The 57305-nt window shown below is 64.0% G+C and carries 51 protein-coding genes (2 of these 51 cut by a window edge); 19 read left to right on the top strand and 32 right to left on the bottom strand.

The window, feature by feature from the left end; all coding sequences use genetic code 11:
* Positions 1–449: the 3' portion of a glutathione S-transferase family protein gene (locus ACN0X9_RS03105; RefSeq protein ID WP_417486172.1), read on the top strand. 223 nt of this gene lie to the left of the window's left edge; the window shows 449 of its 672 coding nt (coding positions 224–672); the start codon falls outside the window, past its left edge; the stop codon is at positions 447–449.
* 24 nt (positions 450–473) lie between these two features.
* Here ACN0X9_RS03105 and ACN0X9_RS03100 read toward each other — a convergent pair whose 3' ends face one another.
* The gene (locus ACN0X9_RS03100) at positions 474–1397 is read right to left on the bottom strand and encodes a hypothetical protein (protein WP_417486171.1); all 924 of its coding nucleotides are present in this window, start codon (positions 1395–1397) and stop codon (positions 474–476) included.
* Between the two features lie 173 nt (positions 1398–1570).
* Between ACN0X9_RS03100 and ACN0X9_RS03095 the strand changes: the two genes are divergently transcribed.
* A complete protein-coding gene (locus ACN0X9_RS03095; RefSeq protein WP_417486170.1) occupies positions 1571–3469 on the top strand; it encodes a glycosyltransferase in 1899 nt (632 codons plus the stop codon).
* Between the two features lie 64 nt (positions 3470–3533).
* On the opposite strand, the gene ACN0X9_RS03090 is transcribed toward ACN0X9_RS03095, so the two are convergent.
* Together ACN0X9_RS03090 and ACN0X9_RS03085 are read right to left on the bottom strand one after the other, a co-directional pair.
* The gene (locus ACN0X9_RS03090) at positions 3534–5456 is read right to left on the bottom strand and encodes a hypothetical protein (protein ID WP_417486169.1); all 1923 of its coding nucleotides are present in this window, start codon (positions 5454–5456) and stop codon (positions 3534–3536) included.
* A gap of 247 nt (positions 5457–5703) precedes the next feature.
* Positions 5704–7119, bottom strand: coding sequence for a M20/M25/M40 family metallo-hydrolase (locus tag ACN0X9_RS03085; protein WP_417486168.1), 1416 nt, complete (start codon positions 7117–7119; stop codon positions 5704–5706).
* Positions 7120–7221: 102 nt separating this feature from the next.
* Here ACN0X9_RS03085 and ACN0X9_RS03080 point away from each other — a divergent pair, with 102 nt between their 5' ends.
* Entirely contained in the window at positions 7222–8115 is an 894-nt protein-coding gene (locus ACN0X9_RS03080; RefSeq protein ID WP_417486167.1) for a pirin family protein, read from the top strand.
* A gap of 29 nt (positions 8116–8144) precedes the next feature.
* On the opposite strand, the gene ACN0X9_RS03075 is transcribed toward ACN0X9_RS03080, so the two are convergent.
* The gene (locus ACN0X9_RS03075; RefSeq protein WP_417486166.1) at positions 8145–9257 is read right to left on the bottom strand and encodes a DUF2891 domain-containing protein; all 1113 of its coding nucleotides are present in this window, start codon (positions 9255–9257) and stop codon (positions 8145–8147) included.
* Between the two features lie 234 nt (positions 9258–9491).
* Here ACN0X9_RS03075 and ACN0X9_RS03070 point away from each other — a divergent pair, with 234 nt between their 5' ends.
* Positions 9492–11105, top strand: coding sequence for a phosphoenolpyruvate carboxykinase (locus ACN0X9_RS03070; RefSeq protein ID WP_417486165.1), 1614 nt, complete (start codon positions 9492–9494; stop codon positions 11103–11105).
* 882 nt (positions 11106–11987) lie between these two features.
* Here ACN0X9_RS03070 and ACN0X9_RS03065 read toward each other — a convergent pair.
* Complete coding sequence (locus tag ACN0X9_RS03065) at positions 11988–12443, bottom strand: YcgN family cysteine cluster protein (protein ID WP_417486164.1); 456 nt, start codon at positions 12441–12443, stop codon at positions 11988–11990.
* A gap of 96 nt (positions 12444–12539) precedes the next feature.
* On the opposite strand from ACN0X9_RS03065, the gene ACN0X9_RS03060 reads away from it, so the two are divergent.
* A complete protein-coding gene (locus tag ACN0X9_RS03060) occupies positions 12540–14480 on the top strand; it encodes a transglycosylase domain-containing protein (RefSeq protein WP_417486163.1) in 1941 nt (646 codons plus the stop codon).
* Here ACN0X9_RS03060 and ACN0X9_RS03055 read toward each other — a convergent pair.
* On the bottom strand, positions 14414–15250 hold the full coding sequence (locus ACN0X9_RS03055) for an ion transporter (RefSeq protein ID WP_417486162.1): 837 nt from the start codon (positions 15248–15250) through the stop codon (positions 14414–14416). The genes ACN0X9_RS03060 and ACN0X9_RS03055 overlap by 67 nt on opposite strands.
* A gap of 202 nt (positions 15251–15452) precedes the next feature.
* Between ACN0X9_RS03055 and ACN0X9_RS03050 the strand changes: the two genes are divergently transcribed.
* The 3 genes from ACN0X9_RS03050 (at position 15453) to ACN0X9_RS03040 (ending at position 19017) form a co-directional block, all read left to right on the top strand.
* Positions 15453–17423 carry a putative bifunctional diguanylate cyclase/phosphodiesterase gene (locus ACN0X9_RS03050; RefSeq protein ID WP_417486161.1) on the top strand — a complete coding sequence of 657 codons (1971 nt, stop codon included), beginning with the start codon at positions 15453–15455 and terminating at the stop codon, positions 17421–17423.
* Positions 17420–17833: a PAN domain-containing protein gene (locus ACN0X9_RS03045; protein ID WP_417486160.1), complete on the top strand. Its 414-nt coding sequence runs from the start codon at positions 17420–17422 to the stop codon at positions 17831–17833. The genes ACN0X9_RS03050 and ACN0X9_RS03045 overlap by 4 nt, the downstream gene beginning before the upstream one ends.
* Before the next feature lie 101 nt (positions 17834–17934).
* The gene (locus ACN0X9_RS03040; RefSeq protein WP_417486159.1) at positions 17935–19017 is read left to right on the top strand and encodes a DUF2336 domain-containing protein; all 1083 of its coding nucleotides are present in this window, start codon (positions 17935–17937) and stop codon (positions 19015–19017) included.
* 3 nt (positions 19018–19020) lie between these two features.
* Here the strand turns inward: ACN0X9_RS03040 and ACN0X9_RS03035 are convergent, their stop codons facing one another.
* Together ACN0X9_RS03035 and ACN0X9_RS03030 are read right to left on the bottom strand one after the other, a co-directional pair.
* On the bottom strand, positions 19021–19416 hold the full coding sequence (locus tag ACN0X9_RS03035) for a type II toxin-antitoxin system death-on-curing family toxin (protein ID WP_417486158.1): 396 nt from the start codon (positions 19414–19416) through the stop codon (positions 19021–19023).
* A complete protein-coding gene (locus ACN0X9_RS03030) occupies positions 19413–19619 on the bottom strand; it encodes an AbrB/MazE/SpoVT family DNA-binding domain-containing protein (protein WP_417486157.1) in 207 nt (68 codons plus the stop codon). Before ACN0X9_RS03030 ends, ACN0X9_RS03035 begins: the two co-directional genes overlap by 4 nt.
* Positions 19620–19758: 139 nt before the next feature.
* On the opposite strand from ACN0X9_RS03030, the gene ACN0X9_RS03025 reads away from it, so the two are divergent.
* Positions 19759–20232 (top strand): hypothetical protein, encoded by a 474-nt coding sequence (locus ACN0X9_RS03025; RefSeq protein ID WP_417486156.1) that lies wholly within the window; start codon positions 19759–19761, stop codon positions 20230–20232.
* Between the two features lie 150 nt (positions 20233–20382).
* On the opposite strand, the gene ACN0X9_RS03020 is transcribed toward ACN0X9_RS03025, so the two are convergent.
* The 4 genes from ACN0X9_RS03020 to ACN0X9_RS03005 all read right to left on the bottom strand — a co-directional run bounded on the left by ACN0X9_RS03020 (position 20383) and on the right by ACN0X9_RS03005 (position 24059).
* Positions 20383–21576, bottom strand: a complete 1194-nt coding sequence (locus ACN0X9_RS03020) for a mechanosensitive ion channel family protein (protein WP_417486155.1) — start codon at positions 21574–21576, stop codon at positions 20383–20385.
* Entirely contained in the window at positions 21573–23201 is a 1629-nt protein-coding gene (locus ACN0X9_RS03015; protein ID WP_417486154.1) for a peptide chain release factor 3, read from the bottom strand. Before ACN0X9_RS03015 ends, ACN0X9_RS03020 begins: the two co-directional genes overlap by 4 nt.
* 64 nt (positions 23202–23265) lie before the next feature.
* Complete coding sequence (locus ACN0X9_RS03010; protein WP_417486153.1) at positions 23266–23655, bottom strand: hypothetical protein; 390 nt, start codon at positions 23653–23655, stop codon at positions 23266–23268.
* A gap of 65 nt (positions 23656–23720) precedes the next feature.
* Positions 23721–24059, bottom strand: a complete 339-nt coding sequence (locus ACN0X9_RS03005; RefSeq protein ID WP_417486152.1) for a DUF1491 family protein — start codon at positions 24057–24059, stop codon at positions 23721–23723.
* A 57-nt stretch (positions 24060–24116) separates the two neighbouring features.
* On the opposite strand from ACN0X9_RS03005, the gene ACN0X9_RS03000 reads away from it, so the two are divergent.
* From ACN0X9_RS03000 to ACN0X9_RS02985, 4 genes are all read left to right on the top strand, one after another.
* On the top strand, positions 24117–25814 hold the full coding sequence (locus tag ACN0X9_RS03000; RefSeq protein WP_417486151.1) for a hypothetical protein: 1698 nt from the start codon (positions 24117–24119) through the stop codon (positions 25812–25814).
* Positions 25815–25916: 102 nt separating this feature from the next.
* Positions 25917–26813, top strand: a complete 897-nt coding sequence (locus tag ACN0X9_RS02995; RefSeq protein WP_417486150.1) for a hypothetical protein — start codon at positions 25917–25919, stop codon at positions 26811–26813.
* Between the two features lie 309 nt (positions 26814–27122).
* Entirely contained in the window at positions 27123–28718 is a 1596-nt protein-coding gene (locus tag ACN0X9_RS02990) for an ABC-F family ATP-binding cassette domain-containing protein (RefSeq protein WP_417486149.1), read from the top strand.
* Between the two features lie 591 nt (positions 28719–29309).
* On the top strand, positions 29310–32399 hold the full coding sequence (locus ACN0X9_RS02985; RefSeq protein WP_417486148.1) for a TonB-dependent receptor domain-containing protein: 3090 nt from the start codon (positions 29310–29312) through the stop codon (positions 32397–32399).
* A gap of 87 nt (positions 32400–32486) precedes the next feature.
* On the opposite strand, the gene ACN0X9_RS02980 is transcribed toward ACN0X9_RS02985, so the two are convergent.
* The 7 genes from ACN0X9_RS02980 to ACN0X9_RS02950 all read right to left on the bottom strand — a co-directional run bounded on the left by ACN0X9_RS02980 (position 32487) and on the right by ACN0X9_RS02950 (position 39553).
* Entirely contained in the window at positions 32487–33254 is a 768-nt protein-coding gene (locus ACN0X9_RS02980; protein WP_417486147.1) for a LytR/AlgR family response regulator transcription factor, read from the bottom strand.
* On the bottom strand, positions 33235–34905 hold the full coding sequence (locus ACN0X9_RS02975; protein WP_417486146.1) for a sensor histidine kinase: 1671 nt from the start codon (positions 34903–34905) through the stop codon (positions 33235–33237). Before ACN0X9_RS02975 ends, ACN0X9_RS02980 begins: the two co-directional genes overlap by 20 nt.
* A gap of 267 nt (positions 34906–35172) precedes the next feature.
* Positions 35173–35361, bottom strand: a complete 189-nt coding sequence (locus ACN0X9_RS02970) for a hypothetical protein (RefSeq protein ID WP_417486145.1) — start codon at positions 35359–35361, stop codon at positions 35173–35175.
* Between the two features lie 46 nt (positions 35362–35407).
* Positions 35408–35584, bottom strand: a complete 177-nt coding sequence (locus ACN0X9_RS02965) for a DUF1328 domain-containing protein (protein ID WP_417486144.1) — start codon at positions 35582–35584, stop codon at positions 35408–35410.
* A gap of 256 nt (positions 35585–35840) precedes the next feature.
* Positions 35841–36272, bottom strand: coding sequence for a response regulator (locus tag ACN0X9_RS02960; RefSeq protein WP_417486143.1), 432 nt, complete (start codon positions 36270–36272; stop codon positions 35841–35843).
* Positions 36256–38454: a sensor histidine kinase gene (locus ACN0X9_RS02955; protein WP_417486142.1), complete on the bottom strand. Its 2199-nt coding sequence runs from the start codon at positions 38452–38454 to the stop codon at positions 36256–36258. The genes ACN0X9_RS02960 and ACN0X9_RS02955 overlap by 17 nt, the downstream gene beginning before the upstream one ends.
* Positions 38455–38458: 4 nt before the next feature.
* Positions 38459–39553, bottom strand: coding sequence for an ATP-binding protein (locus ACN0X9_RS02950; protein WP_417486141.1), 1095 nt, complete (start codon positions 39551–39553; stop codon positions 38459–38461).
* Between the two features lie 417 nt (positions 39554–39970).
* Here ACN0X9_RS02950 and ACN0X9_RS02945 point away from each other — a divergent pair, with 417 nt between their 5' ends.
* Positions 39971–42334, top strand: a complete 2364-nt coding sequence (locus ACN0X9_RS02945) for a DEAD/DEAH box helicase (protein WP_417486140.1) — start codon at positions 39971–39973, stop codon at positions 42332–42334.
* Between the two features lie 354 nt (positions 42335–42688).
* Here the strand turns inward: ACN0X9_RS02945 and ACN0X9_RS02940 are convergent, their stop codons facing one another.
* Complete coding sequence (locus ACN0X9_RS02940; RefSeq protein WP_417486139.1) at positions 42689–44428, bottom strand: ATP-binding protein; 1740 nt, start codon at positions 44426–44428, stop codon at positions 42689–42691.
* 191 nt (positions 44429–44619) lie between these two features.
* Here ACN0X9_RS02940 and ACN0X9_RS02935 point away from each other — a divergent pair, with 191 nt between their 5' ends.
* From ACN0X9_RS02935 to ACN0X9_RS02925, 3 genes are all read left to right on the top strand, one after another.
* Positions 44620–45657 (top strand): hypothetical protein, encoded by a 1038-nt coding sequence (locus tag ACN0X9_RS02935; RefSeq protein WP_417486138.1) that lies wholly within the window; start codon positions 44620–44622, stop codon positions 45655–45657.
* Between the two features lie 229 nt (positions 45658–45886).
* On the top strand, positions 45887–46204 hold the full coding sequence (locus tag ACN0X9_RS02930) for a hypothetical protein (RefSeq protein WP_417486137.1): 318 nt from the start codon (positions 45887–45889) through the stop codon (positions 46202–46204).
* Between the two features lie 110 nt (positions 46205–46314).
* On the top strand, positions 46315–46734 hold the full coding sequence (locus tag ACN0X9_RS02925; protein ID WP_417486136.1) for a SufE family protein: 420 nt from the start codon (positions 46315–46317) through the stop codon (positions 46732–46734).
* 365 nt (positions 46735–47099) lie between these two features.
* Here the strand turns inward: ACN0X9_RS02925 and ACN0X9_RS02920 are convergent, their stop codons facing one another.
* From ACN0X9_RS02920 to ACN0X9_RS02865, 12 genes are all read right to left on the bottom strand, one after another.
* On the bottom strand, positions 47100–47813 hold the full coding sequence (locus ACN0X9_RS02920) for a DUF6456 domain-containing protein (RefSeq protein ID WP_417486135.1): 714 nt from the start codon (positions 47811–47813) through the stop codon (positions 47100–47102).
* Entirely contained in the window at positions 47810–48196 is a 387-nt protein-coding gene (locus tag ACN0X9_RS02915) for a helix-turn-helix domain-containing protein (RefSeq protein WP_011642834.1), read from the bottom strand. Before ACN0X9_RS02915 ends, ACN0X9_RS02920 begins: the two co-directional genes overlap by 4 nt.
* A gap of 160 nt (positions 48197–48356) precedes the next feature.
* A complete protein-coding gene (locus tag ACN0X9_RS02910) occupies positions 48357–50084 on the bottom strand; it encodes a Na(+)/H(+) antiporter subunit D (RefSeq protein WP_417486134.1) in 1728 nt (575 codons plus the stop codon).
* Positions 50081–50398, bottom strand: coding sequence for a hypothetical protein (locus ACN0X9_RS02905; protein ID WP_417486133.1), 318 nt, complete (start codon positions 50396–50398; stop codon positions 50081–50083). Before ACN0X9_RS02905 ends, ACN0X9_RS02910 begins: the two co-directional genes overlap by 4 nt.
* Positions 50395–51876, bottom strand: coding sequence for a proton-conducting transporter membrane subunit (locus ACN0X9_RS02900; RefSeq protein WP_417486132.1), 1482 nt, complete (start codon positions 51874–51876; stop codon positions 50395–50397). The genes ACN0X9_RS02905 and ACN0X9_RS02900 overlap by 4 nt, the downstream gene beginning before the upstream one ends.
* 4 nt (positions 51877–51880) lie before the next feature.
* Positions 51881–53404: a monovalent cation/H+ antiporter subunit D family protein gene (locus tag ACN0X9_RS02895; RefSeq protein WP_417486131.1), complete on the bottom strand. Its 1524-nt coding sequence runs from the start codon at positions 53402–53404 to the stop codon at positions 51881–51883.
* The gene (locus ACN0X9_RS02890) at positions 53404–53901 is read right to left on the bottom strand and encodes a cation:proton antiporter subunit C (protein ID WP_417486130.1); all 498 of its coding nucleotides are present in this window, start codon (positions 53899–53901) and stop codon (positions 53404–53406) included. The genes ACN0X9_RS02895 and ACN0X9_RS02890 overlap by 1 nt, the downstream gene beginning before the upstream one ends.
* A gap of 2 nt (positions 53902–53903) precedes the next feature.
* On the bottom strand, positions 53904–54362 hold the full coding sequence (locus tag ACN0X9_RS02885) for a Na(+)/H(+) antiporter subunit B (protein ID WP_417486129.1): 459 nt from the start codon (positions 54360–54362) through the stop codon (positions 53904–53906).
* Position 54363: 1 nt separating this feature from the next.
* Complete coding sequence (locus ACN0X9_RS02880; protein WP_417486128.1) at positions 54364–54933, bottom strand: DUF4040 domain-containing protein; 570 nt, start codon at positions 54931–54933, stop codon at positions 54364–54366.
* A complete protein-coding gene (mnhG, locus tag ACN0X9_RS02875; protein ID WP_417486127.1) occupies positions 54930–55301 on the bottom strand; it encodes a monovalent cation/H(+) antiporter subunit G in 372 nt (123 codons plus the stop codon). Before mnhG ends, ACN0X9_RS02880 begins: the two co-directional genes overlap by 4 nt.
* Positions 55298–55615, bottom strand: a complete 318-nt coding sequence (locus ACN0X9_RS02870; RefSeq protein ID WP_417486126.1) for a monovalent cation/H+ antiporter complex subunit F — start codon at positions 55613–55615, stop codon at positions 55298–55300. Before ACN0X9_RS02870 ends, mnhG begins: the two co-directional genes overlap by 4 nt.
* Positions 55615–56121, bottom strand: a complete 507-nt coding sequence (locus ACN0X9_RS02865) for a Na+/H+ antiporter subunit E (protein ID WP_417486125.1) — start codon at positions 56119–56121, stop codon at positions 55615–55617. The genes ACN0X9_RS02870 and ACN0X9_RS02865 overlap by 1 nt, the downstream gene beginning before the upstream one ends.
* Positions 56122–56293: 172 nt before the next feature.
* Between ACN0X9_RS02865 and ACN0X9_RS02860 the strand changes: the two genes are divergently transcribed.
* Positions 56294–56638: a GIY-YIG nuclease family protein gene (locus tag ACN0X9_RS02860; RefSeq protein WP_417486124.1), complete on the top strand. Its 345-nt coding sequence runs from the start codon at positions 56294–56296 to the stop codon at positions 56636–56638.
* A gap of 280 nt (positions 56639–56918) precedes the next feature.
* Positions 56919–57305 carry the 5' end (the start) of a diacylglycerol/lipid kinase family protein gene (locus tag ACN0X9_RS02855; protein ID WP_417486123.1) on the top strand. Its footprint extends 486 nt past the window's final position, so the window shows 387 of its 873 coding nt (coding positions 1–387); its start codon is at positions 56919–56921; the stop codon falls past the right edge of the window.

Raw genomic sequence — 57305 nt, 5'->3', positions numbered from 1 at the left:
ACACCTATGCCCCCGCCCTCAAGCCGGAAGCCGGGACACCCGCCTATCGCGACTATGTCTACTGGATGCACTTCGCCGAGGGCTCCTTGATGACGCCCCTGCTGCTCAAGCTGATCAGCGACCAGATGCCCAAATCCAAGGCGCCCTTCTTCGTCAAGCCGGTCATCCGCCAGGTGGCGGCCCGGCTCCGGTCCAGCTTTGTCGATCCGGAACTGGCCTCACTGTTCGGCTTTATCGAGTCGCACCTTGAGGGACGGGAATGGATTGCCGGTGACGCCTTCAGCGGCGCCGACATCCAGCTGACCTTCCCGCTGGAGGCCGCCGCTGCCCGGGGCGGGCTCGACGAGCGCTACCCCAATCTGAAAGCCTATGTCGCGCGCATGCAGTCCCGCCCGGCTTACAAGGCCGCGATCGAGCGCGGTGGCGCCTACGGCATCGTCGGCAGCTGACAGCCAGCACGCCCGCCTGCGAGGTCAGCGATTCTGGATCCGGAAGCCGACCTGGAACACGGCGCCGGAATAGCTGCGCAGGTCGATATTGGAGTCATTGTCGACATAGCCGGCCTCACCGAACAGGGTCACTTGATCGCTGATCGTGTGCTCGACCCGGCCCGTCGCCCGCCAGCGCGTGTCCTCACGCTCGAACGCCTGGGCGACCGAAAACGGTCCATCATAGGCGCGCTGTGATGCTTCAAAACGCAGTTCACCGCGGGTCTTCTCGCCCAGCGAGCGCCAGGTCCGGGCCCGTACCTGCGCTTCAGTAAAGCTGAAACGGTCAGCATCGGCACTGGAGTCGGTCAGGAAACCGGCCAGATACCAGCCCGAGCGGCGCTCGTCGCCATACCCATATTGCTCGACGCCCAGACGCCATTGCGACTGGTCCAGACCGGCCACGACCTGATCGCCGAAATCATACTGGTTGGCCCGCAATCGCAACACCGTCTCGCGATCAGCCTGACCGCGATAGCGCAACTGCCCCTCGGCCTGCAGGCGCGTGTAGTGGCGGTCACCATCGCGATTGAGGACCGAGCCCTCTGCGGCGATCCGCATCTGCCAATTCTCGCCGACCGGCGCCCAGTATTGCACCCGCGGCGTCAGCAGGAAGGAATTGAGGTCATCGCGATCTTCATAGCGGCGCAGACGCGCCTGCTGTTCGAACCGCCAGACACGCCCCTCCCCGACCGGATTGACGATGCGCAACCAGTTATTGCTGTCGAAGCCGGTTTCCAAGTCTGAAGCACCCTGCGGTTCCAGCACATCCTGATCGATGAACGGATCGGATCGTTCAACGGCATTGTCCGACCGGAACTCGAACCGCGAGTCCTGAGCCTCGGCCAGGGCGGGCAAGAAGGCCAGGCCGATGGCACTGCCCAGCAGGGTATTGAGGCGGAATGTCATGTCGGAACCCCCCGATTTTCATGTCGTTGCGTGAAGCTTATCGCCGCGGTCCGGCTTTCACCATCGCCTTGGCGCCTTAATCTTGATAATTTCAAGCCTTAGTGTCGCATCGGGGCCGAAATTGGACGGGGACGTTCAGTCTCCCGACAGGTCCGGATCATGCAGGAGTAACCATGGCAGGCAAGGATCGTCAGGACAGGTCCGGACCAGGGAAATCCGCCCGGCCCGCTGATTTCTTCCGCTCCGTCGACAGCGCGCCGAAAGGCATCAGCGTCAAGCGCGACCGGTCTGTGACGGACGGTTTCCTGATCACTTTCCTGGCCCTGACCATCCTCGCCCTGTCGGCCGCCGCATGGGCCAATGCCCGCTGGCCCGGCAGCGTACCGACCGATCTGATCTTCTTCACCGCCGACCGCTTCAACGCCGTCCTGCCGATCCGCATCTTCCTGGTGATCTTTTACATCAGCTATGCCGCCTATGCGCACGGCCCGGTACTGGCCCGGCTCCGGCTCGGCTTCAGCTTTCTTATCAAGCTGGCGGCTGTGGCGGCTATTGTTGACGGCGCCGCCATGCTGTCCTGGCAGCAGGCCGACGCAGTCTGGCCGGTCCATGTCCAGCAGATCCTGGTCGGCCTGTCCGGTCTGGCCATTTTTCCACACACCGTGCTCAACCAGGCGCGACTGCCGGGTCCGTGCGGATCACCGGTGCGCCGCCGCGGGCGCTATCATGAATACTGGCTGATCAGCGTTGCTGCGCTGACATCGGCGATCGGCGCAGTCGTCGCCCTGACCCTCTATGGCGGCGAAGTGGAGCAATTGCGCAATCTGGCGCTTTTGGGCGGCATGGGGCCAGGTGTTTTCCTCGCCCAGCAATTCTTCACCGTGCAGCTGGCCTCGCTCGGCTGGATGCGCAACACGCTGTCACGCCGCCGCTCCTTCTCGCCGCCGGTTGCGGTCCTGATCCCCGCCCACAACGAGTCGCATCTCATCGCCCAGACGATTGACGCGATCGACGAGGCCGCCGCCCATTATGACGGGCCGGTGCGCATCCTGCTGATGGAAAACTGCTCCAGCGACGACACCGCCGATGTGGCCCGTCAGGCGATCGCCAAATGCCGTTGTGCCCGCGGCGAGGTGATCGAGAGCATCATTCCCGGCAAGGCCAAGGCGCTCAATCACGGTCTTGAGCTGATCACCGAAGACTATGTCGTCCGCATCGATGCCGACACCCAGATCGACCCGCAATCACTGCGGCTGGCCATGCGCCATTTTGCCAACGAGACCGTCGGCACGGTCGGCGGACTGCCGCTGCCGCTCAAGCGCACCGGCCTGCTCGACAAGTTCCGCACCATCGAAGTGCTCAACCGCCACGGCTATTTCCAGGTCGCGCTGGGCGCGTTCAACGGCATTCTTGGCATTCCGGGCATGTTCTGCATCTATCGGCGTGACGTGCTGATGGAGGCCGGCGGCATTGTCGAGGAAATGAATGGCGAGGACACGGACATTGTCCTGCGCATGACCAATCTGGGCTATCGCGCCATTTCCGATCCGCGGGTCAAATTCCGCACCGAAGTGCCCGACAGCATGGAATTCCTGCGCGAACAGAGGACCCGCTGGTTCCGCAGCCTCTATCACGTCACCGCGCACAACCGGGAAATGCTGTTCCAGGGCAATCTGATCACCGGGGCGGTGGTGCTGCCCTTCACGCTGATGAATGGCGCCCGACGGGCCATGATGGCACCGCTGGCGATCTATGGCGTCGTACTTTTCTTCATGTTCGGTGGGATTTACGACCACCCGCATCTGACCACGGTGCTGGCGGTGATGTTCGGCATGCCCTTCATCATGGCCTGCGCGGTGGTCGCCTTCTGGCGTCGCCCTGACCTGATCCTCTACATGCCGGCCTACATGGCCTTCCGGCTGCTGCGCTCCTACTACACGCTGGGCGCAACGCTGACGCTGGTCTATCCGCGCTCATCGAAGGATCGACGCTTCGAGCCACCCAAACCGCTGGCCGTGCCGGCGGAGGAGCGGGTCGGACTGGTCGAGAAACCGCCGATCATCGCCGAGTAGCCGCAAAAGCGGTCATTCGGGCCAGCGGGTGGGCGCGGGCACGCCCCGCATCCACCCGGGCCGGTCAGTCGAGGGTCAGGACTGCGCCTTCGTCATGGACCACCGCAACATGCTCCTGGCCGATCTGAGAACGCATCAGCGTGGGCGGCGTGCCCAGCGCGTGGGCGACCAGGCCCGGCACCATCACAACCCGGTCGGGATGGCCCGGTCCGGGGCGCGGCAGGACCGCAGCGACGGCCTGCAGGATGACAACATTGGAGACCGAACGAATGTCGGCCGTATCGACGCGGCTCGTCCGGCTCATTTCGATCCGGTCGCCCTCCACCACAATCGGCAGGCCGACATTGGACGGCGCGTGATTGATGGTGATGAAGGGTTCGACAGCTTCCGCAGCCGGCCCCGCGGCCGGGTCGACATAATCAAAATCGATCTGTGCCGCCAGAGGTACGAAACTGGCGACCACTTCCGAGCCCAGCTCCAGCGCGGCCAGGCGATCAGCACCGCCCAGACCGGCCGGGAAGCGCAAGGCGACCCGGTCCCGGAACAGGTGCGGCAGACCGGCCAGGCCAGCCAGCGGCGCCGTACCCTCATCGTACAGGAAACCTGAGTCCGGCAGCAGCTGGACCGGGTAGCGACGCGCCGTGATGGTGCAGCCCCCCGCCTCCCGGTGCCGCTGGACAGAGACCCGCAGGTCATTGCGCAGGTTCTGCACCTCATGCGGCAGGTTCAGCGTGAAAGTGTTGAGACGGCCCGTCTCCATGTGGCGGCTGTCGATCAGCACACCATTCAGCTCGGTATGGATCAGATTGGTGAAGTCACCCGGTCCCTCGGGCAGGCGAACCGCCAGGCGCAGCCGGTCCGGCACACGGCCGTCCGGCAGGCTGGCCAGGCCGTAACCGACATCCCAGCTGCGCGATTCCGCGATCCGCTGGATCGAGGTATCGACGCCGATATCACCAAAGCGGGTCATCAGCGTGTCGTCATGTGATTCAACGAATTCGGTCGGCGACACAAAGGCCGTCCGGGCCAGCGGCAGCATGTCCGAGGTGATGAAGTCAGCGACATCCATCCGGTCGGCCTCGGTCAGACCCAGATGGACGAAATCGCCCTGGCGCCACAGCGTAGCCGCGCCACCATGTCCGGCATCGGCCGACAGACGGTCGAAACCGCTGGCCGCCAGCTGGTCGGCAGATCCCAGCAGGATCAGGCCGCGCGACGCCAGGCGGTAGCGCTCCAGCGCTTCGAGATCCATGAATTTCACCGCATAGCCGCGTTGGGTCATGCGCGCACCCAGGCGCAGTGCCAGCGGGATGAAGTCCGCGTTGCCCGTGGACGGCACGGCGATTGTCACTTCGGCCGGCAGCAGATTGACCACGTCGCGCAAGGATGAAACCGCGCTGCGCAAATCCATTTCGATGCCCGAGCGGGAGTCCAGGGTGACGACGGCACCAATGGAGCGGTCATTATGGCAGAGCGCGTCCGGCAGATCGCCGTGCAGCTGAATGCCGACACTCAGTTCCTGGCCGTGCATGGCGCTTTCCGGCAGGGCAATCACCCAGCGGAATTCGCGTGAGCCCGGCACCAGCACCCGTTCCAGGACCCGTTCGCCATTGACCACGACCCGCATGGCTGCGATCGCCGTTTCCGACAGATCCTGCGTGCCCTGCAAAACCAGGCGCACCTGGTCGACCGGGGTGTCGCGCACCACCGGCAGGTTGAAGGTCGCGTAAGACGGATAGCCGGCGATGAACAGGCCGTCGCTTTCGCCGATATCGGACAGCGTCACGGTTGCGGGCTGTTCAGGCTCGGCATCGGCGCGACCGGTGATGACGGTGTCGAACACGTCAGTGACGAACAGGCCGAAACTGCCCCGACCGGCATTGAGCGCGCCGGAATTGAACAGGGTGATCACGCTGCCAAGCGCGATGATGATCAGGATATAGGAAAACCACGGTTTCCGCTTGTTCCGGTCGGTGTTCGTACGCATCGGATCCCCCGTTGACCGATCCGCTTCCGGATCCTTGGTCGGGCTGATTGTTTCCCTCAAATCCGACGCCCCCCAGCGACCGAATGGTTAAGAGGTATTTCGTCAATGCGGTCAAACCGCGACCATTTGGGATGAAATCTGGATCAATCAGGGCAAAACTGCGGCAGAAAAGAAAACAGGCGGGCCATCGACATGGCCCGCCCGTCCCAATTCAGCTTGCAGGCTTGAGGGCCCGCCGTCGTTCCGACTACTCGTCTTCGGTCGCCGAACGGAAGTCCACATCCAGTTCGGCGGCCAGATAGACCAGCGCCACATAGGCGGCGACATTCTGGGCCAACTCGTCCGGATCGATCTTGTCGAGCGTGTCATCCGGCGTGTGATGAAGGTCGAAATAATCGCTGCCATTCTGGCTCAACCGCACCGTCGGCACACCCTGCATGGCCAGCGGAATGATGTCCGGCCCACCGCCAGGCACATTCGAGCCGCCCCGGACGATACCGAGCGGTCCGATGATGTCACCGACCGCGTCGATGGCCGGCGTACCCTCCTCGGACACGTTCGAAACCAGCTGCCAGACCGTGCGTGCGCCAAAGTCGGATTCGGTCGCCAGAACATGATTGCCGATCTCGTCGGCGTGTTGTTCGGCATAGGCGCGAGCGCCCAGCAGACCGACTTCCTCGGCTCCGAACATGACCACACGGATGGTCCGGCGCGGACGCTCGGGCAATTGCGCGATCAACGCAGCTGCAGCTGTCGTGATGGCGACACCGGCGCCGTCATCGACCGCACCCGTGCCTTCGTCCCAACTGTCGAGATGACCGCCGATCAGGACGATCTCGTCAGGGTTCTCGCGACCGATCAGGTCGAGCACCACATTGCCGCTGGTCACTTCACCACGCCAGCCGGCGGTCGAGCGGATGCGCATCTCGATTGCTTCGCCGGCATTGTGCAGTCGACGCAGATGATCGGCATCCGGATTGGAGACCGCGATGACTGGAATGTCGGCCCACTCGCCGTCCATCGAACTCATCATGCCGGTATGGGGCATGCGATGGCTGTCCGAGCCAACCGAGCGCACCACCAGGGCCTCGGCGCCTCCGCGTTCGGCGTGCTGCCAGCCGATCCGGCGGCGTTGATTGCTCGGACCGTAGCCGGCACCGGTCTGGCTCGGCACCATGGCGTCGCCATCAACAAAGGCGATCCTGCCATCCAGCGCACCATCCTCGATCGCGGTCAGGGCGTCGATATTGCGGAAATAGACGATCTCGGCGTTGACAGCGCCCAGACGCGGCGAGCGGCCGGAACCACCAAGAGCCGAGCCATACAGGGCCTGCTCATAGGGAGCTGTCATGACGATTTCCATCTCGCCACGCTCCCAATAGGGCATGGTGAACTCTTCGACGCTGACCCGGTCAAAGCCCAATTCGCGTCCCAGCGCTTCTCCCCAGTCGCGGCCACGGGCCTCGGCTTCCGAGCCGGCCAGACGCGGACCGACACTTGTGGTCAGCGACTCGACAATGTCCCAGGCCAGATCGCTGTCCAGCGCGGTCTCAACGAGGGCCTGCGCCGTCTCGGCATCCTCTGCCGGCAGGACGAAACCGTCCTGGGCCAGTGTTTCCGCAGACAGAAAGACTGTCATTCCAAGCGCGATAATTGATTTCATGAAGTCCTCCCGACACATTCGAGCCACACTATGGAGCCCGCAGCGTACGGCGCAAGCCACGCTGCTGTGAGCTCGCGATGCAATTTCAGTCGGAGGTGGTCGATGAGTGAATCAATCGCACAAAAATTCGCTGGCAAACCCAAGGACCTCGGCGGCTTCGAGGTTCGCCGTGTTCTGCCCTACCCCCGCCAGCGCATGGTCGGGCCTTTCATCTTCTTCGACCAGATGGGGCCGGCGGAATTCGCGCCCGGACAGGGAATCGATGTCCGGCCACACCCGCATATAGGACTGGCCACGGTCACCTACCTGTTCGACGGCGCACTCGGCCATCGCGACAGCCTGGGCGAAGACCTGGTGATCCGGCCTGGTGATGTGAACTGGATGACCGCCGGTCGGGGGGTGGTCCACTCCGAGCGGACCCCGGCTCCGGAACGCGCCGCAGGGCATCGCATGTTCGGCATCCAGACCTGGGTTGCGCTACCGACGGACAAGGAGGACATCGCTCCCGCCTTCCACCACCACAAGGCCGAAACCCTGCCCGTGATCGAACGCGACGGCGTCCGGTTCAACCTCATTCTCGGCACGGCCTGGGGGCAGACAGCGCCGGTGAAAGTGTTCTCCCCGATCTTCTACCTGCATGGCGTGTTGCCGGCCGGCAGCGGCGCCGATCTCGATATCGATCATGCCGAGCGGGCGGTCTATGTAGTGGAGGGTGAAGTCGCGCTGGATGGCGAGCCGGTCGCTGCCGGCGAGATGGCGGTGCTGACGCCGGGATCCGCGCCGCGGCTCGCAGCCAGCAAGGACAGCCGGGTCATGCTGTGTGGCGGGGACAGCCTGGGACCGCGTCATATCAACTGGAATTTTGTCGCCGCCGACCGAGCAACAATCGAGCGCGCCCGAAAGGACTGGTCGGACGCCGCCCTGACCGGCTTTCCGGCAAGCGGTCGGTTCACGCTGCCCCCCGGCGAAGACGAGCATATTCCCCTGCCCGATTGACCCGGCATCCGGCTGACCCGAATCCGGACCTATCGCCCTGCCGGCGCTTCGTGCGCGCGCTGGGTGGTGAGATAGGTCGCGAAGCTGGCCAGCCAGTGCCCCCCCGCATAGTCGTCGCCCGACACTGATGCGATGCCGCTCTCGGCATGGCGCGCTGAAGCCGCCAGCAGGCTGGCACGGCGCGGATCGTCCTGCGGCAAGGCGTGGGCAATGGCTTCGAGATTCCAGGCGCGCGACAGGTTCACGCCGTCGAGATGGACCAGCTTGCCATCGCTGGGATCGAGCACGACGCCCGGCTCCAGCCAGTCGTCCGAGCCATCGGTCGGAATCCCCGGCAGGAATACCGTCAGCCAGTCCGAAAACGCCACCGAGTCCAGCACGCGCCGCATCAGGTCGGCCTCCATCAGGCAGGGCGAAAGAAAATCCTCGCCCGAAGGTTCATAGCTAATGGGACAGGCCTGATCATCGCGGTGAAAGCGCAGGCTCGTCTCGACCAGCTGCGCCGCCAGCGCCTCATCTCCCACTGTCCGCGCCCAGTCGAGGGCCAGGGCGAAACCGAATGCCGACTGGTTGTGTGTACCGATGCGGATCGGATAGGCGAGATTGGGCAGCCAGCTGCGATAGCGATCAGCGACCACCGCTTCCAGAGGCGCCAGCGCGTCGGCCCATCTCCGGGCACGCGGATCATCCCACTCCCGCAATTCGGTACCCAGCTGAAGCAACCAGGCCAGACCATAGGGTCGTTCGAATGACGCCGTCCCCTCGCGCTGGAAGTAGGCGATTTCACCCGCCATGGCCTGCGGTGTCAGATGTGCATCCAAAGCCGCCGTCGCAGCCCGCTCGGCCTCGCTGTCCAGACCACCGCGAAGCAGCCGCACGATCAACCAGTGCCCGTGAACGGCCGAGTGCCAGTCATAGCACCCGTAGAAAGCCGGATGCATGTCGCGTGGGGTGCGGGCGTCCGAGTCGTCCTGCAGCACGTGCGAGATCTTGTTCGGATATTCCCGGTCAACGCAGTCCAGCGCCAGCTCAAGAAAACGCGTTTCCTGCACTTGCACGACAGTGTCGGGCTGAGCCTCGGCGATGTTGCTGCAAAGAAAAGCAAAATTTGCGATTGCCGCAAAAAATGTTCGCGATAACATGAACTTCACCCACCTCTATTGCGTTTCCGGACCGTGCCTTTTTGGCTTTTCCGGACCCGGTCGATCTGGTACCGGCCCCATACCATGAGTGTTTGGCGGGACTGGCAAGCCACTTGCGTCCGCCAACGTAAAAGGTCCGGCCCTGCCCCGAAACGAGGCTATCGCCGGGCAGACAGGTGTCCAGCCTGACGACGCGCCACAAGCGTTGCGGGTGCACTGGGGGTAAGGAAAAACATGTCCAAGTCAGAACGTCTTGATGGCGGCCTCGAGGCCCTGGGTATCCAGGCCGGCACGGTCAATCTCAACTGGAACGAGCCGCGGCTCTACCAGGAAGCGGTTCAGCGCGGCGAAGCCGAAGTCGCCGAAGGTGGCGCCCTCGTCGTCAAGACCGGCGCCCATACGGGCCGCTCGGCCAAGGACAAGTTCACGGTCCGCGACAGCGAAACCGAAGACCAGGTGTGGTGGGACAATAATGCCGCCATCTCGCCGGAGCATTTCGACGCGCTTTGGACCGACTTCCAGGCCCACATGTCCGGCAAGGAACTCTTCGTCCAGCAATTGTTCGGTGGCGCAGACCTCGATCACCGCCTGCCGGTGCGGGTCGTCAACGAGCTGGCCTGGCACTCGCTCTTCATCCGCCATCTCCTGCGCGTTCCGGCTGCTGACGAGTATGCGGACTTTGCCGCCGAGTTCACCATCATCAACCTGCCCAGCTTCAAGGCCGACCCGGCCCGCCATGGCTGCCGCTCCGAGACCGTGATCGGTGTCGATTTTGCGCGCCGCATGGTGTTGATCGGCGGCACCTCCTATGCCGGCGAGACCAAGAAATCGGTCTTCACCATCCTCAACTACCTGCTGCCCGCCAAGGGCGTCATGCCGATGCATTGTTCGGTCAATTCGGACAAGGACGGCGAAGACGCAACGATCTTCTTCGGCCTGTCCGGAACCGGAAAGACCACCCTCTCCGCCGATGCCAGCCGCACGCTGGTCGGCGATGACGAGCATGGCTGGTCGCCCAACGGATTGTTCAATTTCGAGGGCGGTTGCTACGCCAAGATGATCCGCCTGTCGGCCGAGGCCGAGCCGGAAATCCACGCCACCACCAAGATGTGGGGCACGGTGCTGGAAAACGTGGTCATGGATCCACAGACCCGCGTCCTTGATCTCGATGATGACAGCCTGGCCGAAAACAGCCGCGGCGCCTATCCGCTGTCGGCCATCCCGAACGCGTCGGAATCCGGTCGTTGCGGCCATCCGAAGAACGTCATCATGCTGACCTGCGACGCTTTCGGCATCATGCCGCCGATCGCCAAGCTGACCCCGGCCCAGGCGATGTATCACTTCCTGTCCGGCTACACCGCCAAGGTCGCCGGCACCGAAAAGGGTGTCACCGAGCCGTCGGCGACTTTCTCGACCTGTTTTGGTGCCCCCTTCATGCCGCGTCACCCGGCCGAATACGGCGCCCTGCTGCGCGAGCTGATCGCCGAGCATCAGGTCGATTGCTGGCTGGTCAATACCGGCTGGACCGGCGGCGCCTACGGCACCGGCAACCGCATGCCGATCAAGGCCACCCGCGCCCTGCTCAACGCCGCCATGGACGGCTCGCTCAACAGCGCAGCCTTCCGCGAAGACCCGAATTTCGGCTTCATGGTGCCGATCGCGGTGGATGGCGTCGATGCCAGCATCCTCGATCCGCGCTCGACCTGGGCCGACAAGGCGGCCTATGACGCCCGCGCCGCCAAGCTAGTTGCCATGTTCAACGACAACTTCAAGACCTTCGAGGACCATGTAGCGCCGTATGTGCGTGCGGCCGCTCCGAAAGTGCGCGAGCTGACTGCGGCTGAGTAAGGTTCGGCGTCCATAGCAGCAGAACAAAGCCCCGGCCGGTTGGTCGGGGCTTTTTTTCTCGTCTGGTCGAATAAAAGCGCACGCGCACACTGCACCATAAATCCCTTGCCGAGAGAAAGCCGTATCCGGTTCTTGAGCTCAAGGGTGAAACCGCGAAGCGGCGGCTGCGCCGCCCTTGACCTCAAGAACCGGATTCGGCCGGCTGGCTGACAAGTGGTTTAGGAGTCAGAATGGCTTGAAGGGCGTTCAACCCAACCAGACACCCATGGCAATTCGGAGCGGTAAATGAAGTTGTTCAGCAAAGACGACGAAGCTTACCTGGCTTGGCTCGCGGAAAACCCGGCTGGCTATGTGATCAATGTCAGGGCCGTTCACGACACCAATTACGTCGTCCTGCACGCCGCTCATTGCCCCCACATTTCGCGGACGTTGAACCCGGCCGGCGCCTTTACCAGTCGCAGTTATCGCAAAATATGCGTGTCTGAATCCGATGATTTGGCAGCCGCTGCGAGAAAGCTTGGCAGACCGGACGGCTCTTTTTCCAAACGCTGCCAAACCTGTACGCCCGCCGCTTGAGCACCCCTTCCACCGTCATCCCGGGTGGACGACCGGCGCAGGCCGGGCGCAAGCCCGGGACCCAGCTGGTGGCGGGCACATGGGTCCCCGCCATGCGTCCGGCCTGCGCCGGACATCCTGCGGGGATGACAAATGCGGGCGGGGCGTTGCTGTCAGGCTGATGTGACCCGCTCACACATTTTTCCCGGAAGCGCGGCAGCGCTATCCGGGACCAACGGGACACTCATCGCCTGCAAACGAGGTCGGTCGGTCCCGGGTCTTCGCCCGGGAAAAATGAAAAACCGGATCAGTCAGACCGACCCAACCTCAATCCTCACCCGGCCACTCAGTAATCCGCGCTTCCCAGTCGACGCTGTCGGGGTCGGCGAACTGGGTTTCCGACCATACCCGGCCGACCACGGACATGCCGGCCTTGCGGGTTGATTGCGGATCACCGGTTTTCAGCGGGTGCCAGTCATAAAGGTCCCGGCCTTCGGCGATCAGGCGGTAGGCGCAGGTTTGCGGGATCCATTTGAGGGTCGGGACGTTTTCCGGGGTCAGGACCACGCAGTCGGGCACATGGGTGTGACGGTTGGCATAGTGGCGGCAGCCGCCCTTGTTGCAGTCGTAGAGCTTGCAGGCGACATCGGTGTCGAGGTTGAGGCCCGTATCCTCGTCCTCCAGCTTGATCAGACAGCATTTGCCGCAATGGTCGCACAGCGACTCCCATTCGGATTTGCTCATCTCGCCGAGAGATTTCATCTTCCAGAAAGGCAATGACATGAAAAACGCCTGAATTTGGCCTCGATTGACAGGCCTTAGACTGAGCCCGAGAGGGGTGGCTATAGCATGTATCAGGAGCCGTTTCGCGCGGATCACATGATGGAACGCGACCGACGCACACGTCGTACGCGCCTGATCCTGGGCGGCGTGCTGGGCTCGCTTGTCCTGCTGGGCACGGTGCTGGGCGTGACTGGCTGGCACTGGGCGTTTCACGACCTGCCTGTCGCGCCGACCTCGGCTTCCGAATTGTGGGCGACCCGGCGCGAACCCTCGGTGACGCTGCAGGACCGCGACGGTCATGTGCTGGCGGTGCGGGGTCCCTTATATGCCCGCGCGGTGGCGCTGGACGCCCTGCCCGAGCATGTGCCGCAAGCCTTTCTGGCGATCGAGGACCAGCGCTTTTACGAGCATGACGGGGTCGATCTGCGCGGCGTGTTCCGGGCCTTGTGGGTCAATTTCCAGGCCGGACGCTCGGTCCAGGGCGGTTCGACCATCACCATGCAGCTGGTCAAGAACCTGATCCTGACGCCGGATCGGCATCTGCGCCGCAAGATCCAGGAAATGCGCCTGGCGCGGCAGCTGGAAGACCATCTGACCAAGACCGAAATTCTCGAGCTTTATCTCAACCGCATCTATCTGGGCGCCCGCGCCTTTGGCGTTGAAGCGGCGGCACAGCGCTATTTCGACAAGCCGGCGACCGAGCTGACCCTGGCCGAAGCCGCCTTGCTGGCGGCCTTGCCCAAGGCGCCCAGCCGGCTTGACCCGACCGTCAATCTCGCCGCGGCCCAGGCCCGCGCCGCGACCGTGCTCGACGCCATGCTGGAGGCCGGTTTCATCGACCAGGCAGCCCATGACGCCGCCATCGCCGAACCGGCCGCACCGGTCGCCGATACCTCTGACCCCAATGCCACGGCGATGTGGGGGCATGCCTTTGACTATGCCCTCGCCCAGGCCGCCGATCTGGTCGCCGCTGACGTGCCTGACCTGGTCATCCGCACCACGCTGGACCCGACCCTGTCGCGGGCAGCGCATGACATCATCGAGGATGTACTGGCGCAGGAAGGCGAGGCACAGAATGCCGGCGAGGCGGCGGGCATGCTGCTGGCTCCGGACGGGGCTATACGGGCTTTCGCCGGAGGCCGCGACTATGCCACCAGCCAGTTCAACCGCGCCATCCAGGCCCAGCGCCAGCCCGGCTCGGCCTTCAAGCCCTTCGTCTTCGCCGCAGCGCTGGAGGCGGGCTATGATCCGTCCTCGGCCGTATGGGACGAGCCGATCGATCTGGAAGGCTGGACGCCGCAGAATTTCTCCGGCGGGTTTCGCGGTCTGGTGACCCTGCAAGAAGCGCTGAAGCGCTCGATCAACACGGTCGCGGCCCAGGTCGCAGACCAGGTTGGCATTGCCCGCGTGGTCGAGGTCGGTCGCCGTTTCGGCATCCGCTCGCCCTTGCCCGAACTGCCCGCCATCGCGCTCGGCGCCGCGGAAGTGAATCTGCTCGAACTGACCTCGGCCTATGCCGTGTTCGGCAATGACGGGGCGCGGCGGGAGCCCTATTTCGTCACCTCGATCACCAATTCACGCGGCGACATCCTGTTCGAACATGTCGACACGCCGGCCCAGCGGGCCACCACCGCGGCAACCGCCCGCTCGATGTCGACCATGTTGCAGGATGTGGTGCTGAGCGGAACAGGTCGTCGGGCCGCCCTGCCGGGCCGCGCCGCGGCTGGAAAGACCGGTACCAGCCAGTCCTTCCGCGATGCCTGGTTCGTTGGCTATACGGCCGATTTCACCGCCGGGGTCTGGGTCGGCAATGATGATGACACACCGATGGATGATGTCACCGGCGGCGGCCTGCCAGCGATCATCTGGCAACGTTTCATGACCCGGGTCCATCAGGACCTGCCGGCGCGACCGCTATCGGCTCCGGCGCCGCGCACACGCTCGGAACGGGAAGAAAGACTGGCCGCCTTCTATTCCGACCTGTCGGCGTCCTTCTCGGCGATACTGGCCGACGGATCCTCGCCCACCGAGCGCTGAACCAGGGCCGTCAGCTCGGCGAGCTGGACCCGCATGCCGGCGATTTCGGCGTGCAGGACATCGCGGTCGGCATCGGCTTCCAGGTCACGCGCTTCCTCATCGTCGAAATGCTTGGCCTGCAGGCTGTCGACGATGATGGCGATGAACAGGTTGAGCACCGCGAAACTGGTCAGGACGATGAAAACGAGGAAGAAAATCCAGGCCCAGGGGTGAAATTCCATGACCGGGATGGCGACATCGGTGGCCCAGCCCTCCAGCGTCATCACCTGGAACAGGGCAAAGGCGCTTTCCCCCAGCGAACCGAAACGTTCCGGATTGGTCTCCGAGAAAAACTTCGTCGCCATGACGGCCGAGACGTAGAACATCAGCCCCAGCACGGCCATCACCGCGCCCATGCCCGGAATGGCGCGCAGCAAGGCTTCGACCACCTTGCGCAGGTCCGGCATGACCGAGAACAGGCGGAAGGCGCGGACAATGCGCAGCGCCCGCAGGACCGAGAATCCGCCCGCCGCCGGGAGGATCGAAATGATGATCACCGCGAGGTCGAACCAGTTCCAGCCATTCATGAAGAAGCGGTGCCGGTAAACGATCAGGCGCAACGCGATCTCGACCACGAAAATGATGACGATGGTGCGGTCCAGGAGCGGCATCCAGGTCGTGAACCAGGCCCCCTCATACGGGTAGGTCTCGAGCCCCAGCGTGATCGCGTTGAGCACGATCAGCGTCATGATGAAATTGCGGAACCCCGCGCTTTCCACAAAAGCCTTCATATCATCCCCCAAAGCCGCAGACGCGCCGCTCGACCTGTTGGCACGCAGGCCTGCTCCTAGCCCTGTCTCCGTTGTAATTCAATCATCTGGTGGCAGATCGCATTTGAAGAAAATCGCCGATAGTTCGAATTTTACCGGACTGCTTATCCACGATTTAAGGCCCGCTCGCTAGACAACGCGGAGGCAAACACCAGGAAGCCCCATGCGGACCCACCGCCCCGACACGACAGACGCTGACCGCCAGGCAAAGGGTGATGCCCCACTCGTCGACGAAGTGGTGATCGCCTATCAGCCCATCCTGCATGGTGCGACGATCGCGATCCTGTTGTTTATTCTCTACGATCTCGTAACCCGCCTCCTCTTCCCCAACCCGGTTTATGACGGCCCGATGCTGGTGATGAATGTCGTCGGACTGGTGGCGGTCGGCCTGGCTTTTCTGGCCTTGCGCCAGAACCTTGGCAGTCGACATCTGGAAATGGTCGGCGGCGTCATTGGCTTCGTTCTCTTCCTCAACTCCAACCTTCAGCAATTGTTGTCGTTCGAGCAGGAAAACCTTGTCTATTCCGTCTTGATGATGCCCATCTTTGCGACCCTGCTACCCCGCCGTCGCTCAATCGTCATTGCGGTCGTGATCTGCTGCGCGACCTTGGCCTATCTGGTCCATACCAATCTGCCGCACATGGTCGGAAATTACCTGTCGGTCGGCCTGGCCGGCGTGATGTCGGCGGTGGCCATCGGCGTGATCATCCGCAATGCGGTGCTCAACGCGGTCAAGGCCCGCCTGAACGCGGTGCGGGATCGCGAAATCGCCGAGCAGCTGGAGCGTGAAGCGCGGCACCTTGCCGAATGCGACGCGCTGACCGGCCTGCCGAACCGGCGCAGCTTCTTCCTCAAGCTCAACCACTATCTCGACCGCCTGCGCAGCCATGGAGAGCCATTTTTCCTCGCGCTTGTGGATCTTGACGGTTTCAAACCCGTCAACGACACCTATGGCCACGCCACCGGTGATGACATGCTCAAGGCCGTGGCTGAACGCCTGCGCGGGGTTTCCTGTGAGGCCGCAATGTCAGCCCGGCTGGGCGGAGACGAATTTGCCCTGCTGGCCCCGGCCGCGTGCGCCGATAGTGAAAACGCATTGCGCCTGGGCCATTGCATCGAATCCGAACTGTCCCGCCCGTACCAGCTGGGCGAATACACCTGCAAGGGGTCGGGGTCGGTCGGCATGCTGATCTGCAATGACCCGAGCCTCAGCTCGCAGGAATTGATGGAGCGGGCCGACCACGCCCTCTATTTTGCCAAGCGCGCCCTGCAGGGCAAGGCGGTGCTGTTCAATGCGGCCCTGGAAGCCGAAATGTCCGCCTCCAGCCAGTTGGACAAGGCGCTGCGCCGGGCCGACCACGAGGCCGAGTTCCGGGTCAAGTTCCAGCCGCAATTCGACCTCGTCAAAGGCAGGATCACCGGCTTTGAAGCCCTCGCCCGCTGGGACTCTCCCGAACTGGGCAGCGTCTCGCCGGATGTCTTCATTCCGGCCGCCGAACGGGCCGGCCTGATCCGCACGCTGACCCAGGTCCTGTTGACCAAGGCCTTGCGTGAAATGGCGACCTGGCCGGAGGACGTAACCCTGTCCTTCAACCTGTCAGCCCACGACCTCATGTCACCCCAGGCGATGGACAGTGTGCTGGAAACCGTAAAGGCCAGCGGACTGCCCGCCAGCCGGATCGAGTTCGAGATCACCGAAACCGCCATGATGAGCGATTTCAACCAGGCCCGGATGGCCATCGACCGCATCTCGGCCGCGGGACATTCCATCGCCCTGGACGATTTCGGAGTCGGATACTCGTCCCTGCAATACCTGCAGCAATTGCCCGTCTCCAAACTCAAGATCGATCGCTCTTTCGTCAGCCAGATGCTCGAAAACAGCTCTTCCTTCAAGATCGTGCGGACCATGCTGGCCCTGTCGCAATCGCTGGATCTGGGCTGTGTCATCGAGGGCGTCGAGACCGAGGCCCAGGTCCATATCCTGCGCACGCTGGGCGCCCGTCACATCCAGGGCTATCTGGTCGGCGCGCCCATGGATGCCGGCGCGGTCAAACCCGCCATCGAAACACCGATGACCCTGTGCAAGCCGTCCGCTGCAACCAGTCCGCCGGGCCAGCTGCGGGCACGGGCATGACCAGGCGCGGCATGACCGGGCGCAGCCTGACCGCGGCGCTGGTCCTGGCCGGCTTCGCCCTGACCGGTCTCGCCGCCACACCGGCGCTCGCCGATGACATTCTGGAAGGCCATGCCCGACGCGGTTCGGTCTATCAGACCCTCGCCATCGACAACCTGACCCCGCGCGCCTGTGCGGCCATTTGTGACGCCGACGGGAGCTGCCAGTCCTGGGTCTGGACACGGGCCGAACTGACCGGATCCGGGCCTGCCTGCAGCCTGTTGTCGGCGGCCCCGACCCCCTACCGGGCACCGGGCCGCGTCACCGGCCTGTCGCAGGCGATCGCGAACCGGATCAAGGCCGCCGCCGAACGGCCGCCCAGCGAGCGCGAAATCCCGGCCCTGCGCGCGACACTGGACGGGCCTCGCTGACCACACATTTCGCCACACGCGAACAATTTGAAGCAACCGCCGCACGATTTTTTTACCCGCCCCCCGCACACTGTTCCCAAGTCCCCGTTTGGAGTCCGATCATGGCGGTCATCAGCAAGCTCAACACCCTCGTCGATCTGGCACGCGAGAAATCGAGTGACCGTCGGCGGACCTTGCTGCGCGAAGTGACCGATCTTTTCTTCGAGGAAACACCCGAGCGTGACAGTGCCGTGTCCGGCCGCTTCGACGAAGTCCTCTCGGCCCTGGCCGAACAGACAGCCGTCGATGCGCGCGAGGAATTGTCGCAACGCTTTGCCGGCACACCGCTGGCACCGCGCGGCCTGGTGTTGAAGCTGGCCCAGGACGCGATCGAGGTCGCCGGACCGATGCTGTCGCAATCCTCGGTCCTGTCGGAAGAGGACCTGCTGTCGATCGCTGAAAAGGGCGGCCAGGACCACCTCAAGGCGATGTCAAAGCGTGACGCCGTGTCCGAACGCCTGTCCGACACCATCGTTCGCCGCGGTGATGACGACACTGTCGCCACCCTGATCTCCAATGATGGCGCCCAGCTGTCGCGCGAGACCTATGAGACTGTATCGGAGCGCGCCGAAAGTTCGGAGGCCCTGCAAGGGCCACTGGTCAAGCGCCAGGACACGCCCAACGACATTCTTGCCGACATGATGCTGACCGTCCGCAATCATCTGCGTGACCAGATCATGGAGCGCTTTGACAGTGTCGACCCGGCCATCATCGACCAGGCCATGGCCGTCTCCAAAGCCCGCCTCGCTGCGCGCATGCAACAGGACAAGGCGATCGAGGACGCGCAGAAATTCGTGCGCTCGATGGCCATGCGCAAGAAGCTCGACGGCGCCCTGCTGGCCCGCCTCCTGCGCGAGGGCGAACATGTCAAATGCCATGTTGCCTTCGCCGAGATGACCGGCGTCGACTTCATCGCCGCCAAGCGTGCCCTCGAGCAGGACAGCATCGACCCGCTGGCCCTGATCTGCAAATCCGCCAATTTCGACAAGGCCCTCTTCGTCACCCTTGCCGTGCTGCGTCACAAGAATTCCGAAGACGCCTTCCGCGACGCCCGCGAACTCGGCCAGCTCTACGACAAGGTCACCGCCGACGACGCCGCCCGGGCGATGCGCTTCTGGCGCATGCGCCGGGACATGGCGGCTTAGGACTTATCTGTCCGAGACCGGCTGCGTTCGCGACCGCAGCCAGTCAGCATAATCTGCTTCGGAACACTCGCCCGCGGCCAGCGCCAGGGTATGACGCACAACTTCGACTTCCGACGCCACCAGCCGGTGGCCATTGATATTCAGAAAAATGAAGGCGGCCAGAAAAGCCGTGCGCTTGTTGCCATCCACAAAGAGATGCGCGGACGCGATGCCATGCGCATATTTGGCGGCCAGCGCATGCAGATCCCCCAATCCATAATCATGGGCTTGGGATGGGCGAACCAGCGAACTGTCCAGACGCTCGGCATCTCTCAGACCCGCCGCACCGCCATGCTCGGCAATCTGCATGTCGTGAACGGCCCTGACAACGGCTGGAGACAACCATTTCGGGGCGGTCACCTGGCCAGTTCACGCAAGGCATTGCGATAGGCCGCCATGCCTTCCTCTGCGGCTTCCAGCTGTTCCGAAAAGGCGGGATCATACGGGGTCAGCCGCATGGACCCGTCCGGCGCTTCGGTCACATGGAGCACATCACCCGCCCCCAGCTTGTATCGATCCAGCAGGGCCCGCGGCAGGACAACGCCTTGGGAATTACCGATCATACGAATTTTCAAACTTGTCACAGCCTCACCATATGTAGCCACATGCGTTATAACACATCCAGCCAAGGGCCGGAACGCGCAAAATCCCGGCCCGGTGCGAACGCTTTCCTGTCCGACGCGGTCATGCCAGTCTTCAGGCATGCCCAAGGCCTTCGACCCTGCGATTGCCAGCCATGCCATCACCCAGCTTGACACCTGGCTCGGCGGGACCGGCGTGCGACTGGAGATCGTCCCGTCCGACTTTGCCGTGCTTCACAGCGATGCAGTCGGCATCCTCGTCCACAGTGAGACCTTGCCATCGCTCCGGGTGACAGTGTTCGACGAGTATGGCGATCTGGGCACGCATGATGCGCGCCTGGCGCTGGTGATGATCGGGCGCGGGTTTGGTGAGCTTGAGGATGGGGGTGATGCAGCGAGCTGGGCCCGCGCCGAAGGACTCGATCCCGATGACCTGGCCTGCCAGATCCTGCATCAGCAATTGAGCGCCGCCCGGTCGAGCTTCCTGGAGGCCTGGGGCGACATACCGGACGTGGTGACGGATATGGATTGGCAACTCAATGCCGGGACAGCGCAGGCCTTGCGGCGAGAAGCGGGGCTTTTGCCGGGCGAGTAGCCGCCCCAACACCTTGTCATCCCGGATGGACGCCCCGCGAAGGCGGGGCGCAAGTCCGGGACCTAGCTGGTGGCGACCACACAGGTCCCTGCCTTGCGTCCGGCCTGCGCCGGACATTCAGCGGGGATGACAATCCGCCAATACACCGCCTCAGCCCTTGCCCGCCTCACCGGCCAACACAGCCTTGCCTGCATCATCACCCGGCGGCGAAAACACCTCGGCGCCGCTTTCCACATAGACACTGGTCGAGGGGAAGGCGAATTCGGTGCCGGCGGCTTCGACGGTTTCCTTGATGAAGAAGGCGAGCTCCTCCTTCAGGCGCAGCCATTCGCCCCAGTTTGTGGTCTTGGTGAAACAATACAGCATGAAGTCGATCGAGGACGGACCGAAACTGTCGACCCGCATGAAGGTGGAGACTTCCGGCGCCTGGGCGTATTCCGGATGGGACTGGACATAGCCCAGCACCTTGTCGCGGATCTCGCGCAGCTGGTCGGCGGTCGCGTCATAGCGCACGCCGATGATCCAGTAGGTACGGCGATGGGTCATGCGGGTGAAGTTGGTGACCGCATTGTCAGACAGTTTCGAGTTGGGAACGTAGACCGGCCCCTTGTCGAAACGGCGGATCACGGTGGAGCGGAAATTGATCTCCTCGACCGTGCCCTCGACCACCCCGTCCACCTTGACCCAGTCGCCCGGCAGGAAGCGCTTCTCGGCGAGGATGAGAATGCCGGCGATCAAATTCTTGAACAGGTCCTGGGCGCCCAGGCCGATGGCGACACCGAACAGGCCGAGACCGGCGACGATGCCGGCGACGGGGATGTCCCAGACCTGCAGGACGGCGGCCCCGCCAACAACGATGAAGACAATGCGCAAGGCCTTGGTCAGCCAGCTGATCATGACCGGGCTGAGCGCATTGCGCAGGCCTGTGAGCACGCGTGAAAGCGGGCCGACCGCATTGTGGAGGGCCCAGAACAGGGCGATCACCACCAGTGATTGGACGAATTGCGTGCCACGCACGGCTCCCTCATCACCGATATGCAGGATGTTGACGGCGAAGAAGAGGGCGATGATGACCGGAACGAGCTTCATCGGCCCGGCCAGCGCCTCGACGGCCGCATCATCGAATTCATTTTCGGTCTTGGCTGCCATGCGCTCGAGCGCGGCGATCAACCAGCGGGCAATCATGCCCCGGGCAACAATTCCGATCAGCACGATCAACAGCGCCAGCAACCCCTGGCCGACGCTGACACCGAGAAAGGATGTCTCCCAGACATCGACAACAATCGACCAGAACTCAACGGCTTCGGCCGGCAGGTTGTCGCCAATCGTCTCGGTAATCGTCATGCCGAACGCTCCTTGGCACGATGGAAGGTGAGATCCGGGAATTTCTCTTCCGAATAGGAGACTTCCCAGGCCGATTTGGCGAGGAAGACCGCATCGCCATTGATGTCCTCGGCCATCGCCGATTTGTGGCGATCGGCGAAGGCCTCGATCTTGGCGCGGTCGCCGCTGAGCCAGCGGGCGGTGTCGTAGGGCGCCGGTTCGAAATCAACCTCGAGCCCGTATTCGGCCGCCACGCGCTCGCGCATCACGTCGATCTGCAGTGCCCCGACGGCGCCGACAATGAAGTCGCCGCCCAGGGTCGGACGGAAGAGCTGGGTGACACCCTCCTCGGCCAGGCTTTCCAGCGCCTTTTTCAGGTGCTTGGCCTTGAGCGGATCGGCCAGCCGCGCCCGGCGCAGGATTTCCGGGGCGAAATTGGGAATGCCGGAAAAGCGCAGCTTGCCGGTCTCCGACAGGCTGTCCCCGACCCGCAAGGTTCCGTGGTTGGGCACGCCCATCACATCGCCGGCAAAGGCTTCGTCGGCGATCTCGCGATCCTGGGCGAAAAAGAGGATGGGCGAAGACACGGTCAGCTGTTTGCCGGCCTCGGTCTTCAGCTTCATGCCGCGTTTGAACACGCCGGAACACAGACGCACGAAGGCGACCCGGTCACGGTGATTGGGGTCCATATTGGCTTGCACCTTGAACACGAAGCCGGCGACTTCCTTGCCGCCCGGCTCCAGCTCCACCGCCTGGCCATTCCTGACCGCCGGCATGGCCGCCGGGCCGGGAATGATGTCGGCCAGACCGTCGAGCAGTTCGCGCACACCAAAGCCACGCAGGGCCGAGCCGAAGAAGACCGGCGTCATGTGACCTTCCAGGAAGCTCTGCTGCTTGAAGGTCGGGCAAAGTTCGGAGGCGACTTCAGCGCCCTCTTCAAGTTCCGCGACCTCCTCTTCAGAGAGATGCTCGCGGATCTCCTCTCCATCCAGCGCCCAGCGCGGGCTGGCAGCGGTATCGTCGCGATCATCGCCGGGCTTTTGATAGCCGACCATGGCCTTCGTCTTGAGATCGAGCACGCCCTTGAAACGGTTACCGGAACCGGACGGCCACTGCATCGGCACGGTGTCCAGGGCCAGCTTGTCCTGGATGTCTTCCAGGAGGTCGACCGGGTCCAGCGCTTCGCGGTCCATCTTGTTGATGAAGGTGACAATCGGAATGTCGCGCAGGCGGCAGACCTCGACCAGTTTCAGGGTCCGCGGCTCCACACCCTTGGCGGCATCGAGCACCATGATGGCGCTGTCGGCCGCAGTCAGCGTTCGATAGGTGTCCTCGGAAAAGTCTTCGTGGCCGGGCGTGTCGAGCAGGTTGAACAGCAAGGCCCGGTGCTCGAACGTCATCACCGAGGCGGAGACCGAAATCCCGCGCTCCTGCTCGATCTTCATCCAGTCCGACTGGGTGCGGCGGTTTTCGCCGCGCGCCCGCACCTGACCGGCCAGCCGGATCGCGCCCGCAGACAGCAGCAGCGTCTCGGTCAGCGTCGTTTTACCGGCATCCGGGTGGGAGATGATCGCGAAAGAACGGCGGCGCGCCCATTCCGGAGCGTGAGAAGTCAGGGCCGGAGCGTCTGAAGTCGGGGTCGTCATGATGGGCTCACAGGTGATGCAAGCCGACCGGTTACCCTGTTACCGCCCCGCTAGGCAAGCCACCTCACGCGGCGAGCCAGACCTGGTCATTGATCTGGTTGGGTGTGAGATGCCCGTCCTTCTGGTCGCGCCACAAGGATGCCAGGGTGGTGATGGTCACATTGGCATAGCGCAGACCGACATCGGCGGCGCTCTCCGCTTCGGCCGGCCGCAAGGCCAGCAGGGCATTCGCGCCGGGCGCGACGACGCTGATCAGGGCCATGATGTATTGCACCTGGTCCGGACGGGTGTGCGCGATATCGGGATTGGCGAACACTGCTTCGCGCACCAGGCCATTGAGCTGGGCTGCGTTCAGGGATTCGATCTGGGCCGGTGACAGCGGTAGCTGGTCGGACTGCAAGATGGACTTCAGGTCACCCAGGTCGAACACGACATCGTTGAACAGAAACAACATGACGATCTCGGAGCTAGTTGAGCGGAATGTGTCCGCGATATTAGCGCCGCCCTGTTAAGGATTGGCTACTTTTGATCCGGCAATTCGACCGGTTCGGTCAGAAAATGACGACCCTGGCGGTCCTCGATCTCGATCAGCCAGAGATCCGTGTCCTGGTCGGCCCGCTTGCGGCACCACGCATCCAGGCTGGGTTCATCTGTTTCCGGTCGCCGGATCCAGACCCGTTCCCCGAGATCGTCCCGCGCCGGGACATACAGGTGTGCCAGAGACCGGTCGATCACCACCTTGACGAGCACCGACCCCGCATCTTCGTCTCCATGGCGAATCACATAAATCGCCGCCAACCCCAATTCAGCCCTGCGAATCAAGGCGTCTACCCAAAATTTTGTCTTCAGCACATTCATTTCGATTGCTGGCAGCCCAATTGCTTAATAGTTTGTAAACGGGTGAGGGAGCGTTTCATGTTTGTACGAGTATTGTCGACTGCGGTTGCCGCTATGGCCATCGTTGCGTCGGGTGCATTTGCGGCCTGGGGACAGCCTGCATCATCCGACACGCCGCAAGCTGCTGGCACTCAGGTGCAAGCGAGTGATGCGATTCCCGTCAATACGGAAGAACGCAGCCTGGCCGATCTCGACGGCGGCGGCGATGCCTTCATTCTCTCGACCTCGCGTCAGCGCACCGAAATCCGCTTCTCCCTGCCGCCGCATGTCGATACGTCCGAAGCGTGGTTGCGCCTGGCGGCCCGTCCGGCCAGCGATGGCACGGCCGGTCTGATCCATGTCTCGGTCAATGGCGGCGAGGCGATCACCATCCGCCCGCAGGCGCGTCCGATCGAAGCCCGTTTCGCTCTCTTCTCCGCCGATTTCCGTCCCGGCCAGAACACGCTCGAGATCGCCTATTCCACCGACACCCCGGCCTCTGGCTGGATTGTCGATGCCCGCCGCTCGCAATTGCGCCTGACGCTGGAGCCGGTTGCACCGGTCGCAACGCTGGAAGCACTGGAAGCGGCCCTGGCCGCAGACTTCGCCGCTCCGCGCCGCATCGCCCTGATCACCGATATCAGCCGTGAGCGGGTGACGCTGGAAGCCCTGGTCGCCCAGGGTCTGGCCCTGCGCGCCGGCCAGGTGCCGCTGTTCCCCAGCCTTGCCGACGAGGCCGACCTCATTGTCCGCATCGCCGACAATGACCGTCTGGCCGCTGAAGACCGCGCCGCCCTGCGTTCGGGTGACCGCTCCGCCGGTCCGGAAATCGCCTATCGCCATGACGGCGTACCGCACCTGGTGATCACCGGCCGCAATCTCGACGAAGCGACCGCCGCCGCGCGCCTGATGGCTGCCCGCTCCTTCGTCGGCTATGACCGCAGCTTCATCGCTGCCGACGCGATGACCGCGACCCGTCTCGGCACCCGCCAGATCCGTGATGCCCGCAGCGTCCACACCGAAGCCGATCTGCGCACCTTCGCCGATAGCGGCCTGCCCTTCAGCGCCGACCAGGGCTCACGCACGGCCGTCCAGTTCTCGACCCGCTTGGACGCCGACCGCCATGGCGCCCTGTCAGTGCTCGCCCGTGCCGCCCTGATCAGCGGTGAAGCCTGGCTCTATGCCTGGTACGGCGATGCCGACGAGACCGCACCGGCCAATCACAACCTGCTGGTCATCGGACCGGCCTCGACCCAGATCGCCGCGATCGACCGCAATGCGCCGCCGGAGCTGCGCGCCGCCCTGCGCGCCGCCGAACGCTCGCGCGGCCAGCGTGGCCTGATGCGTCTTGCCGCCGCCGCCTATGCTGACGCCGGAGACGCCGCCGTCGGTACGGAAGTCGGCATCGGTGTCGCCTCACTGTTCCGCGACCAGGGCAATGACGGCCGCTGGATCGCGACGCTGACCGCGCCGGACCAGGCCTCCTTCGAGGCCGCAGGTCGCTCGCTGGCCCGCTCCAACCTGTGGACCGCGCTGGAAGGCCGGGCCGCCGTGTGGAGCGCCCGCGGTGTCACCGCGCTGGACTATGCCATCGTCGCTCCGACGCTGAGTGAGCAGGTGCAGGAATTCGCCGTCGACCATACCCGCGACGCCGCCTTCGTGCTGTTCGGCGCCGCCATCCTGCTGCTGATGCGCGGCTTCTTCGGTCGCCGCAAGCGGGTCCGGATCGAGGACTGAGGGATCAATCTTAGCGGTTGAATTCGCTAAGCATTAACCACCCTTCTTCACGCGGCATCAAACCCGCCCTGCTAGACAGGACCCATGCAAGCGGGATCTGTCATGCACGCCTTCGTCAAAACCCTCTGCCTCGGCCTGGGGCTGGCCAGCGCAACTGCGCCGGCCCTCGCCGACGACGCGGCCGCCGCCATTTTCGGTGAGCGCCAGCTGGCCATGGCCGTCGATACCCGCTGCGGCCTGTTCACCCACAACCAGCGTACCGCCCTTGATGCAGCCCGCCTGCAGGCGCGTGGCCTGTTGCTGCGCGAAGGCGTCTCCCTGCATGCGCTCGAAGACTATACCCGCGACCTGCAACGCCAGGCCGCCGGCATTGCCTGCAATGACCCGGCCGTCGGCGATCTGCAGCACCGGGTCGTCGAAGCCTTTGTTGGCTGGGTCCGCATTCCGGCGATGGATTTTCCCGGCGCCCACTTCACCTGGACCTCCAGCCGCGGCGTCATGCCGGACATGCCGGTCTGGTCGATCGTGCAGGACCAGGGCAATCTGAAGATCGGTGTCTCCACCCGGGACGGCCAACGCCAGCTCAGCCTGGCCCTGCCCGGCAGCGAGCGCGCCACCTCGGCCATTCTCGTCCTGCGTGACATGGACCGCCAGCCAACCCTTTACGACGCCACGATGGGCGGCAGCTATACAGGGCCGACCGACGCTCCCTGGGCCCGCTGGACCCCGCCCCGCTTTGCCCAGACCCGGATCTGGGCCAGTGGCCGCGACACGGGCCGCACCGCCGCCACCCTGGCCGGCGAAGACGGCGCCACCCTGTTCGACTTCCCGATCTCCGCCGCCGACGCGATGGCGGCACGAGACCCGCGAGAAACCGCCCGCATCGAGCTGATGGACCGCCACGGCAACATCGTCGCCAGCCACTATATCGAGATCGGCGACTTCGGGGCCGCGCTGGCGTTTTTGCGCGGTGCCGACCGGGGTGATGTGCGCAGTTAGGGGTTAGGTTCTCCCCCTTTGTCATCCCTGATGGACGCCCCGCAAAGGCGGGGCGAAAGTCAGGGACCTAGCTGATTGCGACCACATAGGTCCCTGCCCTGCGTCCGGCCTGCGCCGGGCATCCGGCAGGGATGACAAGCTCCCGTGTCACCCTCCCCACCGCAGCCAGCACTGGCCGGATCGCCCTTCACCCGCTATGACCCCGGCCAAGAGCGCGGGCGTGATGTCCGGCGGGTGATCGGGCGGCGTTGATGCGTGGCTCAGGACACCCCAGTTTCCGGCCACTTCAACGCCCATTGGACCTTACTGATGCTGACGATTTCCAATCTCGACTATCGCATTGGCGAGCGGTCCCTGTTCGAGAATGCCTCGGCGCAGATCTTTTCCGGCTGGAAGGTGGGGCTGGTGGGCCGCAACGGAACCGGCAAGTCGACCCTGTTGAAGCTGATCCGCGAAGAGATCGAGCATCCCTCCTCGGACGCTTCGATCCGCCTCAATCGCGGTGCCCGCATGGGCTGGGTGGCGCAGGAGGTCGAACCGTCCGACGAGACCATCCTGGACGTCGTGCTGGCCACCGATGCCGAACGCCATGCGCTGATGCAGGAATCCGAGACCGCCACCGATCCGGACCGCATCTCCGAGATTTTCATGCGGCTGGCCGATATCGATGCCTGGTCAGCTGAATCGCGGGCGGCGGAAGTGCTGATGGGTCTGGGTTTCACCGATGCCGACCTGTCCCGTCCAACGCGCGAGTTCTCGGGCGGCTGGCGGATGCGCGCCGCGATTGCCGGCGTGCTGTTTTCGCAGCCCGACCTGCTGCTGCTCGACGAACCGACCAACTATCTCGACCTCGAGGGCGCCGCCTGGCTCGAGACCTATCTGAAGAAATATCCCCACACCGTCCTCATCGTCTCGCACGACCGGGAAATGCTGAACCGCTGCGTCACCCACACGCTGGCACTCGAGCACAAGCAATTGTCGATCTCACCAGGCGGCTATGACGCCTGGCTGAAACTGCGTGCCGCCAAGACGGCGCTTTTGGAAAGCCAGCGTGCCAAGCAGGAGGCCGACCGCGCCCACCTGCAATCCTTCGTCGACCGGTTCGGTGCCAAGGCCTCCAAGGCCAGCCAGGCCCAGTCGCGGGTCAAGCGGCTGCAGAAAATGCAGGAAATCGCCATCCCGATCGCCGAACGCACGACGCCGTTTTCCTTCCCCACCTCGACCGACAAGCTGGCCGCCCCGCTCCTGCAATTGCGCGGCGCCTCGGTCGGCTATGGCAAGGATGCGGAGATCCTGAAGGGCGTCGAACTGCGGCTCGATCCCGATGATCGCATCGCCATTGTCGGCGCCAATGGCCAGGGCAAGACAACGCTGGTCAAATCCATCGCCCGCCGCCTGCCGCTGATGTCGGGCGAGCGCACGGCGGCGCGCTCGCTGCGGATCGGCTATTTCTCGCAGGACCAGATGGACGAGCTGCACACCGGCGAGACCGTGCTCGACCATATCCGCGACGCCTTGCCCGAGGGGGCCCTGCCCTCACGCTGCCGCGCCGTGGCGGCCGGGATGGGCTTTCCGCACGAGAAGGTCGAGACCAATATCGAGAAACTGTCCGGCGGCGAGAAAGTGCGCTTGCTGCTCGGCCTGATGGCGCTGGAAAAGCCGCACATCCTGATCCTCGACGAGCCGACCTCGCACCTCGATATCGACAGCCGCGAAGCCCTGATCTACGCCCTCAACGAATACAGCGGCGCCGTCGTCCTGATCACCCACGACGTCTATCTCGCCGAAGGCACCGCCGACCAGCTGTGGCTGGTCAAGGACGGCCGGGCCACGCGCTATGACGGCGACCTGAACGACTACCGCAAGCTGATCCTGCAGGCCGACAAGGCGAAAGCAAAGGCCTGAGGGGCGACACCGAGGTCCTTCCCCTTGATGGGGAAGGTGGATCAGCGCGAAGCGCTGAGACGGAAGGGGTGAAACGGGTCAGCGTTCTTGCACTGACCTACCATCACCCACTCAGTCTGGCTGGCGCCCTCGCCTCGTTCGTCGTGGTTTTTGCGCTTTTCATCGGCCAATCCTTCGCTGAACGCACAAAATCGAAGCCCGCCTCATCCGGGTGGCGAGGCCCGGCCGCATGAGGGCATCTTCACCGTGTTCTTTCGGTGTCGATCGGTCGTATCCCTCCGAGTAAGCGCCACGGGACTTTGACGCGGTACCCTGTGTCAAACGGACTTCGATGCGGCGGTGATCAGACACCGCCGCATCTTTTTTGTGCCGACACCACCGGTGACCGGACACCGCCAGACGCTTCACCCCGATTTCAATGTCATTCATCGTATTCCGGCTGCCCACCGCCCCTGGATGCGGCCCACCGCATACGACTCCCCATCCGGACCCACACCGCTCCTTATCGACGTTCGGTGCGCATTTGCGCGCCGCGTGAGGCGTGCGGCTGGCCGCATGCGAGGGAAAACCCAAGCCGGGGAGAAAATCGGCATGACACATCAAGTACTCAGATCAATCCGGAGCGGACTGGGACGATCCGCCCTGCTCGGCGCCACGATGCTGGCGGGGCTCAGCGCCCTGTCGGCACCGGCGCTGGCCCAGGAGGAAGCGGCAGAGCGCAATGACGACATCATCGTCATCACCGGCTCGCGCATCGCCCGCCAGGACTATGTCGCGGACAGCCCGCTGGTCTCGGTGACCGGCGACCAGCTTGTCGCCAATGCCGACATCACGCTGGACACCTATCTCAACACCCTGCCGCAGGTGAACCCGGCCGGGACCACCACCTCCAACAATCCGGGCAATGGCGGACAGGCGAACGTCAACCTGCGTGGTTTTGGTGCCAACCGGAACATCGTCCTGATCGACGGTCGGCGCGCGATGCCGTCCAGCGCCGGCCTGACGGTCGACCTCAACACCATCCCGGCGGCCCTGATCGAACGGGTTGAAGTGGCCACCGGCGGCGCCGGCGCTGTCTATGGTGCCGATGCCGTGGCCGGTGCGGTCAATGTCATCCTCCAGGATGATTTCGAAGGCGTCGACCTGCGCGCCACTTACGAGAATTCGACCGAATACTGGGATGCCCAGGAATACGGCGTATCGCTGGTCATTGGCGGCAATATCGACAATGACCGCGGCAATGCCGTGCTGGCTTTCGACCGGTCGGTCCGCGAGGGCATGATCAAGAGCCAGCGTCCGTTCGCGGAACAGGCCACGTCCACCACCAGCTTCTTCCCGGCAGGCTCCTTGCTGTTCGGCACCAATGGCCCGACCGAAGCGGCCGTGGATGCGGTCTTCGCCGGCTATGGCGTCGCGGCTGATGCGGTGAGCGCCGGCAACCGGTTCGGCTTCAACCTCGACGGCACGCTGTTCTCGGCGGGTATTTTCAACCACCCGTCAGATGTCGAGAACTTCCGCTATGACATCGACGGCAACGTCAACCAGCCCATCTTCCCGGATGCCTATTCCTACAATTTCGACTTCGTGAACCTGCTCACCCTGCCGATGGAACGCGACAGCTTCATGGCCCGCGCCAATTACGAGCTGGACAATGGGGTGAACGTGTTCGGGAACGTATCCTGGACCCAGTATTCGTCCGCATCGGCGCTGGCACCGACGCCGATACCGACCGTCAGTATACGCGCACCCGGCGAGAACAGCCCGATCCAGGCGGTTTCCGCCCTGGTCGAGCCGGGTCGGACTGTCTCCTTCCAGCTGATCATTCCGGTCACCAACCCCTTCATCCCGACCGACCTGGCGAGCATCCTGGCCAGCCGGACGGGTGACGATCTGAACCTCGTCGGATCGGGCGCGACCGAGCCCTTCCTGATGCGTCAGCGGACCCTGTCGGCGGGACTTCGCCAGTCGAACTTCTCCAATACGGTGACCAGCTACACCTTTGGTGCCGATGGCCCCATCGGTAACAGCGACTGGACCTGGAATGCCTATATCTCGCGTGGCGACACCGAGATCCAGCAGAACCAGGAAGGCAATATCGACTCCGATCGCCTGCAGATCCTGCTGGAAGCGGCGGACGGTGGCGACAGCATCTGTGCCGGCGGCTTCAACCCGTTCGGCCGTCAGCCCCTGTCAGCGGAATGCGTGGCCTACCTGGAGGTCTCGACCAATGCGGTCACCGACTTCTCGCAGACCGTCGGCCAGATCTACGTGGCCGGTGATGCTTTCGACATGCCGGCCGGCCCGGTCTCGATGGTGCTCGGCGCCGAGTATCGCGGCTTCGAGTTCGACTTCGATCCCGGTTCGGGTGGCGGGCCGATCTCCGGTTTCAACGCCGCCAACCCGAATTCGGGTACCAACAGCTTCGAGGATCTGTTCGGCGAAATGCTGATCCCGCTGGCCGGCGATGACGCCCCCTTCGGTCCGATCGATCTGAGCCTGGGCTATCGGGTCTCGCGCAGCGAGTTCACCGACGGCATCACCGGTGCCAGCGGCGGGTCGAATGATCCGGCCTACAAGGCGGAACTGAGCTGGGAACCGCTCGACCATGCCCGGATCCGGGCCTCCTACCAGCACTCCGTGCGGGCACCGAATTTCGGTGAGCTGTTCGGTGGTGGCGGTGGTGCGCCCCAGTATTTCGATCCGTGCTCGATCACCGGTGTCCAGCGCAGCGGACCGGATGCGGCCCAGATGGAAGCCCTGTGTGCGGCGACCGGCGTGGCCTCGCCCAACGCCTATGTCCAGACACCGGGCACACAGGCGTCTGTGACCACGACCGGCAATACCGATCTCAATCCGGAATCGGCCGACACCTTCACCATTGGTGCGGTGTTCCAGTCGCCGGTCTCGAACCGCTGGCTCGACCGTTTTCAGGGGTCGGTGGACTACTGGCGCATCGACATCTCCTCGCCGATCCTGGCGCCGGGGGTGAACCAGCTGATTGCCGATTGCTACAACTATTACGGCACCAACCCGACCTATGATGTGAACCGCGATTCCTGCGCCGGCATCGTCCGCTTCGGCGGTGACATCCTGGGCATCAATGATGTCAACGATCCGAACGGGCTCTATCCGGGCGTGAACGGTGGTTCGCAGCAGGCCTCGGGTATCGACATCGCCTTTGGCTGGGGCTTCGATCCGGAATGGCTGGGCGCTCCGTCCTGGGCCGGCACGGTGACCACCAGTGTGAACCTGACCCATCTGCTGGAGTGGAAACAGCAGGATCTCGATATCCTGCCGGACCTGGACTATGCCGGCACCACATCCTTCTTCGGCGCCGGTCTGGGCACCTCCTTCCCGGAATGGAAGGCGGTCTGGAACACGCGCTGGTCGGTGTCTGACTTCGACTTCGACGTGCGGGGCCAGTACATCGCCTCGATGGACAACCGGGCCAGTGTGATCTTCCCGGTCGAGACCAGCTTCACCGGTACCGACGCTGTCTGGTACTGGGATGCGGCCGCGACCTGGAACATGACCGAGAACGCTTCGGTCCGGTTCGGGGTCAACAACCTGTTCGACGAGCAGCCGCCGGAATACGCACCGAACGTGCAGTCCGGTACCGACCCGTCGCTCTATGACGTTGTCGGCCGCCGTGTGTTCGGCCAGATCGCCCTGCGCTACTAGGGCAGGCGTCACAACAAGAAGGGCGGCGAACCTTGAGGGTTCGCCCCCCTTTTTTGTGTGGCTGGCTGGATTTGACCGGGAAGGCGGTCAGTCGGTGGTCTGACCCAGTGCCGCGCGCAAGGCCGCACCATAGGAACGCCCGACCCGTACCACCGCGCCGGTATCAAGACGGACAATGCGGCCGCCATGTTCGGTGGTCGAGGAGACGGCGATGCGGCGCTTGTTGACGATCGCCGAACGATGCACCCGCACGAAGAGCCGGTCGCCCAGCGTCTTTTCCATCGCCGACAGTGTTTCGCGGTGCAGCCAGGACCGGCTCCGGCAGTGCAGGTGCACATAATCACCATCCGCCTCGACCCAGTCGATGGTCCGGGTCGGGATACGGACCATGCCCTCCCGGCTTTTGACCCAGATCACATCCTCGCCCACCTCCTCTCCACCACGCAGGGCGGAGACGACCGATTCCAGCTCGCCGACCCGCGATTGCGCGTCCTGCAGGCAGAGCAGGTTTCGGACCCGGTTGAGGGCCGCTTCCAGGCGTTCGGGACGAACCGGCTTCAGGAGATAGTCGATGGCCGCCGACTCGAAAGCTGCGGCCGCGTGGTGATCGAAGGCGGTCACGAAGATGACCGCAGGCGTGTCGGGCCCGGCCAGCTTCTTTGACACGACGAGACCGTCGGTGCCGGGCATGTGAATGTCGAGCAGCACCACGTCCGGCCGATGGCGTTCGATGGCCTGAAGCGCCTCGTCACCGTCCCGGGCGACGCCCACCACCTCGTATTGCGGACGGCGGGCCAGCAGGACTTCAAGACGGCGCGAGGCCAGCCGTTCATCGTCAACGATCAATATGCGCATGTCTGGCCTCTCCTTCCGGCTCCTCTTCCTCGGGGGCAAATTCGATCGGCAGGCGGATGCTGACCATGAAGCCGCCGGTCTCCACCGGTCCGGCGTCAAGCCGTGCCCGCTCGCCGTACAGCACGTCGAGCCGGGCCCGGATATTGGCCAGGCCGACGCCGGTGCTTTCGCTCTGCGGCATGTCCGGTCCACCGCTGTCGGCAATCTCCAGCAGCAGGTCATCGCCGGACCGGCGCGCCCGGATATCGACCGTCACGCAGGTGCGCGACCGGGACACGGCGTATTTGACAGAATTCTCCAGCACAGGCTGCAGGATCAATGACGGCAGGATGGCGCGATCCAGTCCCGGCTGGATGTCGTGCCGGACCCGCAGCCGGCTGTCGAAACGCGCCTGTTCGATACCCAGATAGAGCGTCTGCGCATCCAGCTCTTCCTTCAGGGTCACGCGATCATCGGGCGAGGTCTTCAGGGCAAAGCGCAGGAAGCCGCTTAGCCGGCCCAGCATGCTCTCGGCCTCGTCATTGCGGTTGTCGATGACCAGAGAGGAGATCGCGTTGATGGTGTTGAACAGGAAATGCGGGTTCAGCTGGAAGCGCAGCATCTTCAGCTGGGCTTCCTGGGCCAGCACCGCGGAATCGAAAATCTGGCGCTCCTGGGCCCGGATCCGGCCAAAGGACTCCAGCACCAGATAGATCGCGGACCAGGCAATGAAGGTCGGCATGTTGAACACGAACCACCGCGGCGCGATCCCGGTCAGCCCGGACCAGCCGCGCGGCTCGATCCCGTTGATGGTCAGACCGGTCGGAAAGACCTCGAACCACAACAGCCACATGGCGACAATGTAGAAACAGGTCGCCAGCATGGAACTGCCCAGCGCGAGACCGAAGCGGATCGGCAGCTCAAGCTGACGCGTGGGACGCAGCACCGCGACATGGATCAGGTATGTCACCGCCAGACCGCCCGCTTCGATGACGACATTCCGCCAGAGATTGGTCAGCTCCTCGACAACTGCCGAGGTGGACAGGAAGGTGAACAGCAGGTTGGCGATCCAGAAGGACAGCTGGAACCGCCACAGGGTGGACGCCTTGATCCCGTCGAAACGACCGGTCGTCAGCGGCGTCGGCAGACCGACTGATTTCAACACCTGGCGAAGCCGCGACCGACGACCGGCCGAACGATCCGGGCCCATCGGCGTCACCTTGCCACGCGAATCGAGCAGCAGGACGACACCACACCAGGCCGTGAAAATGCCGACATCGACCAGCCATTGACGGCCAACTCCGCCCAGCATTCCGTACTCGAGTGGCTCATCGGTCCATTCGGCCAGGAACATCAGATTGATCACCGAATAGACCAGCGCTACAACGCCGACTGCCAGGCCGGTCGTGACCGCCCTACGGCGCCAGTGCTCGCCCTGGCCACGGCGGATGAAGTCCGCCAGCAGGAAGCAGAGAAAGCCGCCCGCCATTGTGACAGGCACCAGCCGGATCATCCGGCCCGGTGAGGCCGAGTAGTCGGCCCAACTCACAACGACGGTGAAGAAGGCAACCACGGCCCAGAACACCGCCAGGACAATGGTCATGTGCTGGCTGGCGATTTTCGGAGCAGTCAGTGGGTCCGGTGCGAACAGGCTTTGGGGTCTCGACATCATCAAGACAGCCTAGCCGCTGACCTTCGGGTTAAATATTGAAACCCTTGTCATCCGACCTCCACAAAATGTCGTTCGTCGAGAAAGACTGCTTTTGCCGCGCCCAAACGGGCCGAACAGGCGAGAACGGCCCGGTTTTCGCCCGCCTCACCGGCCTGCGGGGTCCGTTGTGCCCGCGCCCGAAACGAAAAGCGCCCCGCCAGCAAGAGCCGGCGGGGCGACCTTTCTTGACCGGACCTCTCACGGTGTGAGCGGACCCCGGTTCAAGCGTCAGGACGGCTCGTCAGAGGCGTCGTCAATGTCTTCACCGGCTTCCTCGAAGCGGTCACTGTCCTCGCCGGTGACGTCCTCGATGACGTCATCGACTTCCTCGCCGGCATTCTCGGCCTCGCCGTCGGTGCAACCGGCCAGGGCCAGCGCGGTGAATGAAATGGCAAGCGGGATGGCTTTCCTGAACATGGAATCTCCTCCTTGAAGAATGAAAAAACAAAAAAGTGTCGTTGGTTTATCGGCTCGGTCCGCGGCGGCGCACAAGGCCGGTCACAAGCGATATCGCGAAGAGTACGAGAAACAGAACGAAAATGATCTTGGCGATCGAAGCCGCGCCGGCGGCGATACCGCCAAATCCCAGGATCGCCGCAACCAGTGCTATGATGAAAAAGGCGAGTGCAAGATTAAGCATTTCTCCCTCCACTATTTCAAGATGGCACGCGGAACCTCGACATTCAATTTGGCAATATTGTGTCAGAGCGTTTTATGGCCGCCAATGACTACCGCCAACCGCCCCCGGCACCACCAGGCGAGACGGAAGGGTGACGACGCAGGCGCCAGGGACAGCACCTCGCCGCGCCCGGCCCCATCCTGTCCGGAGCTCATCAGCCAGATTGATCTCATACTGATTGCCGGGGGGCGGCCCCGGCGTTCAACGCCAGCCGGAATCAGTCGGGAAATTCGACGTAGCGCCAATAGTGCCCGATCAGCTTGACCGCAGCCTCGAATTCCTTGCCGGCGCGCGCTTTGAGGATATAGGCGGCGACATGGTGATCAAACGCTGCGAGGCGGTCCCTGTCGGCGTTCGAGGTGGTCAACACCATCACCACGGCCCGGGTCAGCGCCGGATCGGCGCGCAGCTCTCTGAGGAATTCGATACCGTTCATCACCGGCATGTTCAGGTCGAGAAGCACAAGGTAGGGCGGCCGGATGCCCGCACCTCCACCGTCCTTCCGCAGGATGGCAAGCGCTTCCTCGCCATTGCGGGCCCGTACAACCGGATTGGCAACCCGGGCCTGTTGCAGACCCCGGGAAACGGCCTCGGCGTCGATATCATCATCCTCGACCAGCAGGATGGAAACGTCACGATTGAGATGCATCAGCTTCCCCCACCACAAGCGGAAATTGAACAATAAAACGGGATCCGCGGCCGGTGGCCGGATCCGATTCGACATGAACATCGCCATCCAAACGCGCCACAGCCTTGGACACAATCGCCAATCCCATGCCGCTGCCCTCGACAACGTCCTTGGACTTGAGAGTCTGGAACATCTCAAAGACCCGAGCGTGCTTCTGGCGCGGAATCCCCGGCCCGTCATCGGTCACAGTGAGCGTCCAGTCATCAATTTCGCGGGTCACGCTCACCTGTAGATGCCCGACCTCCCGATCATGATGTTTGACCGCATTACGGACAAGATTGGCCACAATCACAAAGAGCAGGTTTTTGTCGGTCTCCACGCTCAGCTCATCGCCACTGATGTCGAGTGTCCACGTCTCCGGGAGATCCTGCAGAGCGACGATGCGTCGGGCTTCCTCCAGCACTTCGACGCGCGTCAGCACCATCGCATTGCGCCCGATTCTGGAGAATTCCAGCAGTGCATCCAGCAGGTCCTGCAGGCGACCGATCCGCGAGTGGATCAGTCCGAGATATCGTCGCGCATCATTCGACAAGTTCTCGGCCATGTCCTGCTCGAGCCAGTCCGCCAATTGCCGGATGCCGCGCATCGGCGATTTCAGGTCATGCGAGGCCAGATAGACAAAGCTGTCGAGCTCGGAATTGGCCTGTTCGAGCTCGCGGTTCGCCTGGGCGATCTGCCGGTTTTGCGACAGTGAGAGAAGAAAGGCGCCGGAGGCAAGCAAGGCCAGCCCGCCCGAAATCAGACCGAGGACCAGCACCAGATCGGCAATCACCTGTTGCGGTTGCAGCACGCCTGCGGCGTCCTGTCCAATGCCGACGAAAAACGCGCCATCCATGACCTGGACCTGATCCCACATCACCATCTCGGCCGTCGTGTCCGCGAGGATGAGATCCACCTCACTCAGCACCGGCGAAACCGGCATGGCCGAGACGACCTCGGACAAGTTGAACACGGCATTCATGACACCGTCGAACTCACCGCTCCGCAGATAGACCGGCGACATGGCGATAAATCCGCTCCCGCCCTGCACGAAGTCGACAACGGGCGTTGCAACCGTCCTGCCGCTGTCGCGGGCGCGCTCGTAAACAGTGCGCCGGTCCTGAAAGCTGAACAGATCGAGGCCGACTGCCTGCTCATTGCCGGCCACCGGTTCCACCCAGGCCAGTATGCCATCCGTCCCGACCCAGCTGACGGCCTGGATCATCGGATGGTCAGCCGCGTAGCGCAGCGCGTCGGCGCGCCACTCATCCTCTGACAGACCGCCGACCCGCCCCCATCGCCGGGCCATTCGTTCCACCGCCAGAATCCGGTCGGTAATGGTTCCCGAAAGCTGGCGCGCAACATATCCCAGTTCGAGTTCAAGCTGGGCGCGGCGGGCATTGCGGGCATCGTCGCGAATGGCGTCATTCGAAGATGCGAGCACGATCATCAAGGCCAGGCCGAAACCGCCCAGCAGGCCGACCATCGGCAAACGGCGCCGCCGCAGCAGGGCCACCAGCATCGACTCGCAGATCGGTATCCCCAGACAGGACGCCGCGATCGTCGTCAGCACACCCATCCGCGTTTCCGGCACGAAGCCGAAAACTTCCGCCGCACCGATCAGATAACCGATCACCGAGGCTGCGATCGCGCCGATCGCCGCCGCACTGCAAACGAAGCCGGCAATGGCGGCGCCCGGTAGTGGACGGTGCGACGCCCGGATTTGCGGCAGGGAGATGGCCAGGCCCATCAACAGGATCGCCAGCGCCGAGTTGGGCGACATCCGGCCGGGGGCCGCGCCCGGTTCGACAAACTGGTGGGCATGAAACAACTCGTCCAGCCCCGGATCGAAACCGGTCACGTTTTCCAGCAGGCTGATGCCGGCAATGCCGGCTCCCAATCCCGCCAGGAGCCCCGCCGCCATGCGATACCGCAAACTCCCGGCGATCGTCCCCAGGCCCACCAGCGCCAGCGCCAGAGCCGTGTTGAACTGCATCGGCGACAGGGTTGGCGACAGCCGGACCACTGTTTCCAGACCCAGCTTCCAGCCGATCATGACGGTGACGCAGATCGCGAGCGAAATCAGCGCCAGGACCAGATGTCCGCGATAACGCCCGGCCCGGATGATCAGGTCGGAGAGGAGAGACGGCGCAGCCTGTGCCATCAGGTCAGGCCTCTGGCAGGGTGAAGGTAAACAGACTGCCGCCGTCGGGTCTTGCCTCGCACCAGATCCGACCGCGATGGGCATTGATGATCTTGCGGGAAATTGCCAGGCCAAGGCCGTGACCGTCAGCCGATTGTTGGTGCGCCCGCTGCATGGGTTCGAAAATCCGGTCCCGGAGATCGGCCGCAACGCCCAGCCCGTTGTCGGCGACCTCGACAGCCACGCCACCGGCCTCGTCGCGGGTCCGGATCGTTATCTCCGTCTGTGCCGACGACCGGTATTTGACCGCGTTCAGAATGAGATTGCGCAAGACGCGCTCGATCTGGACGCGATCCATGGGCGCCTGTCCGGTCACGCTCACACGAATGCTGGCCTCGATCGCGTCCAGCTCGGCCCGGGTCGACGCGACGGCATCATCGACGACCTCCTGCAGGGCGACGACCGGGGTCTCGCCGATCGCTTCACCGGCAATCGCGTAGTCCAGCATCGAGTCGATCAATTCCGCCATCTTGAAACCCTGGGTCCGGATTTTTGCCGCAAACTCCCGGGCCTGGGGCGAGACACCCCCGACGGCTTGCGCCAGCAGCGCGGCAAATCCGGTAATCCCGTTCAGCGGTGATTTGAGATCATGCGCCGCGTTGAACGCAAATTCACGCATCGCGACCTCCTTGGCCCGGGCCTCCCGGCGCAATCTCGCCCGCTCGGTCGCGCTGACGAGCGCCCAGGCAAACCGCGAGTCGGTCATGTCCTCCTTGCCAAGATAGGCATCTGCTCCCTCGATGATGGCCGTCGCAGCCAGCACCGGGTCTGCGGTCCCGGTGACCATGATCACCGGCACCAGCTCGAGCGCCCTTTGCCGCCGCAGCGCGCGAATGGTGCTCAGCCCGTCCTCGTCCGGCATCGCAAAATCAACGAATACAGCGTCAAAAACCGCATCCCGGGCGACCAGGCGAAGCGCTTCATCCGCGGTCGCCGCGTGGCAACACACCGCACCCGGCTCCAGCTGACCCAGCTTGTGCTCGATCACCATCCGATCAAGCTCGTCATCATCGATGATCAGGAAGCGTCTGGGCTCCGAGCCGGCGGGATGTCTATCCAACGCAAATGCTCCGGTAGCGGGGCCGATCAAGCAGTCGGATCGACACAGCAAGAATGTCATGCGAACGAATATTCCACCACAGAACGTTCCTGTGGCAAACAATAAATCAGTCAGAACGCAGACTTGCCGTGGCAGGCGGTAACCGGGCCGGACCCGGATTGGAAATTTTGGGCGACGCCTGGCCCAATCATCTGGGGATCTGTGCCCCGCTCTCATGACCTGCCGACCACCCGTTCGCCGCTCACCTCCACATCTGCATGCCCGTCCTGCTGCCGCTTCATTGGCCTTTGCCGCCTATCCTGTGCTAAAGCCCCGCATATTCCGGCCAGTCGCCCTCTCGGCGTCCTTACCGGGACACTGATGGAACCCGGTCACTGATGGGTGTGGCCGGCATTTTGGCACTGGAAACAGCTTTATATGACCTTGAATCCCCGCATTGCGCCGGCGCTTGCCGCTGCGCTCGAGAAAAAGGGCTATGCCGCCCTGACCGAAGTCCAGTCCGCTGTGATCGCGGAAGATGCTGACGGGCGCGACCTGCTGGTCTCGGCCCAGACCGGCTCCGGCAAGACCGCCGCTTTCGGCATGGCGATGGCTCCGACGCTTTTGGGCGACGATACCAATTTCAACATGCCCGACCTGCCGATGGCGCTGGTGGTGGCACCGACACGCGAACTGGCGCTGCAGGTCGAGCGTGAACTGTCCTGGCTCTATGGCGAGGCCGGCGGCCGCATCGCCTCCTGTGTCGGCGGCATGGATCCGCGCACCGAACGGCGAGCGCTGGAGCGCGGCTGTCACATCGTGGTCGGCACGCCGGGCCGCCTGCGCGACCATATCGAGCGCGGCGCGCTGGACATGTCCCAGCTCAAGGCCGTCGTGCTGGACGAAGCCGACGAGATGCTCGATTTCGGTTTCCGCGAAGACCTAGAATACATTCTCGACGCCGCACCGGCGTCGCGCCGGACGCTGTTGTTCTCGGCCACCGTGCCGCGCGCCATCGCCGACATTGCCCGCCGCTTCCAGAAGGACGCGCTGCGCATCTCGACCGTCTCCGAGCGCGGCCAGCACGCCGACATCGAATACCGCGCCCTGTCAGTCGCCCCGTCCGATCGCGAGAATGCGATCATCAATGTGCTGCGATATTACGATGCCGAGCGCGCCATCATCTTCTGCGCCACGCGCGAAGCGGTGAACCGTCTGGCCGCCCGTTTCGGCAATCGCGGCTTTGCCGCCGTGGCCCTGTCCGGCGAGCTGACCCAGAAGGAACGCACCCACGCCCTGCAGGCCCTGCGCGATGGCCGTGCCCGCGTCTGTGTCGCGACTGATGTCGCCGCGCGCGGTATCGACCTGCCGGGTCTGGAACTGGTCATCCATGCCGACCTGCCGACCAATTCCGACGTGCTGCTGCACCGCTCGGGCCGTACCGGCCGGGCCGGCGCCAAGGGCGTCTGCGCGATCATCGTGCCGCACACCCGCCGCGGCCGCGCCAACCGTCTTCTGCGCGACGCCAAGCTGCAGGCCGAATGGGCCGAGGCGCCGAGCTCGGACGATGTCCGCGCCCGTGACCGCCAACGCCTGATGGCCGACCCGATCCTGACCGAAGAGATCGACGAGGCGATGAAGGTCGATACCGACGCCCTGCTCGAGAAATTCACTGCCGAACAGCTGGCCGCCGCTTTCCTGCGGGCCCGCCTGGCGACCCTTCCGTCTGCCGAGGACCTGCTGTCCGGCCCCGCAGCGCAGAATGACCGTCCCGAGCGCAAGCCGCGCGAGAACTTCAAGGCCAGTGTCTGGTTCCGCATGTCGGCTGGCCGCAAGGCCAAGGCGGAGCCGCGCTGGCTGCTGCCACTGATCTGCCGCCTCGGCCATGTCACCAAGCGTGAGATCGGTTCGATCCAGATCGGCGAGAGCGAGACCCGCTTCGAGATCGACGCCGAACATGCCGACCGCTTCGCCAAGGCACTGGCTGAAAATGGCGGCGGCGAGAACAATATCCGCGTCACACCGGATGACGGCTCGCAGATGGAACGCGCCGGTCCCAATGATGGCCCGACCGACGCCCGCACGCCGAAAATGCGTCACCGCGAAAAGTCCCGCCATCGCGAAACCGACAGCGACGGCTATCCGGTCAAGCGCAATCGCGATGACGGCGCCCCGCGCGCCTATGAGGACCGCAAGCCGCACGACCAGCGCGAGCGCGATGGTGAAGGCTCTGGCGATCGTGGTGGCGACAAGCCGCGCTACGACAAGAAGCCGTATGAGAAAAAGGCCTATGGTGAGAAGAAGCCGTATGGCGACAAGAAGCCCTATGGCGAGAAGAAATCATTCGGCGACAAGAAGCCTTACGGGGACAAGAAGCCCTACGGCAAAAAGGCCGATGGCGACCGTCCCTTCAAGGGCAAGCCGAAGCCCGATTACGACCGCGCCGACAGCCCGGTCGGGGGCGATGACAAGCCCTGGGAGAAAAAGCCCCGGGCCGACAAGTCCGATTGGAAGAAAGACGACAAGCCGCGCCGTCCCCGTGCCGACAAGCCGTCCGCCTCATCCGGCGATGACCGTCCGGCCGCCAAGGCCCGTCCCGCCGGCGACCTGACCAATCCCAATGCCCGCCCCGACAAGGGCGAGGACAGCTCCTGGGCCCGCAAGCGCAAGCCGGCCGCCGGTGGCTTCAAGAAAAAGGGCGGCGGCTATGACAAGCCCGCCGGCAAAAAGCCCGGCTTCAAGAAGGATGGCGGCAAGCCGTTCGAAAAAAGCGCGACCCTGAAGCGCAAGCCGAAGGCCTAGGTCGCGCTGTCTTCGCGACGACAGCACTCTTCATTTTTCCCGGGCGAAGACCCGGGACCGACGAGCCCATCCTCCTGGCGATGAGAGTCCCGTTGGTCCCGGATCGCGCCGACGCGCGTCCGGGAAAAATGATGTGGGGCCTTGTCTCCGAAAGCGGCGCGTCAGCGCGCAACACCGCATACATCACTTGCCGAGAGATCGCCGTATCCGGTTCTCGAGCTCAAGGGTCCCGACCGCGAAGCGGCGCCTGCGGCGCCCTTGACCTCGAGAACCGGATACGGCCCGCTGGCTGACAAGTGCTCTATGGGTTGAACCGCGCTCTGCGCGATGTCGGCGACCGAAAGTTTCAGCCCCTCAGGCCACGTCCGCTTTCGCCACCGTCATGTCCTGACTGGCTTCCTGGGCGCGCTGGATCTGCTGGCGGACGTCCAGGCCGGGATGGTTTTCAACCTCGGCCTTGTCCTCGGCGAGGATCGGCAGGGAGATGGTCACCGTGGTGCCTTCACCCTTGCGGCTGGCGATATTCATCGAGCCGCCATGCAATTCCGACAGGGCACGGACCAGGGACAGACCCAGGCCGGTGCCACGCTTTTCAATGTCGCGCGCATTGGTAGCCTGCTGATAGGGCTGGCCGAGGCGCGCGGTTTCTGACGGGTCGATGCCGACGCCGCTATCACCGACGGCCATCACAAGCTGGCCACCGCTGGCCCGGGCCATGACCACGATGGCACCGCCCTTCGGCGTGAACTTGACGGCATTGGACAGCAGGTTCAGCAGGATCTGGCGCAGCGCCTTGCGGTCGCCATCGACCAGAAGCGGGCCGTCATGACGCTTGATCTTGAGATTGATGCCGGCTTCTTCAGCCTGCAGGCGCATCATCTTGGCCGACAGGTTGACCACTTCACCGATATCAAAGGTCTCGCGGACCAGCTCATAACGGTCGGCCTCGATCTTGGACATGTCGAGCACGTCGCCGATCAGCTCCATCAGGTGCTGGCCGCTTTCATGGATCAGGTCGGCATATTCGGCGTAGCGCGCCGGCAGCGGCCCGAACAGGCGCGCCTTCATGACATCGGAAAAACCGATAATGGCATTCAGCGGCGTGCGCAGCTCGTGACTGACCGAGGCCAGGAATTGCGACTTGGCGCGCGCGTCCTCTTCGGCCGCTTCGCGATCATGGCGGGCCTGGGTCAGGGCGGCCTGCAGCGCCGGACCGCTATCCTTGGACAGGGTGATGACCGAACCGCCATGGATCGGCCGCGTCTTGACGATCACGTCCTCGCTGTGACCGCGCTGGCCGCGGACCACCAGCGGGCCCTCGACATCGCGCAATGCAGCACGGCGACCGGAGGCGGCCAGCTGGGCGCGATCATCATCGTCGAAACCGAGATCAGCCAGCGGCAGGCCTTTCAGATCGCGCGGCAGACCGGGTGACAGGTCACGCAACCCCTTGGACGCGGCCAGGATATGCCCGTCAGCATCGCAGGCGACCAGCGGCACGGGCGAGGCATCAAAGGCCTTGGCCCGCACGCGGCCGCGTTCTGCCTCGGCCCGGACGCGGTCAGCATCGTGCACGGCCCGCAGGGCACCAAAGGCAAATCCGGTCGACAGGGTGAGCACGCAGCCCAGCACGAAGGGCAAATGAAATTCGACGGCCATCGGGGCCGGAGCGACAAAGCCGGTCAGGTGCAACACGCTGACAACAATCGCCGCGAGGCCTGACTGGGCCGCCGCCTTGATGACACCGTCACGCTCGCCGCAGGCGGCCGCCATGGCCGGGGCCAGCAGGAAGGCCAGCACACCGATGCCGGTGACACCGCCCCCCGTGAGGGTCACGCCGACGGCAAAGCCGGTCCACACCAGCGCCAGCAGGAAACGCTCGAAAGCGCGGTCCATGCGCGGGATGAGGATGAAGGACAGAAGGGCCGGCGCAGCGATGGCAGCAACGAGCAGCGATTTTTCAATCGCGGTCCCGTCAATGATTGGCCACAGACGCGGCAAGGCAGCCGCCAGCGTGCCAAGCCATATCAGGTTGACCAGCGTTCCGCCCTGGCGTGCGAACCAGGCTGTTATGGCAGGCGATTTCGGCTTCATCTTGAACCGGTGCGACTCGCTTTTGTAGCTCTCCGGAATCTTCGCCTTCGACGTTAACAAATGCTGAATCTTAAACTTTGTCCGTTTACCGGTCGCATTCGCTAAGGCTCGTGAAAATTCAGCCGCGTCTGCCCCTTGGATGCGCCATCAAGCCGGGGCAGTATGAAATGGGTTCAAAGGAGCATTGTGTGATGTTGACGACCGTCCTCGCCATTGGCGCGCTGAGCTTGGGTATGGGCCTGTCTGTCCAGGATGCCGCTGCGCCGGACCCTGCGGCCCCGACAGCCGACGCGGCAGCTCCGGCTCCGGTCCTGCAACTGGACCAGCCGGCACAACGCGAGCCCAGCCTTGTCGAGCGCTCGGCCGGCGAATACGCCGCCTATCATTCAGTGATCGCGGACCTCCACTCGGCACCGATCGCCTCCGGACAGGATCTCGACGACGCCATGAACCGGCTGACCGCCTTTTATGGCGAGGAACGCCTGGTCCGCGCCTGGATCGCCTATGCTGCCATCATCGCCGCGCGCCATCCCGAATATCTCGACGAAGTGCGCGAGCTGGCCGATTACTACGGCCCCGAAGCCGCGATGACCGGGCTGATGTATGACCCGACCTATGCCACCAGCTTTGCCTCGTCGGAAGAAGCCCAGGCCTCGGTCGTCGAAGCGATGGCCGCCGACAGCGCCGAGATCATGGATGTGTCGGTCCGCTACCGCGCTGCCGCCTATGACCTGCAGAGCGAGCGCTGGGCCAATCGCAGCCATGGCGACCGCACCGACCGCCTGGCCGAGCTGTCGCACATGGGCAGCGCGCCGATCGACATGACCGATGAGGTCCTGATGACGCTGAGCGGCGGCTTCGACCAGGGCCTGCCGGCCTCGGCCCTGTTTGACCGCATCGAGTCGGTTCCCCTGTCCGACCGCCCGTCGGTCGCCCCGCAACTGACCCTGACTGTGGGAGAGGCCGCACCCGATCCCGATCGCGAACGCATTGGCCGCATCCTGTCGGTCGCCGCCCTGCAATCCCTGAACAATGGCGACCCGGCCCGTACCGACCAGGTGGTCGAGGCGCTGCTGTCCGATCCGGTGGTCGAGCGCTGTCTCGCCTGGGTCCGGCTGGACCTGCAACAATGCGTCGCCGCCGGTCATTTCATGTATGAGGACAGCTTCTGCATCGCCGAACACGCGCTGATGGATGTCAGCCGCTGTCTGGGAAGCAGCGCGAATTGAGTCAAATTTGAGCGGATGGGTTTGCGGAATCCGGCCAATCCTTAACAAATCGTGTCCCGATCAGGGACAAGATCGAATTTGTCGACAATTTTACACAAAATTCGCGGATCGAATTCGCACACCGTTTTCGGTAAAGCCCGTAATCGCTCGCTATTACTCAGAATTCTTCCTAGCCTCTATCCTGCATTGAGATCGGTACACCCGGTTTCGGTCATGAATGAGGTCGAAGATGATGTTCCTGCTGCGCGCTGCCTTCTGGGTCGCTGTCGTCAGTTTCTTTGTTCCGCAGGATTTTGCGGGCGACGCGATGGATCTGCCGTTCAACACGGCGGAGACGCGGATTGATGCCTCGGCCAAAGTGTCCGAATGGTGCGTCGACAATGAAGTCATCTGTGAAGCCGGCTCCGAAGCCGCCCGCCTCGGCACCTTCCTCGGCGGCATGGCGATGGACCGGATCGGTGACGCCATCGAAACCCATCAACAAAGCCAGACCGCCAGCCATTCCGCCCCGTCCAACACGCCCGCCCCGTCCCGCGCGAAGTCCTGACCCCGACCATCCAGACCATCCCGGCGCGCTGACCGGACAACCAGCTGACTGCCCGCAAACCGTACAGACGGCTTGCCTCGCCGCCTCGCCCGCACTACGTCGGCGCTGATATGACGGCACAAGACATCCAATCCGAAATCGACGATCTCGTGGACGAGTTCGACCTCCTGGACGACTGGGAGCAGCGCTACCGCTATCTCATCGACATGGGCAAGGCGCTGCCGGACATGCCCGAGGCCGAGCGCTCCGAGGACAATCGGGTCAAGGGCTGCGTCAGCCAGGTCTGGCTGGTCACCGAGACCGACGGCAACATCCTCACCTTCCGCGCCGACAGCGACGCCCATATCGTGCGCGGCCTCGCCGCCCTGATGGTGCGCCTCTATTCCGGGCGCACGGGCGAGGAAATCCTCTCCGTCGATGCCCGCGACGTGCTGGCCAAAATCGGCCTCGCCGAACACCTCTCCCCACAGCGCTCCAACGGTCTGGCCTCGATGATCGGCCGGATCCGGGGGGAAGCGGAGACGGTGTAGGGGGTCTGAGCTGGCCCGACCCTTTGTCATCCCTGCTGGATGTCCGGCGAAGGCCGGACGCAGGGCGGGGACCCATGTGGTCGCCACCAGCTAGGTCCCTGACTTTCGCCCCGCCTTTGCGGGGCGTCCATCAGGGATGACAACTGGGCTGTGGCTTGCCAGTCGTCGTCATCCCACGCTGGGCGGGCTGGCGCCACACCGTAAGCCCACTTTCCATTTTTCCCGGACGCGCCTCGGCGCGATCCGGGACCGACGGGAGACTTATCGCTCGCCGGATCGTTTCGTGGGTCCCGGGTCTACGCCCGGGAAAAATGAAGTGGCGGGGTAACAATGAAGTGTCAGTGCAACAGCGCATCACTCCCCCCTCACACCAACCGATAGATTTCAGCCAGGCGCGTCAGCGCCAGGCCAAGCACCGTGCGCCCCGACCGTGCCGCCCAGCCGAAACGGCGCTCCAACGCGGCGGCGCTGTCTTCGTGGACCAGGGCGGCCTCGATGACGCGAGCGAAGGCCGGACCGAGGGCGTCGAGGGCGTTCATGACGCGGTCCTTGGCGGCCAGGGCGCCCAAGGCGGCGTCTTCCGGACTCTTGCGACGGCCCTCGCTGCGGCGCTGGGCGGTGGGGGACCAGTTGCGGGTGACCGGGCTCATCAGGGTGGATTGGTGATAATCGCTGATGAAACGCTCGCCGGCCTGGCGCTGATGCGGTTCAAGACCATCCAGCCAGGGGCCGAGCGGGCCTTCACGGCGATTGGCCCTTGCCGTGGAGACCTGACCTTCCCGGTCCATCACCGGCCGGTCCTCCATCTCACGATGCCGGCTGGCCGGGTCGGGATCCTCGCCACGCGTACCGGCTTTCAGGGCCGCCTGACCGTCGGCGGACAGCACCAGGCCATTGTCCCGCTTGGCCAGCCAGCCACAGCGCATCGCCTCTTCAAAACGGCTGGGGGAGAGGCGTGAAGTCGGGCGGCGGCGGCGATCGCCTTTCTGCAACACCACCGCCCTCGCCTCGATCTCGCCGGGCGGCACCATGCGGGCGCCGGGCCGGGCCAGGGCGCGCATCCAGCGCGGCGCGCTCATGTCAGACGCTCCGGGCGTTCAAAGCGTTCCAGACCGGCCAGACGCTGCAACCCGCTCAGTCGCGGCGCGGTACGCAGGGCCGCTTCCAGCGCGTCCATATAATCGTCAAAGGCGCGGTCATCGCGCCGGTCCTCGATGCGGTGACAGGCATGGGCGGCGGTGGTGCGATCGCGCCCGAAGGCCAGCGCCACACGGGTCAGCGGCAGCTCGAAGGCAACATGGGCCAGATACATCGCCGCCTGCCGGGCCAGGGCGGCCTCCCGCGATCGCCGGGTCGGTGCCTCCAGCTCGCGCTGCGATATCCCGAAGGCGTAGGCCACGGCGCTCTGGGCCAGTCGGGCCCGGGCGACATCCTCTTCCAGTCTGCACATGATACGGCTCATCCGAACGCTCCCGTTCTGACGCGGCGCCCCGATGGCCGCGACCGACGTGATGCTAAGATGGCTACACCCAGGTGGGGATAATATTCCTATTTTTGTTGCAAAGAAAGAGGGCGCAACCTGTGCGGGTTGCGCCCTCTTTTATTTCGCAAGTACCTGAGACTTAAGGCGCGAGGTAGGCGATCAGCAGGACGATCGCCAGCAGCGCACTGGTCCAGATGGCCAGCAATCCACTGGGGATATCCCGGCTCAAGGCACCGATAGGACTGAAAACCTCGAACAGTTTTCCGCCGGTCCGGCGCCGGACTCCGCCCAGCACATTGCCGATCGAGGCCCAGAGACGACCGAACATGGCATGCCCCCAGCTCATCGTATTGGCCAGGAAGCGGCGGTAGAACCAGTCGGTGTCGATATTCACACCGCGCTTTTCGTCCGGATACCACTTCATCCGCACCAGGAAGGCGAAGGCGAACATGGCCCCCAGCAAGAGCTGCATCTGCCCGACGATATGGTCGAAGGTGTAGGGCTCATAGTGCAGCGCCGCCTCCGGGAAAGGCACGAGCTCGTAGAGCACGCCGTAATTCACACCCAGATAGACGCAGATCAGTGCCGCCATCCCCATCGCCATCAGCATGTTGACCGGTGCTTCGCGGACGCGATGGCCACGGTCATGGCTGAAGAAGGCGAAATACGGGATCTTGATGCCGGAATGCTCCAGCACACCGGCGGAGGCAAAGACCAGCACCAGCCAGACCATCCAATGGCCTTCCTGGGCCACAGCGGCCAGGGTCAGCGCCTTGGCGACAAAGCCGGAAAAGAGCGGGAAGGCCGAAATCGAGGCCGCCCCGATCAGGCAGAATACCGTGGTGGCCGGCATCGACTTGAACAGCCCGCCCAGCTCGGAGGCTTTCACCGTGCCTACCCGCAGCAAGACCGCGCCCATGCTCATGAACAACAGCGCCTTGTAGATGATGTGCACAAAGGCGTGTGCGGCGGCGCCATTGATCGCCAGCTCGGTGCCGACACCGATGCCGACAACCATGAAGCCCAGCTGGTTGTTGAGCGAATAGGACAACACCTTGCGCAGATCATTCTCGACCACGGCAAAGAAGACCGGGAAGGCCGTCATGACGGCGCCGATCCAGATCAGCTGGTCGGTCCCGGCATAGCCGCGTGCCAGCGCATAGACGGCCAGCTTGGTGGTGAAGGCGGAGAGGACCACGGCGCCGGTAATGGTGGCCTTGGGATAGGCGTCCTGCAGCCAGTTGTGCAGGAAGGGGAAGGCGCATTTGATGCCGAAGGCGATGAAGATCAGGAAACCGCCCAGCGTCTCGATGGACAGGCTCTCGTCAAAGGCCCAGCTGCCGGTCTCGCTGGCCCGGATCACCGCACCGGTCAGCAGCAGCACGCCGGACAGGACGTGGATCGCCAGATAGCGCAGGCCGGCCTTGTAGGCGGCATTGTTGCGGGCGCCCCAGATCAGGAAGACCGAGGAGATCGCCGTCAGCTCCCAGAACACGAACAGGGACAACAGGTCACCGGCAAAGACGGCGCCCAGGCCGGCACCGGCATAGATCAGGCCGGCGGCATCGGCGATGCGGTCCTTCTCGTGCAGGCCGTAGAGCCCGTTGATGAAGGCGGCGATGATGAAGATCAGGCCCCAGATCCGCGACAGCCCGTCAAAGCGGAAGGTTTCCATGGTGAAACCGCCCAGCTCGATGAGCCCGCCGACATGGTCACCCGAGGGCGCATTGAACCACAGGCCCAGCGCCAGCACCGGCGCTATCAGGGCCAGGCCCTTGCGTGCGGTATGGAAGGGGAAGGCCGCGGCCAGCAGGCCGGCGATGATGACCGGCCAGGCCGGTGAGACGTCGTAGAGGGCTTCGATCATGACTGGCCCTCCTCATCGGAACTGTCGCCGTCCCAGTAATCCTCTTCCCGGCCCAGCAGGCCGCGGATCACGAACCAGCCGACCATGACGGCCAGCACGAAGGCGCCGAAGCCCCACATGGCGTAGAAACCGTAGAATTCGGCCAGGTGGACGTATTCGTGGCGGTGATGGAAGAAGTCGACGGCGACAAAGCCCAGCGTCGCGACCAGGAAGATCCAGATCATCGAGGCTTTCAGCCAGCCCGAGTCGAGCCACAGGAAAGGCCGGGCGACCGGGTGGATCAGTTCATCATGTTTGCCGTTAGGATCGCTCACAGTGCGGCCTCCGCAGCAAGGGTCGACGACAGGAAGACCGGCGCCAGATAGTCGCGCAGCGGTCCGATGAGGAAGAAGAGCACCACCACGCCCGCAGCCGTGATGACGGGCGGCAGGATGACCAGCATGGGCGGTTGCTTCTTCAGCTTGGCTTCAGCCGGCGGCGAGAAGAAACCGCGCGCCGACAAGGGCAGCAGATAGGCGACATTGAGGATGGAGGAGGCAATCAGCGCCACCATCAGCCAGCCATGCCCGCTTTCCCAGGCGCCCTGCAGCAGGAAGAGTTTCGGCCAGGATCCGCCCAGTGGCGGCAGGCCGATGATCGACAGCGCCCCGACGGTATAGGCGATGAACAGCCAGGGCATGTAGCGGCCCAGCCCGTCCATCTGCGAGATCTCGGTCTTGCCGGTGGCGGTATAGATCGCGCCGGCACTCATGAAGAGGGTGATCTTGCCCCAGGCATGCATGACGATCTGCAGGGCCCCGCCGAGCATCGCCAGCGGCGAGCCGAGCATCACGCCCAGCGTCACATAGGACAGCTGCGACACGGTCGAGAAGGCCAGCCGGGCTTTCAGATTATCCTTGGTCATGGCGACCACGGAGGCCAGCACGATGGAGATGCCGGCAATCCAGGCCAGGGCGTCGGCGGCCGGGGTGATGGCGATCAGTGCCGGTCCGAAGATATAGGTGCCGACTTTCAGCATGGCGAAAACGCCGGCCTTCACCACGGCCACGGCGTGCAGCAGGGCCGAGACCGGGGTCGGCGCGACCATGGCATTAGGCAGCCAGGGATGGACCGGCATCAGCGCCGCCTTGCCGATCCCGAAGGCGAACAGCACCAGCAGCACGCTGGAAATGGCCGGGGTGATCTCATTGATCGCCAGCAGGCCACCGGCGACGAAATCGGTCGATCCGGCGAGGAAATGGGTGGCGATGACCGCCGGCAGCAGCAGACCGATCGAGGTGCCCAGCAGGATGGACAGGTAGATTGCGCCGCCACGCTTGGCCTTGGCATCCCCCTTGTGCGTGACCAGCGGATAGGTCGACAGGGTGAGCACCTCGTAGAAGAGGAACATGGTCAGCAGATTGCCCGACAGGGCCACGCCCATGGCACCGGCAATGGCGATACAGAAACAGACATAGAAACGGGTCTGGTTCTTCTCGTTATTGCCGCGCATATAGCCGATCGAATAGAGCGAATTGACGATCCACAGACCGGAGGCGACCGCGGCAAAGATGGCGCCCAGCGGTTCCAGGCGGAACACCAGGTGCAGGCCCGGCGCCAGGGTGGCGAGGTCCAGGGTCGGATGCCCTTGGGCGATCTCGACCAGATAGGCGACATTGAAGGCCAGCAGCACGGCCGCGATCAGCGTCGCCGCTTCACGCAGATTGGGCCGCGAGCCCAGCAGGGCCACGAAGACACCGCCAAGGGCCGGCAGGACCAGGGCGAGGGCGAGAGAGAGTTCAGGCGTCCACATCAGCTCAATTCCCTCCCATCACGGCATCCGCCGCAGACCGGGCCAGCCAGACCAGCGGGTCGGCGTGGAAGAAGAAATAGACATTGGCCAGGGCCAGAAAGCTCATCGGCACCAGCACCATCCACGGCGCCAGACGACGCTGCATCAGCTCGCCATGATGGCTGGGCGGTGCGTCCATCCAGATGGCCGACAGCAGCCGGGCGACATAGGCCAGGGCCAGCAGGGATGACAGCATCAACGCCGCCACCGCCCACCACCAGCCACGCTCGAGCGCGGCGGTGACGAGATACCATTTCGAGGTGAAGCCGACCGTCAGCGGCACACCGACCAGCGACAGGCCGGCAATGGTGAAGGCCGAGGCCGACGCCGGCATGGTCTTGCCCATCCCGGCCAGGTCCTTGACCCGGCGGACGCCGAAATTGAGCGCAAACGCACCCAGCGCCATGAACAGGGCGCCCTTCATCAGGGCATGGTTCATCAGGTGCAACAGGCCGGCCGACAGGCCCGAGGCCGTGCCCATGCCCAGTCCCAGCATCATGTAGCCGACCTGGGCGACCGAGGAATAGGCCAGCAAACGGCGCGCATCGGTCTGGAAGACCGCCTGCAGGGAGGCGACGACCATCGCGATCGTCCCGACCACGGCAAACAGCCAGGTGAAGGACATCGAGACGAAGCTGACATCGGGATGGAAGACCGAGAACAAAAAGCGGATCAGCGCGTAGAAGGCCACCTTGGTCGCCGTCGAGGCGAGGAAGGCGGTGACGAAGTTCGGCGCAAAGGCATAGGCGTTGGGCAGCCACAGGTGCAGCGGGAACATCGCCGCCTTCAGGCCGAGGCCGACCACGATAAAGGCGAAGGCCGCCTGGGTGACCCGGTTGTGACCGGTCTGTTCCAGGATCGCCGCCATATCGGCCATGTTCAGCGTACCGGTCGCCATGTAGAGGAATCCGACACCGATGACGAAGAAGGTGGCGCCGATCGTGCCGAGGATCAGATAGTTATAGCTGGCGGTCAGGGCGCGGCGATCCTTGCCGGCGCCCATGGCGATGATGACATAGGTCGAGATCGAGGAGATCTCGAGGAAGACGAAGACGTTGAAGGCGTCGCCTGTGATGGTCACACCGAGGAGGCCGGCGAAACAGACCAGGAAGGCCGAATAGAACAGCGCCTGCTTGTTCTCGGCGATCTCATCGGCGACGCTCGGCAGGGCGTAGATCACGCACAGGAACCCGACGATGCCGACCAGCAGCAGGAGCGGGATATTGAGCATGTCGACGCGGTATTCGATGCCCAGCGGCGGCGCCCAGCCTCCCAGATGATAGGAAATCACGTCCTGCGTCGCGACCTGACCCAACAGGTTGAGGGCGAGGATGGCGACCAGGGCGGAGGTGATCAGCGTCACCAGCCAGCCCAGCCGGCCATTCGGCATCAGGGCGGACACTGCGGCCATGATCAGCGGGATGACAACGATCAGCGCCGGCGCGTGCATGGCGATGCCCGCGGGCAGGAAATCAGCCAGAAACTGCATTATTCGGCGCTCCCGGATTCAAGCGAGTAGTCGGCGGTGTTCAGGGCGTCATCCTCGATGGTCCCGTAGGCCTCCCGGATGCGCACGACCAGCGCCAGACCGACCGCCAGGGTCGCCACGCCGACCACGATCGCGGTCAGGATGAGGACGTGCGGCAGCGGGTTGGAATAGATGACTTCGGCGGCCTGGTGGGCCGTATCGACCGCATGGTCGGCCGCTTCAGCGGCGTGTTCGCCGGCATCGGCGCCATGCGCGACGGCAGCTTCGGCTCCATGGCCGGCGTCCTCACCGTGATGCCCATCATCGGCGATGATGGGCGGCGAACCGCCGAACACCTTGCCGATGGTGATGTAGAGCAGGAAGACCGAGGTCTGGAACAATGACAGGCCGACCAGTCGCTTGACCAGATTGCCGGTGGCGATGACCACATACAGCCCGATCATCATCAGGATGATGATGGGAATATAGTTGAAGCGCTCTGCGAGGATCTCCAGCATCGCTACCACTCCTCGTCCGGGATGTCCGGCACGCGGCCGGCAAAGGCATAGAAGATCGCCAGCATGACCGAGGCGACCGTCGTCAGAACACCAAGCTCGACCAGAAGAATGCCGTAATGCTGGCCGGTATGGTGACCCTGGTCGGGGTGCAGGGCGTCATAGTCGAGGAAGTTCAGCGGCTCGCCCGCCCCGCCCATGAACAGGGTGGCGACACCGACGCCGGCATAGATCAGTACACCCAGCGCGGCGCCATAGCGCACAGCGCCCGGCGGCACGGCGCGGCGGGCCTCGTCCATGCCGAAGATCAGGGCATAGAGGATCACGGCGACGGCGATGATCACGCCCGCCTGGAAGCCGCCTCCCGGGCCGAAATCACCGTGGAACTGGACATAGAGGCCGAAGATCACGATCAGCGGGATCAGGAGCTTGGAGACAACGCGAAGGATCAGGTGCGGTGACATGTCAGTCCTCCTCCTCTTCCTTGCGACGTCCGCCGGTACCAAAGCCCAGCAGCAGCATCACACCCAGCGCAGCGGTGAAGACCACGACCGTCTCGCCAAAGGTGTCATAGCCGCGATAGCTGGCCAGCACGGCGGTGACGACATTGGGCACGGCGATGTCCTGCGGCGTTCGCTCCATGAAGTCGCGCCCGAGATAGGCATTGGCCGGGCTCTCGGCATCGCCATAGACCGGCATGTCGGGAATGGCGAAGAACAGCGCGGCACCCGCTGCGGCGACGACGGCGAAGGCCGCCCAGTGGCGCCCGGCTCCGGCCGGCTCGCTCTCACGCGCCGTCAGCAGCATCGCGCCGAGCATCAGCACGGTCGAGATACCGGCCCCGACTGCGGCTTCGGTAAAGGCCACATCGACCGCGTCGAGCGACACGAACCACGCGGCACAAAGCAGCGAGTACACGCCCATCAGGATGACGACCGCGAACAGGTTGCGCAGGCGGACAATCGAAAAACCGACCGCAAGCAACATGGCGATCAGCGTGTAATCCAGATACTGGGTCAGGTCGGCATGGCTCATTTGGAGGCCTCCGAGGACGCCGCATCAGCGGGGTGTTTCGGCTTGAAATGGGCCAGGTCCGGCTTCTGGCCGGCCCGGTGCGCCGCATTGGCGATGGCGTGGGTCGCGGTCGGGCTGGTCAGGAAGAGCAGCAGGCCGACCAGCGCCAGCTTGGCGGCTGTCTGCCAGTCACCGGCCTGGGCGATCAGGCCGAGAATGATCAGCTCGGCGCCCAGCGTGTCAGTGACACCAGCCGCATGCATGCGGGTGTAGAAGTCGGGCAGGCGCATCACACCGGTGGCACCGGCAATCACGAACACCAGGCCGACGGCCATGGCACCGATCGCGAACACGTCGCGAGCATGCTGGAAAATCTCGGCGGGGCTCATTTCTCGTACTCCCCATCCAGCGCCTTGCGCAGCGACATCTGCGCCAGGGCGATCTCCAACGACCGGTAGCGGAAGAATTTCAGGATCGCGATGGTCGCCACAAAATTGATCAGCGCATACAGGAGCGCGATGTCGATGGCGTCCTGACGGCCGACCAAGGCGGCGAAAACCAGCAGGAAGAGCACCGTTTTGGTGCCGAAGGAATTGGCGGCCAGCACACGGTCATACAGGGTCGGCCCGGCGAACAGGCGGGCCAGCATGATGGCCATGGCCACGGCCATGCCGATGGCGACCAGGAAGATCAGGAAATGCATTAGTCCGCCCTCTTCTTCTTGCCGTCCGACGCCACATCGGAGCGCGCGCCCATCTCGGCGAAACCGGCCGGATCAGTGAAGGAATTGTCCAGCGCGTGGACCAGGAAACCATCATCCTCGACATCGACTGTCACCGTGCCCGGCGTCAGCGTGATCGAGTTGGCGAACACGCTGCGACCCAGATCGGAGCGCTGCTCTGCCGGCACACGGATCAGGCGAGGCTCGACTTCGATTTCCGGCTTCATCACCAGACACAGAACCGCCAGGTTGGCCTTGACGATCTCGCCGCCCAGCCAAGCCCAATAGGTGAACAGGGCCAGCGCGGGACCGATCGGAACGGTCTCGCGGTCGACAATGCGCATGCGGTAGGTCAGGGCGACCGTGCCGATAATGCTGAGCAGGCCCAGTCCCATCACGATGGGATAATCCCCCGACAGGGTGAACGGGCCGGACAAGGTGAGCCAGAGCGCCACCAGAATGGCGGTCAGGCTGATGCCATAGAACATGGAAACTCCCCGCGCGATAACGCTGCTTCCCCGGTAATTAGCCCGACAGGCGAGCCTTGACCAGACGAAGCGGTGGGGAAGATGCAGACGCACTCGTCGTAGGGTTTTTCTTGCCGGGCGTCACAACACGGCGTGACCGGGGTCACAGCCCCGCCCCGGACCACGCATCACTATGACGCGACGAAAGGCCAAGCCGGCGGGGGCCACATTGGCGAAGCATCCGTGCGTTTACATTCTGGCGAGTCAACGAAACGGCACCCTCTATATCGGGGTGACCGGGAATATCGCCATGCGCGTCATGATGCATCGCGAGGGCAAAGGCTCTGCCTTCACGCGGAAATACGGGGTCAAGCACCTCGTCTGGTATGAATTTCACCAGGATTTCGGCTTTGCCATCGAACGCGAGAAGCGACTGAAGGTATGGCGGCGAAAATGGAAACTGACTCTAATCGAGCAGATGAATCCTGACTGGGAGGACCTCTATGAGAGCATCCAGATGTGGGCGCCTATGGACTAAAACCTCCCTCCAACCGTCATCCTGACTTTCGTCAGGATGACGATCGGGCGAAGCCGATACGGATTCATTGAGCCGCCAGGCATACCGACACACTGGACGGCGCCACTCAATCATCCGGGAAACCGGGGACAGGCAACCGGCGCGGAACCGCGACACTCATCCTTGTCACCCCTGATGAACGCCCGGCGCAGGGTCGACAGTGCCGCTTGAATGAACCCGCCGCACTGGACCCGCCCCGCAACACGCCCACCTTGGCGGCAGGCCTGACAGGAGCGCCCCTGTGAAACGCATAGCCATCGTCATGAACCCGCGCAGCGGCACGCTCGCCCGATCGGGCGACGAGCTGGTCGAGGCGTTGCGCGATCATCCGTCCGTGTGCCGGATCGGCGACCTGGTCGAGGATGGTGACAACGCGCTCGCCGCGGCGATGGACAGCGAGGCCGATGCCATCGCCATTGCCGGTGGCGACGGGACGATCCGGGCGGTGACCGAACAGGCGCTGGAGGCGAAATGCCGGCTGCCGCTGATCCCGCTGCCGCTGGGCACCGCCAACCTGCTGCCACGGGCGCTCTATGGCGACCGCGACGCGCTGACCATTCTCGATGAAGTGGACGGGTATGACCGCCACGAACTCGCTGCCGGATCGCTGGACGGGAACCTGTTCCTG

It is taken from the genome of Maricaulis sp. (genome assembly GCF_048268525.1).
GTDB lineage: Bacteria > Pseudomonadota > Alphaproteobacteria > Caulobacterales > Maricaulaceae > Maricaulis.
The sequence above is the reverse complement of the archived record's forward strand: the minus strand, read 5'-3'. Positions and strand labels throughout refer to the sequence as shown.

Bases quoted from the DNA above. Each gene is read 5' to 3' on its own strand.
- ACN0X9_RS03100 (WP_417486171.1), bottom strand. From the start codon at position 1,397: ATGACATTCCGCCTCAATACCCTGCTGGGCAGTGCCATCGGCCTGGCC.
- ACN0X9_RS03005 (WP_417486152.1), bottom strand. From the start codon at position 24,059: ATGAATGTGCTGAAGACAAAATTTTGGGTAGACGCCTTGATTCGCAGG.
- ACN0X9_RS02960 (WP_417486143.1), bottom strand. From the start codon at position 36,272: ATGCATCTCAATCGTGACGTTTCCATCCTGCTGGTCGAGGATGATGAT.
- ACN0X9_RS02870 (WP_417486126.1), bottom strand. From the start codon at position 55,615: ATGCATTTCCTGATCTTCCTGGTCGCCATCGGCATGGCCGTGGCCATG.
- ACN0X9_RS03070 (WP_417486165.1), top strand. From the start codon at position 9,492: ATGTCCAAGTCAGAACGTCTTGATGGCGGCCTCGAGGCCCTGGGTATC.
- ACN0X9_RS03040 (WP_417486159.1), top strand. From the start codon at position 17,935: ATGGCGGTCATCAGCAAGCTCAACACCCTCGTCGATCTGGCACGCGAG.
- ACN0X9_RS03000 (WP_417486151.1), top strand. From the start codon at position 24,117: ATGTTTGTACGAGTATTGTCGACTGCGGTTGCCGCTATGGCCATCGTT.
- ACN0X9_RS02955 (WP_417486142.1), bottom strand. From the start codon at position 38,454: ATGGCACAGGCTGCGCCGTCTCTCCTCTCCGACCTGATCATCCGGGCC.
- ACN0X9_RS02890 (WP_417486130.1), bottom strand. From the start codon at position 53,901: ATGCTGGAGATCCTCGCAGAGCGCTTCAACTATATTCCCATCATCATC.
- ACN0X9_RS03010 (WP_417486153.1), bottom strand. From the start codon at position 23,655: ATGTTGTTTCTGTTCAACGATGTCGTGTTCGACCTGGGTGACCTGAAG.
- ACN0X9_RS03085 (WP_417486168.1), bottom strand. From the start codon at position 7,119: ATGAAATCAATTATCGCGCTTGGAATGACAGTCTTTCTGTCTGCGGAA.
- ACN0X9_RS02980 (WP_417486147.1), bottom strand. From the start codon at position 33,254: ATGCGCATATTGATCGTTGACGATGAACGGCTGGCCTCGCGCCGTCTT.
- ACN0X9_RS02975 (WP_417486146.1), bottom strand. From the start codon at position 34,905: ATGATGTCGAGACCCCAAAGCCTGTTCGCACCGGACCCACTGACTGCT.
- ACN0X9_RS03065 (WP_417486164.1), bottom strand. From the start codon at position 12,443: ATGTCATTGCCTTTCTGGAAGATGAAATCTCTCGGCGAGATGAGCAAA.
- ACN0X9_RS02940 (WP_417486139.1), bottom strand. From the start codon at position 44,428: ATGAAGCCGAAATCGCCTGCCATAACAGCCTGGTTCGCACGCCAGGGC.
- ACN0X9_RS02935 (WP_417486138.1), top strand. From the start codon at position 44,620: ATGTTGACGACCGTCCTCGCCATTGGCGCGCTGAGCTTGGGTATGGGC.
- ACN0X9_RS02920 (WP_417486135.1), bottom strand. From the start codon at position 47,813: ATGAGCGCGCCGCGCTGGATGCGCGCCCTGGCCCGGCCCGGCGCCCGC.
- ACN0X9_RS03020 (WP_417486155.1), bottom strand. From the start codon at position 21,576: ATGACGATTACCGAGACGATTGGCGACAACCTGCCGGCCGAAGCCGTT.
- ACN0X9_RS03050 (WP_417486161.1), top strand. From the start codon at position 15,453: ATGCGGACCCACCGCCCCGACACGACAGACGCTGACCGCCAGGCAAAG.
- ACN0X9_RS02995 (WP_417486150.1), top strand. From the start codon at position 25,917: ATGCACGCCTTCGTCAAAACCCTCTGCCTCGGCCTGGGGCTGGCCAGC.
- ACN0X9_RS02895 (WP_417486131.1), bottom strand. From the start codon at position 53,404: ATGCAGTTTCTGGCTGATTTCCTGCCCGCGGGCATCGCCATGCACGCG.
- ACN0X9_RS02915 (WP_011642834.1), bottom strand. From the start codon at position 48,196: ATGAGCCGTATCATGTGCAGACTGGAAGAGGATGTCGCCCGGGCCCGA.
- ACN0X9_RS02925 (WP_417486136.1), top strand. From the start codon at position 46,315: ATGACGGCACAAGACATCCAATCCGAAATCGACGATCTCGTGGACGAG.
- ACN0X9_RS02930 (WP_417486137.1), top strand. From the start codon at position 45,887: ATGATGTTCCTGCTGCGCGCTGCCTTCTGGGTCGCTGTCGTCAGTTTC.
- ACN0X9_RS03025 (WP_417486156.1), top strand. From the start codon at position 19,759: ATGCCCAAGGCCTTCGACCCTGCGATTGCCAGCCATGCCATCACCCAG.
- ACN0X9_RS02985 (WP_417486148.1), top strand. From the start codon at position 29,310: ATGACACATCAAGTACTCAGATCAATCCGGAGCGGACTGGGACGATCC.
- ACN0X9_RS03075 (WP_417486166.1), bottom strand. From the start codon at position 9,257: ATGTTATCGCGAACATTTTTTGCGGCAATCGCAAATTTTGCTTTTCTT.
- ACN0X9_RS03015 (WP_417486154.1), bottom strand. From the start codon at position 23,201: ATGACGACCCCGACTTCAGACGCTCCGGCCCTGACTTCTCACGCTCCG.
- ACN0X9_RS03030 (WP_417486157.1), bottom strand. From the start codon at position 19,619: ATGATCGGTAATTCCCAAGGCGTTGTCCTGCCGCGGGCCCTGCTGGAT.
- ACN0X9_RS03060 (WP_417486163.1), top strand. From the start codon at position 12,540: ATGATGGAACGCGACCGACGCACACGTCGTACGCGCCTGATCCTGGGC.
- ACN0X9_RS02945 (WP_417486140.1), top strand. From the start codon at position 39,971: ATGACCTTGAATCCCCGCATTGCGCCGGCGCTTGCCGCTGCGCTCGAG.
- ACN0X9_RS02965 (WP_417486144.1), bottom strand. From the start codon at position 35,584: ATGCTTAATCTTGCACTCGCCTTTTTCATCATAGCACTGGTTGCGGCG.
- ACN0X9_RS02990 (WP_417486149.1), top strand. From the start codon at position 27,123: ATGCTGACGATTTCCAATCTCGACTATCGCATTGGCGAGCGGTCCCTG.
- ACN0X9_RS02885 (WP_417486129.1), bottom strand. From the start codon at position 54,362: ATGTCACCGCACCTGATCCTTCGCGTTGTCTCCAAGCTCCTGATCCCG.
- ACN0X9_RS02900 (WP_417486132.1), bottom strand. From the start codon at position 51,876: ATGTGGACGCCTGAACTCTCTCTCGCCCTCGCCCTGGTCCTGCCGGCC.
- ACN0X9_RS03095 (WP_417486170.1), top strand. From the start codon at position 1,571: ATGGCAGGCAAGGATCGTCAGGACAGGTCCGGACCAGGGAAATCCGCC.
- ACN0X9_RS03055 (WP_417486162.1), bottom strand. From the start codon at position 15,250: ATGAAGGCTTTTGTGGAAAGCGCGGGGTTCCGCAATTTCATCATGACG.
- ACN0X9_RS02865 (WP_417486125.1), bottom strand. From the start codon at position 56,121: ATGTTCTATGGCATCAGCCTGACCGCCATTCTGGTGGCGCTCTGGCTC.
- ACN0X9_RS02880 (WP_417486128.1), bottom strand. From the start codon at position 54,933: ATGAGCCATGCCGACCTGACCCAGTATCTGGATTACACGCTGATCGCC.
- ACN0X9_RS03045 (WP_417486160.1), top strand. From the start codon at position 17,420: ATGACCAGGCGCGGCATGACCGGGCGCAGCCTGACCGCGGCGCTGGTC.
- ACN0X9_RS02970 (WP_417486145.1), bottom strand. From the start codon at position 35,361: ATGTTCAGGAAAGCCATCCCGCTTGCCATTTCATTCACCGCGCTGGCC.
- ACN0X9_RS03080 (WP_417486167.1), top strand. From the start codon at position 7,222: ATGAGTGAATCAATCGCACAAAAATTCGCTGGCAAACCCAAGGACCTC.
- mnhG (WP_417486127.1), bottom strand. From the start codon at position 55,301: ATGAGCCCCGCCGAGATTTTCCAGCATGCTCGCGACGTGTTCGCGATC.
- ACN0X9_RS02860 (WP_417486124.1), top strand. From the start codon at position 56,294: ATGACGCGACGAAAGGCCAAGCCGGCGGGGGCCACATTGGCGAAGCAT.
- ACN0X9_RS02910 (WP_417486134.1), bottom strand. From the start codon at position 50,084: ATGATCGAAGCCCTCTACGACGTCTCACCGGCCTGGCCGGTCATCATC.
- ACN0X9_RS03090 (WP_417486169.1), bottom strand. From the start codon at position 5,456: ATGCGTACGAACACCGACCGGAACAAGCGGAAACCGTGGTTTTCCTAT.